At 65.2% G+C, this 57,671-nt stretch carries 50 protein-coding genes and 1 pseudogene (1 of these 51 running past the window's edge); 23 read left to right on the top strand and 28 right to left on the bottom strand.

Going from position 1 to position 57,671, the window contains the following annotated elements; translation table 11 throughout:
* The 3 genes from G3N93_RS01690 to G3N93_RS01680 form a co-directional block, all read left to right on the top strand.
* A protein-coding gene (locus G3N93_RS01690) for a M20 aminoacylase family protein (protein ID WP_241026361.1) crosses the window boundary here: on the top strand, positions 1-855 show its 3' portion. 396 nt of this gene lie to the left of the window's left edge; only the last 855 of its 1,251 coding nucleotides appear in the window; its start codon lies beyond the left edge, outside the window; it ends in the stop codon at positions 853-855.
* 33 nt (positions 856-888) lie between these two features.
* A complete protein-coding gene (locus G3N93_RS01685; RefSeq protein ID WP_206132180.1) occupies positions 889-1,677 on the top strand; it encodes an ABC transporter substrate-binding protein in 789 nt (262 codons plus the stop codon).
* A 64-nt stretch (positions 1,678-1,741) separates the two neighbouring features.
* On the top strand, positions 1,742-2,893 hold the full coding sequence (locus G3N93_RS01680; RefSeq protein WP_174982646.1) for a porin: 1,152 nt from the start codon (positions 1,742-1,744) through the stop codon (positions 2,891-2,893).
* Between the two features lie 255 nt (positions 2,894-3,148).
* Here the strand turns inward: G3N93_RS01680 and G3N93_RS01675 are convergent, their stop codons facing one another.
* From G3N93_RS01675 to G3N93_RS01665, 3 genes are all read right to left on the bottom strand, one after another.
* Positions 3,149-4,315, bottom strand: coding sequence for a porin (locus tag G3N93_RS01675; RefSeq protein WP_206132179.1), 1,167 nt, complete (start codon positions 4,313-4,315; stop codon positions 3,149-3,151).
* 1,356 nt (positions 4,316-5,671) lie between these two features.
* Positions 5,672-6,211, bottom strand: a complete 540-nt coding sequence (locus tag G3N93_RS01670; protein WP_174982642.1) for a cytochrome b — start codon at positions 6,209-6,211, stop codon at positions 5,672-5,674.
* 237 nt (positions 6,212-6,448) lie between these two features.
* Positions 6,449-7,150, bottom strand: a complete 702-nt coding sequence (locus G3N93_RS01665) for a TetR/AcrR family transcriptional regulator (protein ID WP_174982640.1) — start codon at positions 7,148-7,150, stop codon at positions 6,449-6,451.
* A 167-nt stretch (positions 7,151-7,317) separates the two neighbouring features.
* Between G3N93_RS01665 and G3N93_RS01660 the strand changes: the two genes are divergently transcribed.
* On the top strand, positions 7,318-8,145 hold the full coding sequence (locus G3N93_RS01660; protein ID WP_174933504.1) for a cyclase family protein: 828 nt from the start codon (positions 7,318-7,320) through the stop codon (positions 8,143-8,145).
* A 13-nt stretch (positions 8,146-8,158) separates the two neighbouring features.
* Complete coding sequence (fahA, locus tag G3N93_RS01655; RefSeq protein ID WP_206132178.1) at positions 8,159-9,481, top strand: fumarylacetoacetase; 1,323 nt, start codon at positions 8,159-8,161, stop codon at positions 9,479-9,481.
* A 203-nt stretch (positions 9,482-9,684) separates the two neighbouring features.
* Here fahA and G3N93_RS01650 read toward each other — a convergent pair whose 3' ends face one another.
* Both G3N93_RS01650 and G3N93_RS01645 read right to left on the bottom strand, forming a co-directional pair.
* Positions 9,685-10,767, bottom strand: coding sequence for a porin (locus G3N93_RS01650; RefSeq protein ID WP_174939315.1), 1,083 nt, complete (start codon positions 10,765-10,767; stop codon positions 9,685-9,687).
* A 377-nt stretch (positions 10,768-11,144) separates the two neighbouring features.
* Positions 11,145-11,858, bottom strand: coding sequence for a hypothetical protein (locus G3N93_RS01645; RefSeq protein ID WP_307873378.1), 714 nt, complete (start codon positions 11,856-11,858; stop codon positions 11,145-11,147).
* Positions 11,859-12,113: 255 nt separating this feature from the next.
* Between G3N93_RS01645 and G3N93_RS01640 the strand changes: the two genes are divergently transcribed.
* Positions 12,114-12,638 carry a TetR/AcrR family transcriptional regulator gene (locus tag G3N93_RS01640; RefSeq protein WP_254603086.1) on the top strand — a complete coding sequence of 175 codons (525 nt, stop codon included), beginning with the start codon at positions 12,114-12,116 and terminating at the stop codon, positions 12,636-12,638.
* A gap of 169 nt (positions 12,639-12,807) precedes the next feature.
* On the opposite strand, the gene G3N93_RS01635 is transcribed toward G3N93_RS01640, so the two are convergent.
* Complete coding sequence (locus tag G3N93_RS01635) at positions 12,808-14,232, bottom strand: MFS transporter (protein ID WP_206132175.1); 1,425 nt, start codon at positions 14,230-14,232, stop codon at positions 12,808-12,810.
* A 96-nt stretch (positions 14,233-14,328) separates the two neighbouring features.
* On the opposite strand from G3N93_RS01635, the gene G3N93_RS01630 reads away from it, so the two are divergent.
* Positions 14,329-15,201, top strand: a complete 873-nt coding sequence (locus tag G3N93_RS01630) for a LysR family transcriptional regulator (RefSeq protein ID WP_206132174.1) — start codon at positions 14,329-14,331, stop codon at positions 15,199-15,201.
* A 129-nt stretch (positions 15,202-15,330) separates the two neighbouring features.
* Here the strand turns inward: G3N93_RS01630 and G3N93_RS01625 are convergent, their stop codons facing one another.
* Positions 15,331-16,254 carry a LysR family transcriptional regulator gene (locus G3N93_RS01625; protein ID WP_206132173.1) on the bottom strand — a complete coding sequence of 308 codons (924 nt, stop codon included), beginning with the start codon at positions 16,252-16,254 and terminating at the stop codon, positions 15,331-15,333.
* Between the two features lie 67 nt (positions 16,255-16,321).
* Here G3N93_RS01625 and G3N93_RS01620 point away from each other — a divergent pair, with 67 nt between their 5' ends.
* On the top strand, positions 16,322-16,939 hold the full coding sequence (locus G3N93_RS01620) for a LysE family translocator (protein WP_174933514.1): 618 nt from the start codon (positions 16,322-16,324) through the stop codon (positions 16,937-16,939).
* 89 nt (positions 16,940-17,028) lie between these two features.
* Here G3N93_RS01620 and G3N93_RS01615 read toward each other — a convergent pair whose 3' ends face one another.
* Positions 17,029-17,661 carry an FMN-dependent NADH-azoreductase gene (locus tag G3N93_RS01615; protein ID WP_206121499.1) on the bottom strand — a complete coding sequence of 211 codons (633 nt, stop codon included), beginning with the start codon at positions 17,659-17,661 and terminating at the stop codon, positions 17,029-17,031.
* A 132-nt stretch (positions 17,662-17,793) separates the two neighbouring features.
* On the opposite strand from G3N93_RS01615, the gene G3N93_RS01610 reads away from it, so the two are divergent.
* A complete protein-coding gene (locus G3N93_RS01610; protein ID WP_206132172.1) occupies positions 17,794-18,672 on the top strand; it encodes a LysR substrate-binding domain-containing protein in 879 nt (292 codons plus the stop codon).
* A 120-nt stretch (positions 18,673-18,792) separates the two neighbouring features.
* Here G3N93_RS01610 and G3N93_RS01605 read toward each other — a convergent pair whose 3' ends face one another.
* Complete coding sequence (locus G3N93_RS01605; protein WP_174933520.1) at positions 18,793-20,268, bottom strand: coniferyl aldehyde dehydrogenase; 1,476 nt, start codon at positions 20,266-20,268, stop codon at positions 18,793-18,795.
* 99 nt (positions 20,269-20,367) lie between these two features.
* Here G3N93_RS01605 and G3N93_RS01600 point away from each other — a divergent pair, with 99 nt between their 5' ends.
* Complete coding sequence (locus G3N93_RS01600) at positions 20,368-21,021, top strand: TetR/AcrR family transcriptional regulator (protein ID WP_206132171.1); 654 nt, start codon at positions 20,368-20,370, stop codon at positions 21,019-21,021.
* Between the two features lie 132 nt (positions 21,022-21,153).
* Positions 21,154-21,837, top strand: coding sequence for a type 1 glutamine amidotransferase domain-containing protein (locus tag G3N93_RS01595; RefSeq protein WP_206132170.1), 684 nt, complete (start codon positions 21,154-21,156; stop codon positions 21,835-21,837).
* Between the two features lie 21 nt (positions 21,838-21,858).
* On the opposite strand, the gene G3N93_RS01590 is transcribed toward G3N93_RS01595, so the two are convergent.
* From G3N93_RS01590 to G3N93_RS01580, 3 genes are all read right to left on the bottom strand, one after another.
* Positions 21,859-22,350 (bottom strand): MerR family transcriptional regulator, encoded by a 492-nt coding sequence (locus tag G3N93_RS01590; protein WP_206132187.1) that lies wholly within the window; start codon positions 22,348-22,350, stop codon positions 21,859-21,861.
* A 128-nt stretch (positions 22,351-22,478) separates the two neighbouring features.
* Positions 22,479-23,723, bottom strand: coding sequence for a trans-acting enoyl reductase family protein (locus G3N93_RS01585; RefSeq protein WP_206132169.1), 1,245 nt, complete (start codon positions 23,721-23,723; stop codon positions 22,479-22,481).
* A gap of 42 nt (positions 23,724-23,765) precedes the next feature.
* A complete protein-coding gene (locus G3N93_RS01580) occupies positions 23,766-24,683 on the bottom strand; it encodes an acetoacetate decarboxylase family protein (protein WP_174933526.1) in 918 nt (305 codons plus the stop codon).
* A gap of 238 nt (positions 24,684-24,921) precedes the next feature.
* Between G3N93_RS01580 and G3N93_RS01575 the strand changes: the two are divergent.
* Positions 24,922-25,047: pseudogene (locus G3N93_RS01575) on the top strand (alpha/beta hydrolase); the annotation flags it as partial.
* 74 nt (positions 25,048-25,121) lie between these two features.
* Here the strand turns inward: G3N93_RS01575 and G3N93_RS01570 are convergent.
* Positions 25,122-25,784 carry a glutathione S-transferase family protein gene (locus G3N93_RS01570; protein WP_206132168.1) on the bottom strand — a complete coding sequence of 221 codons (663 nt, stop codon included), beginning with the start codon at positions 25,782-25,784 and terminating at the stop codon, positions 25,122-25,124.
* A 123-nt stretch (positions 25,785-25,907) separates the two neighbouring features.
* Between G3N93_RS01570 and G3N93_RS01565 the strand changes: the two genes are divergently transcribed.
* Positions 25,908-26,888: a YafY family protein gene (locus G3N93_RS01565; RefSeq protein ID WP_174939233.1), complete on the top strand. Its 981-nt coding sequence runs from the start codon at positions 25,908-25,910 to the stop codon at positions 26,886-26,888.
* A 154-nt stretch (positions 26,889-27,042) separates the two neighbouring features.
* Here the strand turns inward: G3N93_RS01565 and G3N93_RS01560 are convergent, their stop codons facing one another.
* Positions 27,043-28,986, bottom strand: coding sequence for a putative Ig domain-containing protein (locus G3N93_RS01560; protein ID WP_206132167.1), 1,944 nt, complete (start codon positions 28,984-28,986; stop codon positions 27,043-27,045).
* Positions 28,987-29,890: 904 nt separating this feature from the next.
* On the opposite strand from G3N93_RS01560, the gene G3N93_RS01555 reads away from it, so the two are divergent.
* From G3N93_RS01555 to G3N93_RS01545, 3 genes are read left to right on the top strand one after another with little or no spacing between them, the layout of a single operon-like run.
* Complete coding sequence (locus G3N93_RS01555) at positions 29,891-31,177, top strand: aromatic acid/H+ symport family MFS transporter (RefSeq protein WP_206132166.1); 1,287 nt, start codon at positions 29,891-29,893, stop codon at positions 31,175-31,177.
* An 11-nt stretch (positions 31,178-31,188) separates the two neighbouring features.
* Positions 31,189-32,811 (top strand): GMC family oxidoreductase, encoded by a 1,623-nt coding sequence (locus G3N93_RS01550; RefSeq protein WP_206132165.1) that lies wholly within the window; start codon positions 31,189-31,191, stop codon positions 32,809-32,811.
* Positions 32,812-32,840: 29 nt separating this feature from the next.
* Positions 32,841-34,319, top strand: coding sequence for an aldehyde dehydrogenase (locus G3N93_RS01545; RefSeq protein ID WP_206132164.1), 1,479 nt, complete (start codon positions 32,841-32,843; stop codon positions 34,317-34,319).
* Between the two features lie 144 nt (positions 34,320-34,463).
* Here G3N93_RS01545 and G3N93_RS01540 read toward each other — a convergent pair whose 3' ends face one another.
* The 9 genes from G3N93_RS01540 to G3N93_RS01500 form a co-directional block, all read right to left on the bottom strand.
* The gene (locus G3N93_RS01540) at positions 34,464-35,393 is read right to left on the bottom strand and encodes a LysR family transcriptional regulator (protein ID WP_206132163.1); all 930 of its coding nucleotides are present in this window, start codon (positions 35,391-35,393) and stop codon (positions 34,464-34,466) included.
* A 325-nt stretch (positions 35,394-35,718) separates the two neighbouring features.
* Positions 35,719-36,873: a CaiB/BaiF CoA-transferase family protein gene (locus G3N93_RS01535; protein WP_174939223.1), complete on the bottom strand. Its 1,155-nt coding sequence runs from the start codon at positions 36,871-36,873 to the stop codon at positions 35,719-35,721.
* Positions 36,874-36,895: 22 nt separating this feature from the next.
* Positions 36,896-38,116 (bottom strand): CaiB/BaiF CoA-transferase family protein, encoded by a 1,221-nt coding sequence (locus tag G3N93_RS01530; RefSeq protein WP_174939221.1) that lies wholly within the window; start codon positions 38,114-38,116, stop codon positions 36,896-36,898.
* A 102-nt stretch (positions 38,117-38,218) separates the two neighbouring features.
* Entirely contained in the window at positions 38,219-38,638 is a 420-nt protein-coding gene (locus G3N93_RS01525) for a Zn-ribbon domain-containing OB-fold protein (protein ID WP_174939219.1), read from the bottom strand.
* A 19-nt stretch (positions 38,639-38,657) separates the two neighbouring features.
* Complete coding sequence (locus tag G3N93_RS01520) at positions 38,658-39,875, bottom strand: thiolase family protein (protein WP_206132162.1); 1,218 nt, start codon at positions 39,873-39,875, stop codon at positions 38,658-38,660.
* Between the two features lie 5 nt (positions 39,876-39,880).
* Entirely contained in the window at positions 39,881-40,378 is a 498-nt protein-coding gene (locus G3N93_RS01515; RefSeq protein ID WP_011350178.1) for a MaoC/PaaZ C-terminal domain-containing protein, read from the bottom strand.
* A 78-nt stretch (positions 40,379-40,456) separates the two neighbouring features.
* Entirely contained in the window at positions 40,457-41,599 is a 1,143-nt protein-coding gene (locus G3N93_RS01510; protein ID WP_011350179.1) for an acyl-CoA dehydrogenase family protein, read from the bottom strand.
* Positions 41,600-41,900: 301 nt separating this feature from the next.
* Positions 41,901-43,055 carry a CaiB/BaiF CoA-transferase family protein gene (locus G3N93_RS01505; RefSeq protein WP_206121510.1) on the bottom strand — a complete coding sequence of 385 codons (1,155 nt, stop codon included), beginning with the start codon at positions 43,053-43,055 and terminating at the stop codon, positions 41,901-41,903.
* A 438-nt stretch (positions 43,056-43,493) separates the two neighbouring features.
* Positions 43,494-43,643 (bottom strand): hypothetical protein, encoded by a 150-nt coding sequence (locus tag G3N93_RS01500; RefSeq protein ID WP_206132161.1) that lies wholly within the window; start codon positions 43,641-43,643, stop codon positions 43,494-43,496.
* Positions 43,644-43,883: 240 nt separating this feature from the next.
* On the opposite strand from G3N93_RS01500, the gene G3N93_RS01495 reads away from it, so the two are divergent.
* Positions 43,884-45,437, top strand: coding sequence for an MFS transporter (locus G3N93_RS01495; protein ID WP_174982593.1), 1,554 nt, complete (start codon positions 43,884-43,886; stop codon positions 45,435-45,437).
* An 81-nt stretch (positions 45,438-45,518) separates the two neighbouring features.
* On the opposite strand, the gene G3N93_RS01490 is transcribed toward G3N93_RS01495, so the two are convergent.
* On the bottom strand, positions 45,519-46,163 hold the full coding sequence (locus tag G3N93_RS01490; RefSeq protein WP_206132160.1) for an HD domain-containing protein: 645 nt from the start codon (positions 46,161-46,163) through the stop codon (positions 45,519-45,521).
* A gap of 168 nt (positions 46,164-46,331) precedes the next feature.
* Between G3N93_RS01490 and G3N93_RS01485 the strand changes: the two genes are divergently transcribed.
* A complete protein-coding gene (locus G3N93_RS01485; RefSeq protein WP_206132159.1) occupies positions 46,332-46,739 on the top strand; it encodes a DUF3224 domain-containing protein in 408 nt (135 codons plus the stop codon).
* A gap of 207 nt (positions 46,740-46,946) precedes the next feature.
* Here G3N93_RS01485 and G3N93_RS01480 read toward each other — a convergent pair whose 3' ends face one another.
* Positions 46,947-48,185: an SfnB family sulfur acquisition oxidoreductase gene (locus tag G3N93_RS01480; protein WP_206132158.1), complete on the bottom strand. Its 1,239-nt coding sequence runs from the start codon at positions 48,183-48,185 to the stop codon at positions 46,947-46,949.
* Positions 48,186-48,477: 292 nt separating this feature from the next.
* Here G3N93_RS01480 and G3N93_RS01475 point away from each other — a divergent pair, with 292 nt between their 5' ends.
* On the top strand, positions 48,478-49,749 hold the full coding sequence (locus G3N93_RS01475) for an acyl-CoA dehydrogenase family protein (RefSeq protein ID WP_206132157.1): 1,272 nt from the start codon (positions 48,478-48,480) through the stop codon (positions 49,747-49,749).
* A complete protein-coding gene (locus G3N93_RS01470) occupies positions 49,746-51,146 on the top strand; it encodes an LLM class flavin-dependent oxidoreductase (RefSeq protein WP_206132156.1) in 1,401 nt (466 codons plus the stop codon). Before G3N93_RS01475 ends, G3N93_RS01470 begins: the two co-directional genes overlap by 4 nt.
* Before the next feature lie 265 nt (positions 51,147-51,411).
* On the opposite strand, the gene G3N93_RS01465 is transcribed toward G3N93_RS01470, so the two are convergent.
* A complete protein-coding gene (locus G3N93_RS01465) occupies positions 51,412-52,842 on the bottom strand; it encodes an MFS transporter (protein ID WP_206132155.1) in 1,431 nt (476 codons plus the stop codon).
* Positions 52,843-53,190: 348 nt separating this feature from the next.
* Here G3N93_RS01465 and G3N93_RS01460 point away from each other — a divergent pair, with 348 nt between their 5' ends.
* From G3N93_RS01460 to G3N93_RS01450, 3 genes are read left to right on the top strand one after another with little or no spacing between them, the layout of a single operon-like run.
* Positions 53,191-54,183 (top strand): aliphatic sulfonate ABC transporter substrate-binding protein, encoded by a 993-nt coding sequence (locus G3N93_RS01460; RefSeq protein ID WP_206121516.1) that lies wholly within the window; start codon positions 53,191-53,193, stop codon positions 54,181-54,183.
* 11 nt (positions 54,184-54,194) lie between these two features.
* A complete protein-coding gene (locus tag G3N93_RS01455; protein ID WP_206132154.1) occupies positions 54,195-55,049 on the top strand; it encodes an ABC transporter permease in 855 nt (284 codons plus the stop codon).
* Positions 55,046-55,867, top strand: a complete 822-nt coding sequence (locus tag G3N93_RS01450) for an ABC transporter ATP-binding protein (protein WP_206132153.1) — start codon at positions 55,046-55,048, stop codon at positions 55,865-55,867. Before G3N93_RS01455 ends, G3N93_RS01450 begins: the two co-directional genes overlap by 4 nt.
* A 204-nt stretch (positions 55,868-56,071) precedes the next feature.
* On the opposite strand, the gene G3N93_RS01445 is transcribed toward G3N93_RS01450, so the two are convergent.
* Entirely contained in the window at positions 56,072-56,602 is a 531-nt protein-coding gene (locus G3N93_RS01445; RefSeq protein ID WP_206122533.1) for an OsmC family protein, read from the bottom strand.
* Positions 56,603-57,071: 469 nt separating this feature from the next.
* Positions 57,072-57,671, bottom strand: a 600-nt coding sequence (locus G3N93_RS01440; RefSeq protein WP_241026359.1) for a methyl-accepting chemotaxis protein, incomplete at its 5' end; no start/stop codon positions are given.

Here is a 57,671-nt window from a genome sequence, read left to right as displayed (position 1 = left end):
TGCGGACACGATGGCCATACCGCCATGCTGCTTGGCGCCGCCCGTCACTTCAGTCGCCATCGTGACTTTGCCGGCACGCTCGTGCTGGTTTTCCAGCCCGCCGAGGAAACCGGCGGCGGCGCGAATGCGATGCTCGCGGACGGCCTGGAAACACGCTTTGGGTATGACGAAATCTACGCGCTGCACAATGCGCCTCATTTCGCGCCCGGCACTTTCGGCGTGCTTGACGGCGCGATGCTGGCCTCGTGCGACGAAGTCGTGATTCGCATCGATGGTGTAGGCGGACATGGATCGGTGCCCGAAAAGACTCGCGATCCGGTAATGGCCGCGGGGCAACTGATCTGCGCGCTGCAGACCGTCGTCAGCCGTTCGATCGAACCGAGCGCCACGGCCGTGCTGAGCATCGGCAGCGTGCATGCGGGCAGCGCGCCCAACGTGATCCCGTCGCACGCTGAATTGACGGGCACATTGCGTGCCTTCGACGAAACCGTGCGTGCACTCGCCAAGTCGCGCATCGGCACAATCTGTGCGGGCATCGCGACGCTCAGCGAATGCGACATTGCCGTCGAGTTTCGCAACAGCTCGCCCGCGACCGTGAATCATCGCGAACAGGCCGAAGCGGCAGCGCGCGTCGCCACCGGCATTTTCGGCGCGGAAAACGTGCTGCGCGAATTCCCGCCGCTCAACGGCTCCGAGGACTTCTCCGAATTCCTGCTCCGCCGCCCCGGTGCGTATGCGCTGCTGGGACAAGGCGGCGTCTATTGCCATCACCCCGAATTCGATTTCAACGACGACGTGCTGCCGCTCGGCGTGCGCTTCTTCGTTGAACTCGCCCACGCGCGCTTCGCGGCTTGACCGCCCGACGTCAACACGATCAAGGACAATTCGATGAAACACCTCAATTCGCCTGCGCTGCGCACCGCGATCATCTGTGCTGCCGCGGCCTTCATGTGTGGTAGCGCTTCGGCCGCCACCTTGCGCTTCGGGACCGATCCGAGCTATCCGCCCTACGAATACAAGCAGCCCGACGGAAAACTGGCCGGTCTCGACATCGATATCGGCAATGCAATCTGCGCGGCGGCCAACGTGAAGTGCGTGTGGGTCGAAATCAGTTTCGACGGTCTGATCGCGGGGCTGCAATCACGCAAGTTCGACGCCATCAACGCCTCGCTCGCACCGACCGCGGCCCGTCGCGCGGTGATGGATTTCACGCAGCCTGTCTACCCCGCGGATATTCGCCTTGTCGCGGCTCGCGGCAGTCATCTCATGCCGGACGTAACGTCGCTGGCCGGCAAACGCGTAGGCGTGCTGCAAGGCTCCACGCAGGCCGCATTCGCGAAAGCCAACTGGGCGCCGCATCACGTACTCATCCAGGAGTACCCGGATCAGGAGAGCATTTACGCCGATCTCGTCAACGGCAGACTCGACGCGACGGTCGTGCTCGGATCGGCGGCGAAGCTCGGTTTTCTTGGCAAGCCGCAAGGCGCGCGCTTCGAATTGGCAGGACCGCGTATCGACGATCCCGCGATTCAGGGCGCAAGCAGCGTGATTGGCGTGCGCAAGGGCGATGGCGGCACGCTGCAGGCGCTCGACGCGGCGCTCACGCGCCTCAAGCGGGACGGCACGATCAACCGACTCGAAAAGCAGTATCTCGGCGACGTTCCCGACGCGAAATGACTGCACCGCGGACGACCGACGTCCTCCGCGGAGAAACACCTTAAAACAACATACCGGAGATCCAATGAAAAAATCCCACCTGCTCGTGGGCATGCTTGCAGGCATGACGCTCACGCCTGCGTGGGCGCAGAGCACCGTCACGCTGTTTGGATTGGTCGATCAGGGCATCGACTACACCAGCAACGTGCGCGGTCATGGCGTCACGGAAATGCTGAGCGGTGCGGCGCAAGGTAGCCGCTGGGGCTTGCGGGGATCGGAAGCGCTGGGCGGCAAACTGTCGGCGGTCTTCCAGCTCGAAAACGGCTTCGACGCCAGTTCGGGGCGACTCATGGAAGGCGGCCGCATGTTCGGGCGGCAAGCGTGGGCGGGTATCGCGCACGACGATATCGGCAGGCTCACGTTCGGCCGCCAGTACGACTCGCTTGTCGAATATCTCGCCCCGCTCACGGCGAACGGCAACTGGGGCGGTTTCCTGTTCCAGCATCCGTATGACAACGACAACACGGACAACTCATTCCGTCTCGACAACGCCGTGCAGTTCAACAGCAGCAATATTGGCGGATTGCAGTTTGGCGCGACCTATGCGTTTTCGAACACGCCGGGCCAGGTATCGACCAATAACGCGCAGAGTCTTGGTGTGAGTTATTCGGTCAACGGGCTGTCGCTCGGCGCGGCATGGCTGAACGTGACGAATCCGGGCGCCACCGCGCTGGGTGCGGTGACCACCGACGATGCGGGTTTCGTGGCCTCGCGCCACCGCGTCTACGGCGCGGGCGTCAACTATCAGCTCAAGCGCGTGACACTTGGCTTCGTGTACACGCATACGAGCCTGAACGATCCGACCGCGTACTCGTACATCAGCGGCGCGATCGTGCCTGCCGGGCAGCACGCGTCGTCGCTGAAATTCGACAACTTCGAGGTCAACGCGAACTGGGCGATCACGACCGCGCTCATGCTCGGTGCGATGTACAACTATACCGAGGCGACGCTCGACACGTCAGCGGGCACCTATCGGCCGAAATATCACACCTTCGGCGCGATGCTCGACTATGCGTTCACGAAGCGTACCGACGTTTATGCGATGGCGAGCTATCAGCGCACCATCAGCGCAAACAGCGGCACCGCTCTGGATATGGCGTACGCAGGCGGCGCGGACGACATTGCGTCCACGCAACGCCAATTCGTCGGCCGGGTCGGTCTGCGACACAAGTTCTGAGCGTTGGAGAAAGGGACCTTGGGGCGCTCGTGAATATCTATCGAGCACTCCAGGAGCCCCATGGCGCCGGCGAGCGCCGCGGCATTGTCGTAACGACCGTGGAGTCAAGCCGCACGTCGTCAACGCCGGCAGAAAAGCCGATCAATCGAAGGAATTTTCAACCCACGACACTTGCTTGAGGCGCGGCTCTGCCAGCAGAAGAAGTCTTTTTTGCCGGAGTAATGCACCCACTACTCCGGCCTTCCATCCCGGCGATCAGAACCCGTGGTACATGCCGATGTTGACTTGAACCTGGTTGCCGCCCGATGCGGTGTTGCCGAAGTCAGCCGCCGACGCCTGAGCGCCCTGGGCATGAACGTACGCACCCATCGCGTACAGCGCGGTGCTCTTCGACAGCGAGTACGTCGCACCCAGCGACACCTGGTTGATCGACGCCATCGTGCGGCCCTCGGCAGCCAGCTTGGGCGTGGCTGCGGAACCGTAGACGTACGTGTACCCGGTCGCCAGCGACAGCGCCGGATTGACCTGGTACTGCAGCAGCGCACCCAGCACGTTGAAGTGGATCGACGGCTGGCCCGCGTTGCCCTGGTACTGGGCGTTCGAGTAGCGCAAGCCGGCCGTGTACGGTCCAAGCTGGTATTGCGTCGCGACTTGCGCGATGCCCGCGCTCTTGAACGCATTGCCGCCGTTGTAACCCGAACTCTGATAGCCCAGCGCGCCACCGAAACTCGGCTGCGCCGTGGCGTTCGTCCACCCGTTCGCACCCTGGTTGACAGCACGGAAGTAGCCGCCGGCAACCGTCAGGCCGCCCTGAGCGTAGTTCGCGGCCACCGACCACGACTGCCCCGAACCCGTCGAACCGGCAACGCCGCCGAACGAGTACGCGCCTTCAGCCTGGAAGCCGTGGTAGAGCGGCGAAATGTACTTCACGGCGCTGTTCTGGTTCGTCGTGTTGTCGTTGTTGTCGACGTCGCCCGGGGTCGAGAAGGTCGACGCCGAAATGGCGTCGCCCGTCAGGACCTGAACCATTTCCGTCACGGCGTCGAGCTGGCGCCCCAAACGCACGGTACCGTACTGATCGGAAGAGAGGCCCACGTAGGCCTGGCGGTTGAACAGCGAACGCGTGGTGCCGATCGGCCCCTGGCCGCCGATGCCGCCTGTGCCGATGTTGAAACCGTTTTCGATCTTGAAGATGGCCTTGAGACCGCCGCCGAGATCTTCCGTCCCCCTGAGGCCCCACTTGTTCGAACCTGCGGCACCGCCATCGAGGCCGTACCGACTGTGGCCGTTGATGTTCGACGTGTAGCCGATACCTGCATCGAGCATGCCATACAAGGTGATCGACGACTGTGCCATTGCTGCCGACGATGCTGCGAAGGCGGCAACAGCGATAACGCTGACCTTGATGTTCTTGTTTTTCATCTGTATTTCACTGTCAGGAGTGGTTTCGGGATTGTTTGAAACGCGTCTTGTTGTATTCGAATGCAGATGACGGCGCACGGCCTGCGCGTCGTCTCAAGCTGAAACGGCCGATGTCATATTCGCCAGATCGGCATATTTGACTCGATCATTTCGTCATCCTCAAAATTACATGCAGGGAGGCGCCTCGCATCTCGACCTATCCTGCATTCCCTCGATTAGAACCATCGCGGCGTCCCAACCTGGACGAAAGCCGCTGCCTTGCTTGCGTTACCGCTCCAGCTATACGGCACCGCCGGTCGCGCAAACGAACTCGCCCCCTGCGCAATGACTCCCGAACGCGTGTTGCACACACGCAGGCACACGAGGATCCGGACGAACAGATGTGCCGAATCCGCGAAGCCGAAACACTCGAGCGGATCACCGCGCGGAACCGAACGTTTCTTCGATGGCATTTCGAAGAAGCACTGCATCGTCACGTTCCACGCTCGCGCCAGACCCACGAGCGAGGTCGGCGATGACGAAACCGGACCACGCTCGACCTGCGACAACAAGCGGCCTGCAAATACCGACCGCCATTGCAGGCCGATCGAACGTCCGGTTCAGCCGCTGGCGAAGTACGCCAACTTTTCGCCTTGCGCCAACGCAACCGGGTCGTGCTTTGCAAGTGCGAAAAACCATATCAGGAACATAAATCGTCGTCAAAATTTGTTTGATATAAGTTAATCGCGTTTGATAACCTTGCGACTTACCGGGATTTCCCTAATAGGAACCAGCCGCAAGAGTCAGGGGGATCCGCGCCGCCACGCTGATGCACGATCAGGCAAGGATCGGGGGTCGAATGGAAGCGCCTATGCGGTGACTGCAGGCGATCTCCGCCCCGACGTTGCGTCGCGCCTGAAATCGCTGCGAGAAGCCAGCATTCTGGTTGGCATCGTGGATTACGCTTCTTCCACGCCATTGAATGGCAGCATTTAGAGAGGAGGATCGGGTATTCGGATCCACGACGCGGTTTCGGCTGATTGCGACTGCTTTTTGTTGCCTGGCTTTTGGGGAAAGCGCTACACGACTCAAACGATTCGCGGGCTGCTTTTCTTCGCCGCATTTCATTGAGTGATCGATGAAGTCTGGCAGGCGGAAGCTCAGTATGCGTTATCGGTAACGACGATCCTTGGCGGACGGCATCGCGAATCGATTTCCGGGACATCGCGGATCGCCGGGCAGCCCGCATAGCGCGCTGCCCCTGGAAAAACAACCAGCGAACCCGCAAGGAATGAAGAGACTGACGCACCCAACCAGCGCTTCTGATGTTTGAGGGGGTAAGTCGGTTTCGAGTGAACGTCAACCACCGCGTCGCGCTCAGATCCCCATCCGCTCCGCGACACCGTCCCGATCGACGAACTTGTGTTTCAGTCCGGCCGCGATGTGCATGGCCAGCAATAGTCCTAGCGTCAGCACTAGCGCGCGATGCAACGCATCGGTCAGGAGTCGCAATGGTTCGTCGCGGCCGACGAGCACGGGCAATTGTGCGATTCCGAAGAAACTGACCGGATGGGCGCCGGCGAGGCGGTGCACGTAGCCGGTCAGCGGCACGAGAAACAGCAGCAGGTACAGCACGCCGTGCAGTACGCCCGCGATCCGCGCCTGCCAGGCCGGAACGCTGGTCGGCAGCGGCGGCGGCGTATGCGTCGCACGCCACACGAGGCGTGGCACGGTCAGCATGAAGATCAGGCTGCCGATCGATGCGTGATAGAACAGGATGCCGTTGAACTGCGACGAGTTGTGCGGAAACGTATCCATGTAGATTCCGATCGACAGGTTCAACAGGATCAAGATTGCGATCGACCAGTGCATGGCGATCGCGAAGCGCGCATAGGCGACATGGTTGGGGTGTGACATGGCGGTCTCTCTGTGTCGGTTGGGTGGTGTGCACCTGTACGTTCGATGTGTCGAACGACGTGACGCCCCCGATATACCGGAACCGACCAGCATTTATTCCCGCAGCACGCATCGGTCGCCACTATTTTTCATGGAAGGCAACTGATACATCTTGAAAGGTATGGGTTGTCTTGGGCGGCATGGCACCGAAAGCAACACCATCGGGCGCCCCACCAACCTCCGACGACACGGTGCCGCTCAAGCGGCCGACGTCCGCTCATCAGCGGTCGCGCCAGCGCGAATCCCGGCGGTAATGAAGGTCACCAGATGCTCGGCCTTGCGCTTCAGGGCGCCGGCCTTGACCTTGCCGCCCGAGATCCGCTCGATGCGGCTGTCGAACACGCTCATCACCAACGCGCCCACCGCGAACAAGTAGGCCCAGTGAGCATAGTTGGCGCTATGGCCCGGCAGCGTCTTCCTGATTGCGCTGATGAACTCCGCCGCAAACGGATCGAAATAGGCAGCAACGATGCCGCGCTCGGCCTCGCGCGGATCGGACGCTTCGCGCGCAACGAGTTTGGCATACGCGAGTCCGGACTCGGTATTCTGGATTTGCATCACCGGGAGCACGAAGGCGCGCACGATATGCTCGAGCGGATCTTCCCCTGCAGCCACGGGTTCACGAAGCAAACCCAACCGGGTGTCGAGCACGGTCTTGCGGCGCTCGAACAGCGCGCGGTACAGACCCATCTTGGTCTCGAAGTGATACACGATCAACGGTAAGCCGACCTCGGCCGCCGCCGCAATATCCCGCATCGAAACGCCATCGAAACCGCCTTCGGCAAACAATCGCTCTGCCACGTCGAGCACCCGTTCACGCTTGCTCGTCTCGACCGTCCGTTGCGCGCCCTTCCCGCTCCGTACACCGGTCGCCTTTCCCGTGACTTCCTTCGCTTGCATGGTTTCTCCGCTGTCCTGTGGCCCGATTGCCGCGCATGCCCTTCCGTTCATTACGCGGCGCCAGTTTACACCAACACGATACTGACTGTACGATCGTACAGTCTGCATAACGTGAACGCCGCTCTGCGGCGTCGGTGGTAAGTCCCCCAAACCAGGAGCAACCGCACATGACACGACGCTTCGTCGATCTTTCGATCTATCTGGAAAACGACGTCATTTCCGATCCACCGGGTTACGGCCCGAGGATTCAGTATCTGACGCACCGGAATACGGCCAAAGCCGTGACGGCCTTCTTTCCCGGACTGCAGGAAACCGACCTGCCGGACAGCGAAGGCTGGGCCATCGAACACATCCAGTTGAGCACACACAACGGGACTCATCTGGATGCGCCCTATCACTTCCACAGCACGATGAACGATTCGAAGGGCGAGCGGGAGCGTTCGACAACGATCGACGAAGTCCCGCTCGATTGGTGTTTCCAGCCCGGCGTGAAGCTTGATTTCACCGGCTTCGACGATGGCTACGTCGTGACCGCTGCCGACGTCGAAGCCGAGCTTGCGCGCATCGGCCACGAGCTCAAGCCGCTTGAAATCGTCGTCGTCAACACGCGTGCAGGCCAGCGCTATGGACAACCCGACTATGTTTCCTCGGGTTGCGGCATGGGCTTCGACGCGACCATGTACCTGCTCGAACGAGGTGTGCGCCTGACTGGCACCGACGCGTGGAGCTGGGACGCGCCCTTCACCCATACCGCGAAAAAGTATGCCGAAACGCGTGATGCGTCGCTGATCTGGGAAGGGCACAAGGCCGGCCGCAAGATCGGTTATTGCCACCTGGAAAAACTCCACAATCTCGAGGTGCTGCCGCCTCACGGCTTCTTCATCTCGTGCTTCCCGCACAAAATCCGGGGCGCCTCCGCTGGCTGGACTCGCGCGGTCGCGATTTTCGACGACGCCCTCAATGCAACAGCGCGCGACCTGCATCCAACCGTATAGGCGAGGAACCTCAATGGAACTGAATCACACACATGACGTCACGCAACGCAGTTGGCTGGAAGCGGCCAACGTGGCGGGGACCGACTTTCCGTTGCAGAATTTGCCACTCGGCGTGTTTCGCCGCCGGGGTGGCGACGAAACCTGGCGCGGCGGGATCGCGATCGGCGACCAGATCGTCGACCTCGCTGCGTTACAGCAGGCGGGCTGCATGGACGGCCTGGCACTCGACGCCGTGCGAGCGGCCGCGGCAACCACACTGAATGCGCTGCTCGAGATGGGGCCGACTGCCTGGCAGGCACTGCGCCACGCACTCTTCGACCTGCTGCGGGCCGGCAGTCCACATGAGCCGGCCGTACGGAAGACACTGCTATCGCAAGCGGAAGCCGAGTACACCGTGCCCGTGCGTATCGGCGACTACACCGACTTCTACACCTCGCTCGATCATGCGGTGAACTGCAGCCGCCCGCTCGGCATGGCGATCAGCCCGAATTTCGACTGGTTGCCCATCGCCTATCAGGGCCGCGTGTCGTCGATCGGGGTCAGCGGTCAGGAGGGCTACCGGCAAATGGGGCAATACCGCCCGGATCCGTCCGCCCCGCCCGTTCACGACGCCTGTCGCCGGCTCGACTACGAGCTGGAACTGGGCGCGGTGATGGGGGTCGGCAATCCGCGCGGTCATTCCATCCCGCTGCGTGATGCTCAACGGCATATTTTCGGGCTCTGCCTGCTGAACGACTGGTCCGCGCGCGACATCCAGTCGTGGGAAATGCAGCCGCTCGGGCCATTCCTCGCGAAGAATTTCGCGACGACGATATCGCCCTGGCTGGTCACCCTCGAAGCATTGCTGCCGTACCGCACCACCTGGTCACGCGTCGCCGAACGCCCGCAGCCGCTCGATTACCTGTCCTCCGACAACAACAGCGCGGCCGGTGCGTTCGACATCCAGCTCGAGGCGTCGATCCTCAGCGCGCGCCAGCACGCGCAAGGACGCCAGCCGCGCACGTTGACGCACACCAGTTTCCGGCATCAATACTGGACGTTGGGGCAGATGATCGCGCACCACACGATGGGCGGCTGCAACCTCCAGCCCGGTGACCTGCTGGGAAGCGGCACCATCTCGGGCCCGTCGTCGGGCGAAGCCGGTGCGTTGATCGAACTCACGGCCGGGGGCACGCAACCCGTCGATATCGGCAATGGCGAAAGCCGCTCGTTCCTCGACGACGGCGATACCGTCATTTTCCGGGGCTGGTGCGAACGCGATGGTTTTACACGAATCGGTTTCGGCACCAACCATGGAACCGTATTGCCGGTATCGTCCGCGGAAAGCGCGCAATGACCGCAAGTCATTTCGCAATCGCCCCCTGAGACAACGCGAGGATCATGAGTGTGGTCCTCGCGCGTTGAAGCGCCCCGTCGATCGACTCGCGGCGTCCGCACACCGTGCTTGCACGCCGCACCCCAATGCCAGGACGCATTCGTGAAATCGCCGCCAGCGCTTTTTGCTGGCGGCGATTTCACGGCATGTGTTTTTCGGATGCGCTAGAAGAGGTGACGAACACCAGCGACGACGCCCACACTGCTGCCGGTTGGCTCGTACAGCGCGCCATTCACCGTGAATCCGGTGTGCATCAACCCGTGGTTGTTCACGCATGCGGCGGAGCCATACAAGGTCGTACGCTTCGACAGAAAGTAGTGCAGCCCGGCAGACGCCAGCAACGAATGGTTCGCCGAGTCGTTGCTGTCCCGCATGTACCAAACGCCCAGGTCAGTGGACAGTGACGGCGTGATCAGATATTCGCCACCCGCAGCGTAGACTTTCTCGTTGAAGGAGCCGGCGATCTTGTAGCTTGTGTACGATCCCTTCAGTGTCGCGCCGCCCCACGTATAGCTCGCGCCGATCGTTCGTCCGCTGAATTCGATCGTTGATGGAAAGGGAGTGGAAACGCTGGCTGATCCACCGGGATTTCCACTGAAGAGAGCCGCGTTCACGACCAGGTCTTTCCATTCGTACCTGACGCGAGCCGCATACTGGCGCCCCGCCTGAAATCCGTTCGGATCGCCACCCAGCGCAAGCAATGCACTCGCCTGTATGCCGGCGATCGTCGGGCTCGTATAGGACACGGCATTCGCGACGAAAATGCCGGTCGCGAAAAAATTGCCCATGTAAATGCCGGCCTGACTTCCGAAAAACGCCGCATGCCGTGCGTCCGTGTCGACGATCGCGAGTCCGAACGGCGAGTATTGCAGACCGGCCTTGACGGTACCGTAGCGCCCGGACAGACCAACGAAGGCTTGTCGTCCGAAGAAATTCCCGTTCGAGTTGCCCAGCGCCCCATTGTTCGTCGTAAAGCCGCTTTCCAGTGTAAAGATCGCCTTCGTACCGGCGCCCAACTCCTCGACACCGGTGATACCAAAGAGCGACCCCGACATCGCGCCGTCCGTTGCCGATACCTGATGCGGGCCACTGGCACCCGTTCCAGCGTCGAAGGACCGGCTCGTGTACATCACACCGGAATCCACGACACCGTACAGCGTGACGTGACTTTGCGCATGCGCTTGTGACGGCAGACCCAATGCGGCGACCGAGACAGGGATCAGCAGCATCGGACGGATTGTTTGCATCTTGCTCACGTTTTTATGTCTCCTCCAGTCATGCAGGACTACAAAATAATTAACGAGGATCGGACTGCATGCGGCGCTCGGCTTATGGCGATCAAATGAAGTTGGGCCGATAGCCGCTTCGGCTTCTTTCCTCAGTGCTGCCAGGCATGCACGCCGGACGGACGGCTTTGCTTGAGTTGCGCCGGGCCCGGAATCGATGCCGCTTGCGACGCCGCCAACGAATCGGATCGCAAATTGCGTGCGCGCATCGGCCGCAATCGGTTCACGGCATCGGTGACGTGGCGCAGCGTCAGCGTGCTTCCGTTGCTGCTTGATGCCCCGCACCAGCAGCCCGGCGCCGCACTTGCCCGCTCGAAGTACGCGAACCGATGGGGTCGTTACGTATTCACGGAAAGCGCCAGCGACATCAAGTCGTTGGCTTGCGTCCGCGAGAGGGCGTACAGCTCGAACCAGTTGCACCACTCGACCATCAGGTGGTCCGAGTGTCCGTGAACGAGTTCTTCCGGCGCGGTCGACGGCCAGAAGATCTCCAGCCGCGCATCGAACCCCGGCAGCGTGTCCCTGAATTGGTGCAGCAAGTAACCCACGGTCACACCGTCGGGTGTCTCGACGCGCCCCATCATGCGATGCGGCATATCGGGCGCCAGTTCGATCGGGATACCACTCCAGTCATCCAGATGGCGGAACCTCAGGAGGGCCGGCGACTTGCTATGGCCCGGTACTTCCAGAATGCCGACACGCCCGTCCGGGAGCGGCAGTGCACCGAGATGCTCGGGGTGAGCACGGAGCATTGCCGGGCTGTTCGACCCGCCATACCCCTCCCAGAACCAGCTCACGAATTCGGCACTGGTCCCCACCGCGACGTGCGCTTCGGCAACGGACGAACTGAAGCGACCATTCGCGCGCAGCGACCAATCCTTCTCGTTCGATTCGTGCTCCGCGATCTCCTTCGCGAACAGGCTGACCATGCCGTCCGCCCCCAGTTTCTCCATGAGCAAGGCCATCATGTAACGCGCCCTTTTAACCTCCATTCTGAGGATGTCCTCGCTGGCTACCTCTGCACCCGACTTGAAAAACGACACTGCTTTCACTTGAACCTCCGTTGCGCTGGTGAACGAGTTGCCATGTTTCCCGACTCGCGCCACTAACGCAAGTAAACTTGCGTTAGTGTTTACCGCATGCCCGTCGGCCATCGCTCAGGGTCGTGCTCGTGGTCGGACTGCCGTGGCGACGCGGGCAGTCGAGGCGACGATGTGTAAAATCCGCTCATGCCAAAGTCAGACGAACCAGAATCGCCGTCGCCCCGTCGCCGCCTTGGCGGCCGCAGCGCACGCGTCCGTGAAGCCGTGATCTCCGCCACGATTGCCCAATTGCAGGAAGCGGGCTTCGAGGGGCTCAACATCGGCGCGATCGCTGCGCTCGCGGGCGTGCATGAGAGTTCGATCTATCGCCGCTGGAAGAGCAAGGAAGGGCTGATGATGGAGGCCGCCTTCGAGCTTTTTGCCGAGCACATCGCGATACCGGATCGGGGCTCGCTTCACGCGGATCTCGTCGCGCTGCTGTCGGCAACCGCGCGCTACTTGCGAACGGGCGTGGGCCGGTCTGCCATTCAGTTCGTGCTGGCCACGTACAACGATGCGGCCGTGGCGGACGAACTGCGCAGGTTGTGGACGAACCGCTTTTCGGCGGTTCAGCCGATTTTCGACCGCGCCACAAAAATGGGCGAATGGCCGCAGGGGGCGGATCCGATGCCCCTGCTTCATTGCCTGATCGGCGCCGTTTATCTACGCACGCTGATCCTGCACGAGCGCGTCACGATCGATCAGATTCGAGAACTGACGCGCTGGATGCTGCGCGAGCGCGACGCCTGAGAGTCGGGAATCGCAAAGGTCGGGCGTGCGCTTGACGACACGCCATCCAGATCGAGCGAGCGGGAATCGACTGCCGAAGGTTCACCCAACGCCCACGGCACGCCGAAGCCAGCCGAAGCGGATCTCAACCGCCCCAAACCTGCCCCGGCGCCGAACCCCGTCACGGTCCTCAACGCTCCGCGTCGGAAAAGCGCGTGGCCGTACTCGCCGCTCGCCCCTGAAAAATCGTCTCGGCTGCCTGCCCCAGATTCCGCCACGCCATCACCGCACCCACCACCAGCAACAGAACCGAAACGATCAACGCCCGCTCCATCCCGTAAGCAAACGCCCCGCCTCCTGCGTCGCGAACGAAGAAGCCAAACAACGCGACGCCCATCACGCCGCCCACCTGTCGCGCCGTATTCAACAACCCCGACGCCACACCGGACTGCGCACCGCTCACCGCCGCGAGCGCGGCATTCGTGATGGTCGGTATCGTCAACGCGATGCCGCTGCCGGCGAGCAGCATCGGGATCGCGAGCAACCCGTTGGATTGCGCCGCGATTGCCGGCCACATCGCCAGATAACCGACCGCGGAAATCGACAACCCGGCCGTCGCGAGCGTGCGTGCCCCCAGCCTGCCGGTCAGTCGCCCGGCAACGATGCTCACGACCATCAGGACGCCCATCATCGGCAGAAACGCGACACCCGTGCGCACGGGCGTCATGTGCCAGATCGACTGAAACAGCAGGCTCAACGTAAAGACGATGCCGTAGAAAACCAGATTCGCGATCGCGCCGATCACGATCGAACTGCGGACGATCCGGTCCCGCCACAACGCGGCCGGCAGCATCGCGTCCGGATTGCGTGCTTCCAGCCGGACGAACGCGATGCCCAACGCAACGCACGCCACGAACGCACTGACGATGACCGGACTGCGCCACCCCAGCGCACTGATCTCGGTCGACGCGAACGTGAGCGCCGCCAGCGCAAACGCACCGGTCAGTTGCGCGGGAAGATCGAGGCTCCGGCCGCCCTGCACTTTGGTGTCAGGCGCAAACCGCCACGTCATCCAGATACCGGCGATGCCGACCGGCACGTTGACCAGGAAAATGCTGCGCCAGCCGACTGCAGCGATGAGCAGCCCGCCGGCCAACGGCCCCGCAGCCAGCGCAATGCCGCCGCCGGCGCCCCACCAACCGATCGCACGGCTACGCGCTGCCGCGTCGTCGAATGCGAGGCGCAGCACGGCCAGCGAGTTCGGCACCAGCAGCGCCGCGCCGATCCCCTGAACGAGACGCCAGGCAATCAACGCGCCCATGGCGTGCGCCATGCCGCAGCCGATCGACGACAGCGTGAAGATCGCGTAACCGGCAATGAACACGCGCTTTGCACCCAGCCGGTCGCCGAGGGCACCCGCCGTCAGCAGGGTCGCCGCGAACACGAGCGCATACGCGTTGACGACCCATTGCAGGTCGGTGAGCGCTGCGCCAAAGGCCGTTCGTAACGCATCGAGCGCAACGTTGACGACGCTGACGTCGATCAGGACGACCGCATAACCGAGGCACGCCGCCGTTTGAACCAGCCGCGGGTGATGTGTGGATGATGTCTGCATCGGCAATCCTTCGCATTCGGAGGATTGAAGCGTAGAGGATCGCCTTCTGTGCGAATATTCCGCAAAACGGCACAGCAACCTGGAGAAAATGCACCGATGTTCGACTGGGAAAACCTGCGTTACTTCGTTGCCGTCGCTCAAGCGGGGAGTCTGTCCGCAGCCGCCAGGCGGTTGAATGTCGACCACGCGACCGTCAGCCGTCGCCTGGCCGCACTCGAATCCGAATTGAAGATGCGTGTGATCGACAGGTTGCCGCGCGCGTGCCGGCCGACCGCCGCCGGCCGGCAGATTCTCGAGTTCGCCGGGAAAATGGAGGAGCACGCGTTTGCGATCGAGCGGCTCGCGCTCACGGAACACCTGCCGATGCACGGTACCGTGACGATCAGCGTGCCGCCCGTGCTCGCCAACAATTTCTACGCGAATCATCTGTATGCATTCGCGCAACTGCATCCGGGCATTCGGCTGTCGATGGCCAGTCAGGCGCAAAGCGTATCGCTCGCCCGTCGCGAAGCGGATATCGCCGTGCGCCTGTTCCGCCCCGAGGAGCCGCAAAACGTGACGCGCAAGCTGGGCGAGATGGCTTTCGGGCTCTATGCGAGTCGCGACTATGCGCACGTGTCGACGCCCGACGATTGGGCCTTCATCTGCTACGACGCGCAATTCGCGGAAATGCCGCATCAGAAGTGGCTCGAGTCGATCGCGCGAGGTCGCCGCATCGCGTGCGAAGTCAGCGACATCACGACACAGCTGGTAGCGGCCCGTACCGGAATCGGCGTGGCGGGTCTGCCCGTGTTCATGGGCGACGGCGATCCCGGGTTGCAGCGCTTGCCGTTCGACGCAGAACCGTACTCCCGCGAAATCTGGCTGGTCGTGCACGCCGATCTCAGGCATTCGCCGTCGATTCGCGCGGCCATCGATTTCATCGCGGACGTGACGGGCAAGACCTTCGCGCCGGATTCGAGGCAGTAGCGACGGCCATCACCGTGGCCTGCGATACCGGGCGCAGGGGCCGATCGCGATACCTGCGCCCGTCTTCACCACGCCCCTTCGATGGGGGCGCGCGACGTCAACCACCCCTCTGCCCACTGACGCGAACCCTCAAACCACCGCCCTCAACCACCCCAGCACATCCGCCTGCGCGCTCCCGGCCACCACCTGCTCCGGTGTCAACAAGGCGTAATGCGAGCCGTCCTCGACGAACCCCATCGGCGCGACCAGCACACCGCTTTCAATATCATCGCGAACGAGATGCCACGGGCCGATGGCGACACCGAGCCCCGCAACCGCCGCCTGCAGACTGAAATAGAAATGGTCGAACCTCTGCCCGCGTCCGCCCGCGGCCGGCTGATTCGCCGCCGCCGCCCATTCCTTCCACGCGTCCGGCCGTGTCCGCGTGTGCAATTGCGGCACGCCCGCCTTCAACGAACGATCACCACGGCGCGCGGAAAACCACGCATCGACCTTATCCGGCCGGCAGACCGGCCCCACCTTCTCTGCGAACAGCCGCTCCGCGTGATAGCCCGCTGGCCACGCAAAGTCGTTGCGCCGAATCGCCATGTCGATGCCGCTGTCGAATGAAAACGGGCCGCCCGCCGCAGCCAGGTGAATGTCGACGCCCGCATGCCGCGCCTGAAAATCCGGCCAGCGCGGAATCAGCCAGCGCATCAGCAGCGTCGGTTCGCAAGACAGAACCCAGCGCCGCGCCCGGGCAGCCTCGGTGCGCAATTCCTGCGCGGCGTGACGCATCAGCCCCAACCCGTCATGGACGGCCTGCGCCAGCTTGCGGCCCGCGTCGGTCAGGAACACCCGACGGCTGCGCCGCTCGAACAGCGCCACGCCCAGGTCATCCTCGAGCAATCGCACCGCGCGGCTGACCGCGCCATGGGTCAGGCACAGCTCGTCGGCGGCACGGCTGAAATTCTCGTGACGCGCCGCCGCCTCGAAGCAGCGCAACGCCATCAGCGAGGGCAGGTTGGCGCGAACGGATTGTGAGTCAAACTCACCATCCTGGTCAGAAATCATCGCTTTTCCCGATCGAACATGACCCATAAGATTGCGCCATCAAGCCATCAATCGCAAGGACAACACGATGACCGAACTGATAGTTGTAGTCACCATCACGCTGCTGGCCGTGATCAGCCCGGGGCCGGACTTCGCGATGGTCACGCGCAACAGCCTGATGCTGTCGCGCCGCTCCGGCGTGCTCACCGCGCTCGGTATCGGGCTCGGCGTGACGGTGCACGTGAGCTACACGCTGCTGGGCGTCGGCCTGCTGATCCGCCAGTCGCTGTGGCTGTTCAATGCCGTCAAGCTGGTCGGTGCGATCTACCTGATCTACCTGGGCGTGAAGATGCTCATGACGAAGGCCGGCAACGGGCAGCCCGACACGCGGGTCGCACCGTTGTCCGACCTGGCCGCGCTGCGCACCGGCTTCCTGACCAATGCGCTGAACCCCAAGACCACGGTGTTCATCGTCAGCCTGTTCATGCAGGCCGTGCGGCCCGACACGCCGTTGATCGTGCAGATCGGCTACGGCGCGTTCATCGCGGTCGCCCATGCCGGCTGGTTCAGCCTGGTGGCCCTGTGCTTCTCCGCGACGGCCGTCCGTGACCGCCTGCTGGCGCTGCGGCACTGGATCGACCGCACCTTCGGCTGCCTGCTCGTGGGCTTCGGCGTCGCGCTTGCCATCGCGCGCGGCGGGCGCTGAGTCCGGCCACCGCGCCGCGTGCCGATGCAACGGGCGGGCGCGCTTCGCTGGCACGCCGAATGCACCGCCGGTTGCTCCGTTCGGCAGCGTCAGAACGTTCGCGCGATCGTGCGGGCTTCGTCGATCGCGCGACTGCGATCGACCGTTCCGTCGGGGCCGAACAACGTGCGCTCGACGACGATGCCCGTGACGTCCTTCACGCCCACGAACCTGAGCCAGGTCTCCATGTACGGGCGCTGAAGATCGAACTCGGCCGCCGGCGTAAACGAGCCCGGTGACTGATAACCGAGCCCGCGCGCGTAGACCACCGCCGCCTTTTTCCCGGCCAGCTTGCCGGCGAAACCTGCGCCGTCGAACGTGAACAGCACGTCCTTCTGCGAGATCACATCGATCAGGTGCTTGAGTTTGTACGGAATACTGAAATTCCACAGCGGCACGCCGAACAGCAACTTGTCCGCTTCGTGGAACGGCGCCGCGAGCTGCTCGATCCGTTGCCATGCCGTCGCCTGAGACGGCGTCAACGCCTTGCCGCTCAGTCCCGCATATTTAGCGGCCAGCGCGGCTTCGTCGAATTCGGGTATCGCCAGGTTCCAGATGTCGAGCTTCTGTATCTCGTGATCGGGATGAGCGTGCTTATACGCGTCGAGAAAGGCATTGCACACGTCGATGGATGCCGAATAGTCCTTGTTGGGTGAGCCTTCGATATAGAGCACGCGTGTCATGAAAACGGTCCTTGCCGAAAGTGACGGCGACGCGCGGGATGCGCGGTCGCCCACTGCACTTCCCAGCCTATCGGATCGACCTATAATCCGGAAACGATATGAATTGATTAAATTAACCCGGATTGGTGATCAATGACCCCGCCCCTCGACACGTCGCTGCTTCATACGTTTGTCGCCGTCGCCGACGTGCGGAGCTTTACCGGCGCAGGTCGGAGGCTGAATCTCAGCCAATCCGCGGTCAGCGCCCAGATCGTTCGTCTCGAGGAGCAGGTCGGCCGGGCGCTGCTCGTGCGCAATACACGCAGCGTATCGCTCACCGAGCATGGCCAGATGCTGCTCGGCTACGCGCGCGCGATGCTCAATCTGAGCGAGGAAGCGAGGACGAGGCTGGGCGCCGGCAACGCAGTCGATGTCACGCTGCGCATCGGCGCCTCGGAGGAGGTTGCGGGAGGCTGGCTTCCCGACGTGATGCGCCGCCATGGCGTCGCGCGGCGCGGCTTGCGGCTGAACCTGACGGTCGACGTCGGCGACAGCCTGTTTCGACGGCACGCTGACGGCGAATTCGATCTCGTGATCGGCAGCCGGTGCGCGCACATGGGCCAGGGCGCGACGTTGTGGCGAGAACCGCTCGTCTGGGCGTTCGCGCGCCATGAGCCGCTGCCGGAAGGCGACGTGCCGCTCGCGTGCTTCCCCGATCCGTGCCCGTACCGGGGCGCTGCCATCAAGGCGCTCGCACTCGCTGGCATGCGCTATCGCATCGCCTGCGAAAGCCCGAGCGTCACGGGCATCCGGACGATTGCACGCGCCGGCATCGCGATCGCGCCGGTGCCGCGCAGCGCGATCGACGACACGCTCCGCGAGCTGGGCGTGTCCGAAGGCTTGCCGGCGCTGCCGGAAATGGAATTCGTGATGATGCACGACGCGGAGATGCCGGCCGCCGTCGAATTCGCCGCGACGATTGTCGATGAAACCGCCATTCGCAACGGGGCCGGCACGCGCAGCAGGCCTTAGCGGGCGTCCTTCACGGTCGAGGGTCGATCCAGGCGCTCACCGATGCATTCCCGTTCGACCGACCACAACGGCGCGCTGCTGACGAAACAGCCGCGCGCCCGTCGCGGTGCGTCGTCGGCCTCAGCGTTTCGCGCTCAATCCCGCGCGCACGCCCTCCGGTTCCCGGCTGCGCCCGAGCAATGCCGCCAGCGACAGATCCGCGAGCTTGCCGAACGGCGCGCGCAGCAGGCTCGGCAGGTTCCAGCGCCCCAGCACGAACACGCCCTTGGCATGGCTCATCGCGCGGAATCCCTCGATGCCGTGATACGCGCCCATCCCGCTCGGACCGACGCCGCCGAACGGCAAGTCTTCCTGCGCGACATGCAGGAGCGTGTTGTTGATGCCGACGTTGCCCGACGTGGTGCGCTTCAGCAACGATTCGCAGTCGCTGTCCTGCGCGCCGAAGTAATACAGCGCGAGCGGCCGCGGACGCGCATTCACGTAGTCGACGACTTCGTCGATCGTGCGATACGTGCGCACCGGCAGGATCGGCCCGAAGATCTCTTCCTGCATCACGGTGGTATCGTCGCCGGCCCCGACGATCAGCGTGGGCGCGAGCGTCCGCTTGCGGGTGGCCGCCTGCCGCGGGTTCACGCCCGCCTCGATCACGCGTGCGCCCTTGCTGCGCGCTTCGTCGACAAGACCTTTCAGGCGATCGAAATGCCGGTCGCTGACGATCGACGTGTAATCCGGGCTGGTCGGCCCGTCTGGGTAGAAGCGCGCGACGGCCGCATCGTATTGCGCAACGAACGCGTCGAGGTCGTCTTCATGCACAAGCGCATAGTCGGGCGCGACGCAGGTCTGCCCGGCGTTCGACAGCTTGCCGAACACGATGCTGGACATCGTCCGGCCATCGACATGCCCTCTCGCGACGATCGCCGGGCTCTTGCCGCCGAGTTCGAGCGTCACCGGCACCAGATTGTCGCTGGCCGCCTTCATGACCTTGCGGCCCACCTGCGTGCTGCCGGTGAACAGCAGATGGTCGAACGGCAAGCCGCTGAAGGCGGCGCCGACTTCCGGGCCGCCAAGCACGACCGCGACTTCTTCGCTCGGGAAGGTTTCCGCGAGCATCCGGCGCATCACTTCGCTGGTGCGCGGCGTCAGTTCCGACGGCTTGAGCATCGCGCGGTTGCCCGCGGCCAGCGCGGTGGCCAGCGGAATGAGCGTGAGCGCGAACGGGTAATTCCACGGCGCCATCACGCCGATCACACCCAGCGGCTGGTATTCGATGTGCGCCTGCCCGGCCCGATAAAGGAGCCCGACGTGCCGGCGCTGCGGCTTCGTGAAGCGGCGCAGGTTGCGCGTCAGGTAGTCGATCGCCTGGACCACGCCGACCAGTTCCATGATCGCGGTCTCGTGTCGCGAACGATGCCCGAAATCGGCGCTGATCGCCTCCTCCACTTCGCGGCGATACGCGAGCACCACGGCGCGCAGCCGCGCGAGCCGGGCCTTGCGCTGCTGCACGCTCGGCGGCCCCTCGCTGACGAACGCGTTGCGCTGGCGGGACAGCAACACCGCCGGGTCGAAGCTCGAGCTGGATTCTGCGGAAACGGCCATGGTGCACCTCACGAGGTTGTGTCGATGTAGACACTGTCAACTTGCATGCGGCGGATCATAGGACCACAATGTGTTCCCTGTCAACATAGGAGCAACGCGATGTCGTCGGATGTGGATGCGGACGCCGGGCAAAAGGCTTATCACCACGGGGATCTGCGTCGCGCGATCATCGAAACGGCGCTCGACACGCTGCAGGAGCAACAGGGCTGGCAGTTCACGCTGCGCGAAATCGCGCGGCGCGCGAACGTCAGTCACTCGGCGCCCTACCGGCATTTCCCGGACAAGGCCGCGTTGCTGCACGAGCTCGCGCTGATCGGCTTCGATCGGCTGCACGAAGACCTCACCGCGTCCGTCGATCCCGCGGCGGACGCCCCAGACGTACTGCTCGCGCTCGCTTACGCCCATCTCGCGTTCGGCCAGCGCAACCCGGATCTCTATCGACTGATGTTTGCCGCGGATGCCGGGGAGCCCACGGACATCCATCTCGATCCGCGCGTGCAGGCGCCGTTCCTGCTGGTCGTCGACATCCTGGAACACGGCCAGCACGCCGGCACGATCCGTCCGCGCCCGGCGCTCGGCCAGGCGACCGCCTGCTGGGCGCATCTGCATGGCCTGACGATGCTGGCGATCGACGGGCGGCTGGTGCGCGAGAAGGTCGGCGATCACGCGATCGAAGATGCGCTGACCACCTTGCTGGACGGCCTCGTGCTGCCTGCGGCCCCTGCGCGGGCAGCGAAAACGAAAGGGCCTTGACCTTCAACTTTGCTTAAAGGTTATGGTTTGCCTCGGCAGCGTATCGAGGTCATGGGTATGGGGACTGCCATCCGACAATCCGGCGGTGCGTCACAGACGCCCGCCCGTGGCCGATGAAAGGGAAACCGCATCATGAGCAAGCGCATCCTTCACGTGGTCAGCAACGTCGCGCATTACGCCGATCCGTCGCAACCGACCGGCCTGTGGCTGTCCGAGCTGACCCACGCCCATCACATCTTCGCGGCGAAAGGCTATGAGCAGCGGCTCGTGAGCCCCAAGGGCGGCGAGTCGCCGCTGGAGCCGCGCTCGCTCAAATGGCCGCATGCCGACGCCGCCGCGAAAGCGTGGCGCGCCGACCAGGCCAACGCGGCGCTGCTGGCCAGCACCGCGCGCCCCGACGAGATCGATCCGGCCGATTTCGATGCGATCTACTTCACCGGCGGCCATGCGGTGATGTGGGACTACCCGGACGATGCGGGGCTGCAGCGGCTCACGCGCGAGATCTACGAGCGCGGCGGCATCGTGTCGTCGGTCTGTCACGGCTACTGCGGGCTGCTGAACACGACGCTGTCGGACGGCTCGCTGCTGGTTGCCGGACGCCGGATCACCGGCTACTCGTGGGTGGAGGAAATCCTGGCCGGCGTCGCGAAGAAGGTGCCCTACAACGTCGAGCAGCAGATGCAGGAGCGTGGCGCGCGCTACGAGAAGGCGCTGCTGCCGTTCACGTCGAACGTCGTCGTCGACGGCCGACTCGTGACCGGCCAGAATCCGCAATCGGCGAAGGCGACCGCGGAACAGGTCGTCGCGTTGCTGTGACGTGATACGCCGGCGCGCCGCCTAAGCGCGGGTCGACCGGCGCACAACCGCTTCATCACGATCGACGGCGGCGGCGGTCGTCACCTCACCGCCACCCTCATCCACTGCATTCCCCGGCGGAATCCGCGCCAGCAATCGCTTCGCATGGGTCGCACAATCGACCGACTCCGGCTTCGCGGCGATCTCGGCGATCAGCGACATGACCTGCGCCTTGCTTCGCGCGAGCCGCGCCTCCAGCGCCTCGATGTCCTGCACCTTGCGGCAGAGTGCCTCCAGCAACGCATCGCAGGGCCACTGCGCGAGGTCGGCCGGCATCATCGTGCGAATCTCGTCGAGACTGAAATCCGCCTTCTGCGCGGCCGTGATCAGATCGAGCACCGTCACCGCTTCCTGCGGATACGTGCGATAGCCGTTCGCTGCGCGTTCGACGAGCGTCAACAGACCGATGCGTTCGTAAAAGCGGATGCGCGAAGGAGTCAGGCCGGTGCGTTCCGCCAGTTCCCCGATCTTCATGTTCCGATACTCCCTGGCCGGATCGGTCCGGCCATCAGCCCCGTCGTGATTGTCAGCTGTCTCCCGATGTTGATTCGCAATCCGATCTTTATCGGCTTCCCGTCGAATGGCGAGCGGACGGCGCGCGCTCAAATCACCTCGAAACGCAGCCCCGCATGGCGAACCAGCCGCTCGATGTAGCGCGCGTCGAACATCGTCGCGGGCGTCCAGAAGCCGCCGCCGCGGCCGGTCTTGACGCCGTCGCCCGCGCAATCCAGAGCGAGACTGATCGCGGCCTGGCCGAGCATCTTGCCGGTGGAGCCGTAGCCCGGATCGCGGTCGCCGGTGACTTTCACGCGCAAGGTCTTTCCGTCGTCGGTACGGCCGAAGAAGCGCAGATCGTAGCGGCCGGCCAGCTGCGCCGCGGGGCTCGGCCCCTCGCCGGGCTTCGGCAGCAGGAAGCGCTCCATCAGGCTGCGCACCGGCTTGACGAGGACACCCACCATGAACGCGCCAAGGCCGGCCACCATCGTCACCGCGGTCAGGCGGCCCTTGAGGCCCGTGCCCGTCATCACCGCTTCGTCATACGTGAAGCGGCTGCCGTACGCGTCTCCGGCAAGCGCATTGGAGCGATGCACGACCCGCTCGTTCACCGCCGCCATCACGAAGGGGGCGATCCACGCATCGAAATCGCGATCGAATGCGGCGGATCGCACCGCATGCTGACGTGCCGTGAAGCCATGCCCCTTCGGGCACAGCGAATACGGATCGAGCAGTTCCCGGCGCAACGCGGGATCGGCTGCCGCTTCCCGGACGACGTTGATCACGCTCGCCACCGTGCCGCCCGACGCGCCGCCCTTCAGCGTTTTCACCCGCATCTTCACCTGCGCGGCCGGCAGGCCCCACTGCTGCCGCGCCTGCTGCTGCAGGAAGAACACGCCCATGTCCGACGGCACCGAATCGAAGCCGCAGCAATGGACGATGCGCGCGCCGGATTGCCGGGCCGCGGGCTCGTACTTGTCGATCATCCGCTTGATCCACTGCGTCTCGCCGGTGAGGTCGCAGTAGTCGGTGCCGGTTTCCGCGCAGACCCTGACCAGCGGTTCCCCGTAAAGCGCGTAGGGGCCGACGGTGGACACGACCACCCGCGTTTGCGCGCAGAGCGCGCGAAGCTGCGCTTCGTCGGCTGCGTCGGCAACGATGATCGGCACCGACTGCCCGGCCGCGCCCAGCGAATCCCGTACCTGCCTGAGCTTGGCTTCGGAGCGGCCGGCGATGGCCCAGCGCAGTGTCTCTGCGGAGCCCGACAGGTACTCGGACAGGTAGCGGGCGAGAATCTGCCCGACGAAACTGGTGGCGCCAAATACGACGAGATCGTGGGTCGGCCGGGTCATGGGCGATTCCTTCGCGCGGGCGTGCCGCGGCGTTGCGTGGCGTCAGTGTTGCTTTCCGGGTTCATCGAAGGCCTTCAACGGGGTCGGCAGGTTCAGCACCAGTTGCGCGTCCTTCACCACGTCGAGACGCAGGATGGTGGACGCGCCCAGCCCGTCGAGCAACTGGCTCAACGGACCGCCGTGCCGCACGAGCTCGACGTTGCGCGGCAGCAGGCGCTGGGCGAACGATAGCGCATTCGTCTGCACTAATGTCTGGTGCCATTCGCCGTCGATGCGATTGATCATCGTCGACGTGCCCATGTGCGACTGCGACGCGACGTCGGTCAGCTCGGGCATCGGCACGCTCAGGCTCAGGTCCGGCCGCCCGCCCGGGCCGGCAATGCGGGCGCTGGCGGTGGCGCCGAGGTTCACGTCGATGTCGGCGAGCCACTTGGGCAGCTGATAGCCGTGCACGCCGCGCACCCGCGCGATTTCCGTGGTGACCGGCAGCGCCAGCACGTGCGCGAAGAAGCTCCGGCGCCGCATCGAGTCGATCAGTTCGAGCGCGTGCGACCCCGTCGCGCCGGGCCGCCGGATCACCACCGCGACCGACACTTCGTCATACGGATCGTTGTCGCACACCGAATACGAGAAGAAGGTCAGCGCGACCAGCCCGTACCCGGGGAGCGCGCGTAGCGGCTCGAGCGGCACCGGCAGCGTGGTCCGCAGGCGTTCGAGCGGCGCAAGGAACAGCAGCTGAATGCTGCTGGAACGGTAGTAGAAATTCGGCGCCCAGGTCGGGCCGACCCTCGACGCAACCTGACGCTTCGGAATCCGACGGAAAAAATCGATGTTCCCCGCCGCGGGATCGCGCGCCACCTCGTCGAGGTCAGGGTTCATCCGGAACCGGTCGTAATACCCGCCTTCCGGCACGTCAATCTTGTGTGGACCGAATTCGACCTGTGTAAACCGCCTGTCCATGTTCGTCGCCTCTCGTCGATGATCGACCGTGGCAGGCAACACCCGATGCCCGCTGACTCACCGCCGTCAGCAAGCACTCTAAGATTTAAGTCAACTTTAAGGTCAAGGCCCCGAGTAGAGGGGCACGTCGGATTGCGTCCGGGCAACCGGCAGGCGCTCGTCGCGCCGGCGTCGGATCATTTGGCGGTCGTGCGGCGGCCCTTGCCGGGTGGCGACACCTCGCCCGGATTGCGCAACCGGTCTCCTGTCGGCAAAGCTGGCGAGGAACAGCACGTTGAAGACGTATGCGGGCTTCCCGCATGGCATGCCCACGTCCAATGCCGAGACGATCAACGCCGATCTGCTCGCGTTCATCCGCGGCTGAACGCCGACAATGCCACTGCGGCCTTCCGTTGCCCCTGCGGCTGAAGGCCGTCTCCTGCCCGCTCTCGAACGCAGCTAGTCGATCTCGCGAAGGAAATCGGGAACCGCTTCCCCGATCGATGCAAGATAGCCGGCCATCGCACCGGCGACTTTGCGCACCGCCGGACGTGCGGTCATCCGTTCACGCCACGCGAGCAGGCAGGGGGTTTCGTCCGTCATCGGTGCGCCCTTGCGCGCGCCGAACAACTGCGCCATGTAGAACGCGATGTCGGCGTAGGAATACGTTCCGGCCAGAAACGCGCGATCCGCCAGCACGCGCTCCATGCGCCGATAGTTGTGGGCCGCTTCGGCGCGCGCAGCCTGTGCCGCCGGATCGTCCGGTGTCCCCTCCAGCCCCATCAGCCGGACGACGTGAGGAAAATAGATCTCGTCGCTACAGTGTTCGAGCTGACGCGCGATCGCGCGCGCCGCCGGATGCGCCGGCCATAGCGCGGGATCAGGCTTCAGATCCTCGAGATACTCGAAGATCTGCGTGGAATCGAACAGCTCCAGATCGCCGTCGATCAGCACCGGCACCTGCCGCTTCGGGTTGATGCGCAACACATCCGGATGTCTGGGATCGTAGCCGCGCTGCTGGCTGAACGGCACCATCACCAGCTCGAAGTCGATGCCCTTCTCGTGCGCCGCAATCTCGACCTTCGCCCCGAACATGCTCAGCGGCCCGGAAATGATCTTCATCGTTTGATCCCCTGTGGTGTCATGCTGCGCAACCTGCGTCGATGAAACAGACCAGGAATGCGGCACAGCATAAGGCCGAAAACATGACACCTCATGTCAGGTATTTGCGGTAACGTGTCGCTCATGAAAGCGAGCCGCCTGTTGTCGATCATGATGATGCTGCAAGCGCGCGGCCGGATGACCGCCCCGGCGCTCGCCGAAGCATTGGAAGTATCCGAGCGCACGATCCTGCGCGACATCGACCAGCTTTCCACGGCCGGCGTGCCGATCTGGGGCGATCGCGGCCGCAACGGCGGCTTTCAGTTGAGCGACGGCTGGCGTACCGATCTCACCGGGCTCACCGAGCAAGAAGCGCATGCGCTGATTCTGGCGGGCTTGCCGGGGCCGGCGAGAGAACTCGGCCTCGACGGTATGGCGACTTCCGCGCGGCTGAAGATGATCGCCAGCCTGCCGCCCGGCTCACGCGAGCACGCCGATCGCGTCGCCAGCCGGCTGCACGTCGACACCGTGGATTGGTACCGGGCGCAGGAAACGCCGGCATTCCTGCGTGAAGTCGCCGATGCGGTGTGGGGTTCGTATCGTATCGACGTGAAGTATCAGAGCTGGAGCAGCGTGTCCCGCCGCGAACTCGAACCGCTCGGCCTGGTGCTCAAGGGCGGCGCCTGGTACCTGATTGCCAAGGTGGTCGGCAAGCCGGGCGCACTCACGTTCCGGCTCGCGAATATCCTCGAACTCGACGCAACGCGCCGCCGCTTCAAGCGTCCCGCGCGATTCGACCTCGCGACGCACTGGCGCGACGCGATGAGCCGGTACGAAACCGACCTCAATCGGCTAACTGCCCATATCGCCGTGTCGCCGCGCGGCGAGACCTGGCTGGCCAACGCGCGGGTCAAGGCCGAGCCGGCGTCGCAGGATACCGGCAGCGCGGAGGTACCGCCGGGATGGAAGGTGTTCCTGATGCCGATCGAATCCATCGAGCACGGCGCACGGAAACTGCTGGGGTACGGCGCACACGTGAAAATCCTCGGGCCGCAAGCGCTCAAGGATCAATTCTTCGAAGCGTTGTCGCAGATGCAGGCGCTTTATCGAGCAAGCGACGATTGAAGCGCGGGCTTTCGCTGCAACGCAGCCGTCGCACGGTGCGTTCCCACGAGCGACCGGGCAGTTATCGGCGATGCGTCGGAACCAGCCGAGCACATACGCCGACAACCCGGCAAGAACGGTAGCTGCTTGATTGACTCGCAGCTTGCATCCGGCATCAACGGAATCGTTCAGATGACGCGTAGAGTCTCGAGTGATGGTAACTGCCGGTGACCAGCACCGATCCATCGGTCAACAACGTGGCCGCATGCATCGATCGTGGATCGCTCATATTCGCAATCGCAGCCCAGTTCCCGGTGGCCGGATCAAAAATCTCCGCCGACGTACCATTCCCGCTGTAACTGGCGTCGTAGTTGCCCGTCACGACGACACGCCCATCCGGCAGCCCGGTGGCTTGAGCTTCAACACGCGGCATGACCATCGGCCCCGTCAGTGTCCAGGCCCCGGTCACCGGATCATACTGCTCGGCAGTAAGCGAAGCACTCGTTCCGCCTGCCACCAGTACCTTGCCATTCGGCAGCATCGCCGCGGTCGGGCTGGATCGCTTGACATTCATATCGCGAGCAAGGGTCCACGTGCCACTGCGTACATCGTATAGCTCGGCCGTCGCCGTGATGCCGGCCGGACTGCCCCCGCCCGCCACCAGCACTCTTCCGCCGGGCAGCAACGTTGCGATGTGATGCGCCCGCGCGACATTCAGACTGCCGGTGGTCGTCCACGTCCCGCTGACTGGATCGAACAACTCGGCCTCGGCAACGTAGGTGCCGAAATCGCCTATCTCGATGCCGCCAACCACCAGGACCCTGCCGTCCGGCAACAGTGTCGATGTCGCCTTACTTCGCCCACGCTTCATGTGGCCGACAGGGGTCCACGTACCGGTTGACGGATCGTACAATTCCGCCGTCCGTGTCGTGGTCCCACCGGCCACCAGCACCTTGCCATTCGCCAGCCTGGTTGCCGTGTGTTCGGTGCGTGAGGTCTGCATTTTTCCTGCAAGCGCCCATGCGCCGTTTACCGGGTTGTATCGCTCGGCCATGTCAACCAGCCCGCCCGTACCCACTCCACCCGCCACCAGAACTTCACCGCTGGATAGCAACGTTGCCGTATGCCAGGCCCGCGCCTCGAACATGCTGCCGCCAGGCACCCATTCACCACTCGTCGCCAGGATCACCGAAATATTCAGTTGTGCCTGTATCGTGCCCGCGCCGTTGCTTCCCGAAATCAGGAATGTCATCGGGCCTTGAGCACGGGTCGGTGTCCCGCCGATCGCGCCCGTCTGCGCGTTCAGACTCAACCCTTCAGGCAATGCCGGGGATACCGCGTACTGCGTAATGCTGCCGCCCGCCGACTTCGGCACATTCGGCGCAATCACCTGGCCAACTTTATAAGTCACGGTCTGGTTTGCATACTCGAGATGCAATGGCGGGACCACTGCCTCTCGCACTTCGAGCGTGAACTGTGTCGTTGCGTTGCCTGCGCTGTTGCTGCCGGTCACCCGGTAAGAAGCCGGGCCGGTGGCTGCCGTTGGCGTTCCCACGATTGCGCCGGTCGCCGGATCAAGTGCGAGCCCGCTCGGCAATGGCGGCGATATCGTGAATTGCGCCGCCCCGCCGCCAGATGTGACGGGGACGATGCCCGTGACGGCTTTACCGGCGGTGAGGATGATCGCTTCGTTCCCGTAGGCAATGGCTGCGGGAGCAACGGTAAGCGGCTTCACCTCTATCTGCATCCGCGCCGTGACACTTCCCTGAGCGTTGTTTCCCGTCACCGTGTAAATTTCGCTCGACGCAACCGTGGACGGTACACCGCTGATGACGCCAGTGCGCGGATCTTGTACAAGTCCGGCTGGTAGCGCCGGCGATATGCTGTATATGGTAATCGCGCTACCACTACTGGACGGGGTATTCGGCGTGATGCTTTCACCGACTCGATATACGGCGACCGGCATGAGGTAGGAAAGACCGGCCGGGGAAACGACTGCACTGTCCGTTGTACGCGACACGTTCTGGTCGCCGGACCCGTCGCCACCACCACACCCCGTCAGCGATACGGCAAGCACCAGCCCGCATGCCGGCCAAAGTTTTCGTCCGATTCGAATCATGACCCTGCTCCCCCGCGAATGAACGCACGCTCTCATTTATTTAGTTTTACAGATTAATTGAAACTGTTTTTCGCACCGGAAGCAACCGATGCAGCCTCTCTTCAGGACACGCAATTCTGACGAAATGCCGACGAAGATTACCAGATATTTTCAAGAAGATTTCTTCAATAAATGTCAAACGGCGGGATGCCCGCTCACCAAGAATCGTCCCCTCGTCGACGAACATAAACGCGGCATCCCGCGGCCGGCATCCCGAACGGGATTGACCGCCGCCAGGCCCGGCGATCGTTCACGCAAGCCGCCTGGTTGGTGCAAAGACCTGGATGCAGAATCCACCTGCTGCTCAGTCGATCGGTCAATTCCGTACAACGAAAGCTCACACCGCAGTCAGGCCACTTCCGCCGCAGGGAAATCCCTGCACCCACCCGCCGGATTCGCCGCGCTCGAATCGACACTTCGGAAACGCTCAATTGGCTTGCCGTTGACATGCTCTTACCCTGTCCGTCACGAATCGGATTCACTCGAATCCCGCGGACAGGCAGCAGCAAGCGACATCGGTTTCCCCTGATCAAGCGGCACACGTTTCCTGCTCCCGCAGGTCGTCTTCACGGGCAAGGTGCGATACCGCCAGTCAACCCGGATGCCGATTCCGCGACGTCTTCTTCCTGATCGCCGTTCCGGTTCGTCCGCGCGTGGTCGCAAGCGGGCATGCGGCTCGGCCTCTCCCGATCGCCTGCCCGACGCGCACCCGCACGAAACATGTCAAGCGAGCGTGACCGTCATCGGCACGTGCCTGCAAAAAACGGGCTGCACCCGCGGTGTCGCGAGCAAGACCGTCGCGCCCGTGAGAACCCGGAAGGTCCGCCTGGCAATAAAACCGATACAACAAAGGTAAGGAGACAACGTGAGTCAAGCAACGCCGCAGGCCCGAAGCCGTCTATTCGTCATCTTTCTATGTTTCCTGACGCTCGTAGCCGATGGCTACGATCTCATCGTCTACGGTGCAACCGTTCCGCATCTGCTGAGTGAACCCGGCTGGCACCTGAGCCCGGCCGGCGCGGGCATGATCGGAAGCTGGACCCTGGTCGGCCTGATGGTCGGGCTGGCGGTGGCCGGCCCGCTGACCGACCGCATCGGCCGGCGTCGCCTGCTGATGACGGGCGTCCTGTGGTTTTCCGTCGGCTCGATCGTCTGTGCGCTCGCCACGTCGCCGACCTTCCTGGGCGCCGCCCGCTTCGTCACGGGCATCGGCATGGGCGGCGTCGTGCCGTCCGCCGTCGCGATGTCGGTCGAGTACGCCCCCAAGGGCCGACGCCAGTTGTACAACGCGCTCACGCTGACCGGCTATTCGGTGGGCGGCATCGTGAGCGCCCTGGTCGCCATCGCATTGCTGCACGACCATGGATGGCGCACGTTGTACGCGATCGGCGCGTTCTATGCGGTGATCCTGCCGATGATGGCCTTCTTCCTTCCCGAATCGGTGGACTTCCTGGTCGATCGCGGCCGCGTCGACGAAGCACGCACGCTCGCGGCCCGGTATTCGCTCGACTTCGACCAGATCCTGCAGGACAAGCAGGCACAGCAAGCGTCGCAAGACGGCGCGCAAGCAATACGCGGCTACCGGCTGGTGCTGTCCCGCGAATTCCGAACCACCGCGTTGCTGCTGGTATTCATGACGTTCTGCGTCCAGGTGATCACCTACGGGCTCAACGCGTGGCTGCCGCAGCTGATGCGCTCGGCCGGCTATCCGCTCGGGTCGTCGCTGCAGTTCCTGCTGGTGATGCAGTTCGGCGCGGTCGTCGGCATGCTCGGCGGCGCATGGCTGGCCGACCGGTTCGGCTCGAAACGCGTGATGTTTCCGTTCCTCGTCATCGGCGCACTGTCGCTGGTCGCACTGAGCCAGAAGCTCGATTTCGCGTGGCTGATGCTCGCGGTGTTCGGCGCCGGGCTGGGTTCGATCGGCACCAGCAGCCTGATCTACGGCTATATCGCCGCGCACTTCCCGACGGCGTGCCGCGGCTCGGCACTGGGCGGCGCGCAGGCCATCGGGCGCTTCGGCTCGATCCTGGGCCCGATGATCGGCGGCTGGATCGTCGGCGCGAACCTCGGACTGCACTGGAATTTCTATGCGTTCGCGATTCCCGCCATCATCGCGGCGACCGTCGTGCCGCTGATTCCGTCATCGCAATAAGACACCCCCTCATGGAAATCTACGATTACATCGTGGTGGGCGCCGGCTCGTCGGGCTGCGTGGTCGCCAGCCGGCTGTCCGAGGACCCTGCCGTGCGCGTGCTGCTCGTCGAGGCCGGCCCGGACATGAACAACTTCTGGGTACGCACGCCCGCCGGTGCGGGCAAGCTGTTCATGAACAAGCGCTTCAACTGGGCGTTCGATACCGAGCCGGTGCCGACGCTCGGCGGCCGCACGGTGTACTGGCCGCGCGGCAAGGGGCTCGGCGGCAGCAGCGCGATCAACGGCATGATCTACATGCGCGGCCAGCCGAGCGATTTCGACCATTGGGCCGCACTCGGCAACGACGGCTGGGGCTGGAACGACGTGTTGCCGCATTTCATCCGGTCGGAAACGAACCAGCGCGGCGCGAATGCCTATCACGGCGGTCAGGGCCCGTTGCACGTGAGCGATGCGGCGATCACCCATCCGACCGCCGACGATTTCATCGCCGCCGCGCAACAGGTGGGCATTCGACGCAGCGACGATCTCAACGGGCCGCCGCACGAAGGGGTCGCCTATCGGCAATACACGATCCGCAACGGGCGCCGCCATACGTCGTACAACGCGTTCATCGAGCCCGTTCGCCATCGCCGCAACCTGACCGTCCATACCGGCGTGCGCGTGACGCGCGTGCTGCTGGAATCGGGCCAGGCCACCGGCATCGAGGTGCTCGACAACGACGAGCGGCGCCGGATCGTCGCCACGCGGGAAGTGATTCTGTCGGGCGGCGCGCTCGCGTCGCCGCATCTGCTGATGCTGTCGGGCATCGGCGATGCCGACGCGTTGCACCGGCACGGGATCGCCGCGACGGTCGAATCGCCCGACGTGGGCCGCCACCTGCAGGATCACTGGTTCGGCTCGTTCGCGTGGCGCGTCACGCCGGAAAGCTCGTACAACCACCAGCTGCGCGGGCTGCGGAAGTATCTGGAAGGCGCGCGCTACCTGCTCACCGGCGGCGGCTATCTCGCGATCGGCGCGGCGCCCGTGACCGCCTATGCGCGCAGCGAGGCCGGGCGTCCGGAGGCGGACCTGCAACTGACGGTAAGCCCGATGACGTTCAAGTTCGATGCGTCGGGCGACCCGGTCGTCGACGACTATCCGGCCATCGGCGGGTCGATGGTGCTGCTGACGCCCGATTCACGCGGCCATATGGCGCTGAAGTCGCCCGACCCGCTGCAGGCGCCCGCGTTTCATCCGAACTACCTGAGCGACGCCGGCGACATCCGCCGTTCGCTCGCGGGCTTGCGGATGCTGCGACGCATTGCCGACGCCGCACCGCTCGCATCGCGGATCGTCCACGAGCTCGCGCCCGGCGCCGCCGTCACGACCGACGAACAGTTGCTCGCGCACCTCAAGGCGAACGGCAACAGCGGCTGGCATCAGGTCGGCACCTGCCGGATGGGCGTCGATGCGCAGGCTGTCGTCGACCCGCGGCTGCGCGTACGCGGCGTGGCCCGGCTGCGCGTCATCGACGCGTCCGTCATGCCGCGGATCGTGGCCGGCAACACCAACGCGGCCTGCATCATGATCGGCGAGAAGGGCGCCGACATGATTCGCGCGGATGCCACCGCGCCCCGGGCCGTTTCCGTCTGACTCCACACACCAGGACGACCTCACCTCTCATGCAAGCAAACGACCGAACCATTCCGCTGGACCATCCCGACTGCTTCTACATCGACGGCCAGTGGACGCCCTCGCCTTCCGCCGAAACCGTCGAAGTGCTCGACGGCAGCACGGAGCGCGTGGCGGCGCGGGTGGCACGCGCCGACGCGGCCGTCGCCGCGCGTGCGATCGATGCGGCACGCCGCGCGTTCGACCAGGGGCCGTGGCCGCGCATGACGCCGGCCGAGCGGGCCGCCTGCCTGGAACGGATCGCGCAACGCCTCGAAGCGGCGAACGACGAGTTCGCGCGCGGCTGGAGCATCGAGTCGGGCATCCTCCAGCGGATCGCGAAGCCGCGCATCGGCCAGTTTCTCGGCGCGGCGTTTCGGCAGTACGCGGCCATGGCCGACACCTACCCGTTCGTCGAGCCGCACCGCTCGGTGACCGGACACCAGGCGTATGCCGTCAAGGAAGCGGTGGGCGTCGTCCTCGCGATCGTGCCGTGGAACGGCCCGGCCGCGCTGATCGCGTACAAGGTCGCACCCGCGCTGCTCGCGGGCTGCACGGTCATCATCAAGCCGTCGCCGGAAGCGCCGACTTCCGCGTACCTGTTCGCGCAGATCTGCGACGAGATCGGCTTGCCGCCCGGCGTCGTCAACGTCGTGACCGCCGATCGCGAGGTGTCCGAGGCGATGGTGCGAAATCCGTCCGTCGACAAGATCACCTTCACGGGTTCCACCGCAGCCGGCCGCAGCATCAGCGAGGTCGCGGCCGGGCGGATCGCGCGCGTCACGCTCGAACTGGGCGGCAAATCGGCGGCGCTCGTGCTGGACGACTACGATATCGACGCGGCCGCGCAGGTGCTCGGCAAGTCGTACTTCAGCTACCTGACCGGGCAGGTTTGCCACAGCCTGACGCGCATCATCGTGCCGCGCGCGAAGCACGACACGATGGTCGACGCATTGAGCGAGGCCGCGCGCGCGATGGTGCTCGGCGACCCGTTCAGCGACACCACGACGGTCGGCCCGCTGGCCACCGCGCGACAGCGCGACACGGTCGAGCACCATGTAGCCAAGGGCATCGCCGAAGGCGCGACGCTCGCCGCCGGCGGCGCACGCCCGCGCCATCTGTCGCGTGGCTTCTTTTTCGAGCCGACGGTGTTCGCCAACGTCGACAACCGGTCGACTCTCGCACAGCAGGAAATCTTCGGGCCGGTGCTGTCCGTGATCGCGGCGGACAGCGAAGCGCATGCGATCGAACTCGCCAACGATTCCATCTTCGGCCTGAATGCGGTGGTGTTCACGTCCGACGCCCAGCATGCGTTGCAGGTTGCGCGGCAACTGCGTACCGGCACCGTGGGACACAATGCGTCGCGCACGGACTTCTCGATCGGCTTCGGAGGCTTCAAGCAATCCGGTATCGGGCGCGAAGGCGGTGTCGAAGGGTTGAATGCGTTCGTCGAATCGAAGACGATCGTGCTCGATCAGCCGCTTGCGTAGTCCGCGAAGAAAGCGCAAACCGCCTGGTCGACGCGGTCGAACAGGCGGTTCAGGTTCAGGTCTGGATTGACGCACGCGGGATGCCTGTCCTTCCCGAGGCCCCGTGCTTCGCTAACCCGCGCGGCCGGGGCCTTCCGCATTTCGTCATGCCACGGGCGCGTCTTCAGGCAGGTCGAGCAATTGCTCGATCAACGCACGCGCGATCGGATTCAACTCGCGACCGCGTGCCGTGGCGACCTGGACGCGGCGCACGGCCCACGGCTCCGCCAGTTCGAGCACGGCGACCCGGCTGAACAGCTCATGGCTCACCATGCATTCCGGCTGGACCGTCACACCGAGCCCGGCCTGCACCAGGCTCACGGCCACGCCGGTGCTGCGGACATCGTATCGCGGCTGGAAATCCACGCCGAGCCGGCGCGCCGCCGCCCGGATCGCGCCGACCATCGCCCCGACGACGATCAGGTTCTCCGACAGCAGATCCTCGGTCGTGACGCTCGTGCGCGTGGCGAGCAGATGCCCCTGCGGCACGACCGCGATGAGACGATCCTCGCGATAAGGCGTGACGTCGACGCCGCCGAGATCGAGCGCGTGAGCGGCCGCGAATACACCGACGTCGACTTCGCCGCGTGCGACCGCCTGCACGATGCCGGCATTGTCGAGCTCACGCACCACGATATTGACGAGCGGATACGCGCGCTGGAATTCGCCGATCTCGCGCGCGAGAAACGGCACGATGATCGAGCGCGCCGACGCGATCGTCAGCTCGCCCCGCATGCCGTCGGTAAACGCCGCGATCTCCGAGCGCATGTCGTCGAGGTTCGCGAAGATCCGCCGGAGATAACGGACGAGCACCTCGCCCGCCGGGCTCGGCAGCACCCCTTTCGGGCTGCGTTCGAGCAGCTTGATGCCTGCGATGTCCTCGAGATCCTGGATCCGCTTGGTGGCCGTCGAGGCGGCCACGTTCTCGCGAATCGCCGCCAGGCCGATCTGTTGCTCCTCGACCGCCGACAGGAACAGCTTCAACGTCAACAGATCGACCTGCCGAATCAGGTGCAGGCGATTGAAAGTACTCATGTCTCCCCTCATGCACGTCTTCAGGACGTCGGCGGACGGTGCGGCTGTCGCCACGCGTCGCGCGAGCGCCCTGTCAGGGTCATCCGATGCAATCCAGGACCGCGGCGCCACTCCAGGCCTCCGGGACACTGGCATTCGATACCGATCGCGCACTGCCGGCCACGCAGTGCGTCGCGTCAACGTGCGACTCGCCGGCACCTCGACGGTGCCGGCGATGCACGCCCGGTGGATCGACTCTCAGGTTTTCGTCCGGCCCCGGATCGCGCGAACACGGTCGCACCGGCGACGATTTTTTGGCTGTCGACCGCCGCCGACCGCTACCGCGCTATGCGTGCCGGCTCGCGTTGAGCAGCGCTTCGAGCGACGGATTGTCGGCGCCGATCTCCCTCGCCGCATGCAAGGGCGGGGTACGCTTGCCGTCGAACGACAACGGCAGCCCGACCAATCCGATTTCGTCGTCCGACGGCTTTTCGATGATGCCGAGCGCATGCGTCTGCGCATGGTCGACCACCTCCGCCGTCGTCTGGATCGGCGCAACGGGAATGCCGGCAGCCTGCAATCGCGCCTGCCACACCGCGCGGGTGTCCGTCGACAAGCGCTCGCCGATCAGGCGATCGATCTCCGTCCGGTTCTTCAGCCGCGCCGCATTGGTCGCGAACCGGTCGTCGAGCGCCCATTCGGGGCGATCCAGCGCCGCGCACAGCTTCGCGAACAGCGTGTCGTTCGCCGAGCTGACGATCAGGTGACCGTCCGTGGTCGAATACGCGCGGTGCGGCACGATGAACGCGACGCCGGAACCGTGGCGGCCGCCGGTGTCGCCGTCCGCGTTGTAGTTCGCGATGCTGACGGTCATCCACGCCAGCGCGGTTTCCAGCAGCGAACCGTTGACGGTTGCGCCGCAATGCTTGACCTGACGGCGATACAACGCAGACAGGATGCCGATGACGGCCCACAGCCCCGAGCCGAAATCGACGATCGACACCCCGGCGCGAACCGGCGACTGCCCTTCTTCGCCGGTAATGCTCATGATCCCCGAGAACGCCTGCATCAGCGGATCGTAGCCGGGCAGCGTGTTCATCGGGCCGAGATGGCCGAACGCACCGATCTCGCAGTAGACCAGTTCCGGCTTGGTCACGCGCAGGCTGTCGGAATCGAGACCGTATTCGGCGCTGGAGCCGGGTCGCAGGTTGTGCAGGAAGACGTCCGCCCGCTCCGCGATCAGCTGGTGCAGCGTCTCGAGTTGCTCGCGGTCCTTGATATCGATGCAGATCGCGCGCTTGCCCCGATTGAGCCCGTGATAGGCAGCGCCGCTGCCCTTCCATTCGCTCGGCCCCCAACCGCGGGCCGAGTCGCCCGTCGGGCGCTCGACCTTCCAGACTTCGGCACCCAGCGCCGCCAGGACCCTTCCGGCGAACGGCGCCGACGCGCTATCGCTCAGTTCGACTACCACGACACCCGACAGCGGCAGATCGCGTAACATGTCGCTTCTCCTGATTTCGTATTTATTGCGGTTGCGGCACGCCGTCCGTTTCGGGCGCAACCACGCCGCCCGAACGCAGCATCCCGTCGATTTCGTTGCGCTCGAAGCCGTACTCCTCAAGCAGCGCCACCGAGTGCTCGCCCAGACGCGGCGCCGGATAACGCAGCGCCGGTGCGCTCTCGCTCCATTGCTGCGGAATGCCGAGCGTACGAATCAGCCCCTCCGACGGGTGCTCCTGCTCCGCGAAGAACCCGACCGCCGTCATGTGCGGATCGTCGATCAGCGTTTCGGGCGTATTCATCTCGATCACCGGAATGTCGGCTTCGGTCAGCGTGTTCACCCATTCGGCCGTGGTCCGCGTCTCGAACACGCGCGCGAGAAATGCATACAGGTGCGCGATGTGCTCGGTCCGACCGCCGATGTTGTTGAAGCGCGGGTCCTCGGCCATCTCGGGATGCCCGGACAGCAGGAAAAAGCGCTTCCAGTGATGGTCCGCATAGACGTTCACGCCGATGTAGCCATCGCGCGTGCGATACGGGCGCCGGTCCGGATTCATCATCCGCGCATAGCCCCAGTCGCCGAGCGGCGGGACGAACGTGTGTCCGTACAGGTGATCGCCCATCACGAAATGCGCGAAGGTCTCGAGCATCGGCACGAACACCTGCTGGCCGACGCCCGTCTTCTCGCGCCGGTACAGCGCCATCGCCACCGCGTTGCTGGTCGCCATCCCGACCACCCGATCGGCGATCGCGCTCGCGACATAGGTCGGCGGGCCATTCTTGCGGCTTTGCAGCACCGGCATGCCGACCGCGGCCTGGATCAGGTCGTCGTAGGCCGGGCGCGACGCATACGGGCCGTTCTGCCCGAAGCCGAAGGCGCCGCAGTAGATGATGCGCGGGTTGAGCTTGCGCACGTCCTCGTACGCGATGCCGAGCTTCGCCATCGTGTGCGGCCGCATGCTGTACAGCAGCACGTCGGCGGTTTCCGCCATCCGCTTCAGCGACGCGATGCCGTCCGGGTGCTTCAGGTTCAGCACGAGGCTGCGCTTGTTTCGATTCAGATGCAGGAAGATCGGGCCCATGCCGGGATGCCGGCTCGGCCCGATGTTGCGCGTCGTGTCGCCGTCGCGCGATTCGATCTTGCACACGTCGGCGCCCATGTCCGCCAGCAGCAGCGAAGCGTAGGGGCCCATGAAGTTCGACGTCAGGTCGAGCACGCGTACACCGTCGAGTGGTCCGGCCATGTCAGCCTCCGTCGACGGATTGGGAATGCAGGTTCACGATGTCTCCTCCGTGAATGAACGGCCGCGCGGGCGCCGGTTGTTCCGGCGCTCCGCGCGCGGCCGTCAGGATGCCGACAGGACGAACACCGGCAGTTTCTGTTCACCTCGCTGGATGATCCGCGCTTCGACGCGCTGGCCGATCCGGATCGCGTCGGGCGCTTCGTCGATCTGCGCGAACAGGTAGTAGCCTTCGTCCATCCGGATGAAGCCGACCGTGTACGGGACGATGTCGGCCCAGACCGGCGTCGGCCCGCGCATGATCGTGCTGTGCGAGTAGATCTCGCCACGGCCCGACGCTTCGGTCCAGTTCAGCGACTTCCCGCCGCAGTGCGTACAGAACGAATGGGCCGGCCACACGGCCTCGCTGCAGTCGGTACAGCGCTGGTAGGTCAGCCTGTCTTCGGCCAGTGCGTCCCAGTAGGGTTGGGCGTCGAGCAGCCGGTACGGCTGCGGCCAGGCATTCGGCAAATGGGTTTCGGTCATGGATGCTCCCGATCAGGGTTCACGTTGCGGACGACAGCAGCAGCACGGCGCCGGCGGCCAGCATCCCGCCCGCGCCCTGCACCAGCACGGTTTCAGGACGACGTGACGGCGCCAGCCCCAACGGTTGCCCGCGCAACTGCCTGACCGCTTCGACGATGCTGTCCATGTTGCAGGAAATGCCGGGCTGCCCGAACGACAGCCAGCCGCCGTTCGTGTCGGTCGGCAGGTCGCCGTCGACGCCCGTACGGCCTTCGCGATAGACATCGATACCGCGCCCCTTCTTCGCGAAGCCGAGATCCTCCATCACGATCGGCCCCATGTGCGCGAAGTTCACCGAGAGCTGCGCCATGTCGACGTCGGCAGGCGTCAGCCCCGACATCGCATAAGCCTGGCGCGCCGCCTCGGCGGTGGCCGTGGTCGTCAGGTTCGGCAACGCACCGATGCTGTCGAACCGGCACGTGCGCAGGTTCATCCGGTCGGTCAGGTATTCGTGCGTCGTCGCCGATCCGTAGCCCATCAGGTACACCGGATTGCGCGCGTGGCGTGCATTCTCCGGCGACGTCACGACCAGCGCGCCGCCCGTGCCGCCGCCCCAGGTCGAACACATCCAGCGGCGCAGCGGCGTCGCGACGTACGGCGACGACAGCACCGCCGCACGATCGATCTCGCCGAACTTCGCCTTCGCCGCATGCGGGTGATGGCGGCCCCAGCGCTGGTTCGCGATCGCGACGTCGGCGAGGTCGCTTTCGGTGATGCCGAACTCGTGGAAGTAGCGCTGCGCGGCCTGCGCATAGAGCGCCGGAATCGTCGGGCCGTACGGGACCTCGAACTGCGGATCCGCATCGGCCTCGGCGCCCATCGCGACCGCGTCGACGAACAGCTCGGTCGCATCGCTCTGCAGGCACAGCACGTATTCCGCGCGCCCTGCCGCGATCATCTGCGACGCGATCGCGAGCGTCGACGTCAGGCCCGCGCCATGCATCGTCAGCTCGCTGGTGATCGTCACCGGCATCTGCATGTGCGAGATGAAGATGTTGCTCCACTGGGAGCGCTTGTCGGCCCACGGCGAACGGCCCGTGAACACCGCGTCGACCTGGTCCTTGCCGATGCCCGCGTCGGCGAGCGCATTGAGCGTCGCCTCGGCGGCCAACTGCAGCGGGTCCTTGCGATTCGCGCGCGACGCATAGGCATCGCCCATGCCGACGATCGCCGCAACCGGACGGGGAGTCATGGCCATGCTCCTCAGACCTTGAAGTCGGGTTGCGCTTCGGCGATCAGTGCGTCGAGATCGGCACGCTTGCGCAGCATCAGCAGGCTCCATTCGCTGCGCTGCAGGACTTCGCCGCGCTGGTTGTACGCCTGGATCAGCATCGTGCCGACGCCGAACTTGTCGTCCTTCTCCTTCTTCGCGATCACCTCGGCGCTGGCGTAGACCGTGTCGCCGATCTTCACCGGGTTCAGGAAGCGCATCTTGTCGACGCCGTAGTTCGCCTGGATCGCCGGGCCGAACTGCAGCAGCCCCGAGATCAGCGAGAACGTCAGCTGGCCCTGCACGATGCGCTCGCCCCAGCGGGTCTTCGACGCGTATTCCTTGTTCGAGTGGATTTCGATCCAGTTGCCCGTGAACATGCAGAACATCACGACATCGCTCTCGGTCACGGTGCGACCATTCGAACGGAACTTCGTGCCGATTTCCAGCTCGTCGAGCGGAATGTTGACGCTGTTGTTGATGACGCTCATTACTGTGTCTCCGGTTGAATTGGGATGGTGGCGGGCACCGCGTGCCCGCGCGCTTCGTTCGAGGGAAAAGCGTGACCGTTACTGACGCATCGACTTCGCGATGATCGTGCGCTGGATCTGCGACGTGCCGCCGCCGATGGTCGACTGGATGCTCTCGCGCAGGTAGCGTTCCATGTCGGCTTCCGGCAGGTTCGCGTAGCCGCCGAGGATCTGCATGCCGGCCAGCGCGCATTCCTTCAGCGTTTCCGAGCCGTACAGCTTCGCCATCGACACTTCGCGGCTGCACGGCACGTGGTCGGCCGCGAGTTGAGCCGCGCGATAGCAGAGCAGGCGCGCCGCATCGACCTTCGTCTGGCAGTCGGCAAGCAGGTGGCGAATCACCTGGAAGTCGTAGAGCTGATGGTCGAACTGGATACGGTCGTGCGCGTAGCGCGTGGCGGTCGTCACGGCCTGCTGCGCGTTACCCGTGTATGCCGCCGCCACCGCGCAGCGTTCGAGTTCGAGGTGTTCCGTGATGATCTTCCAGCCCTGGCCTTCCTCGCCCAGCAGCGCATCGCCCGGCACGCGCACTTCGTCGAGGAAGATCTCGGTCGTGCCCGTCGCGTGACGCGACAGCGTCGGCAGCTTGTTGATCACCATCCCCGGCGTGTTGTTCGGGATCAGCAGCACCGACAGGCCCTTGTGCTTGTCGTCGGTGCTCGTGCGCACCAGCATCGCGATCACGGTGTCCTTCGCTGCCGCGCCGCTGCACCACAGCTTCTGGCCGCTGACGATCCAGTCGCCGTTGGTGTCGCGGCGGGCGCGCGTCTTCGTGTTCGCGGCATCCGAGCCTGCGTCCGGTTCCGAGATCGACACCGAGAAGCGGATCTTGCCGTCGATGAACGGCTGCACGTATTGCTTCTTCTGTTCGGGCGTGCCGAACTTGATGATGTTCATCGCGGTGAACGTCGGCACCAGCACCGAACACGCGAAGTCGAAACCGAACTTGCCGAGGCCTTCGGCCATCAACGAGTAATCGAAGATGTCGCCGCCCGAGCCCCCTTCGGATTCCGGAATGAGGATGCCGAGCCAACCTTGCTTCGCAATCTTGTCGTACGCCTCGTACGGGTAGTCACGATTCATGTCGCACTTGCGCACGTATTCGACCGTGATCTCGTTGTCCATGAACTTGTTCACGGTGTCGAGCCACATCGTTTGCGATTCGTCGAGAAAGTTAGCCATGTGTCTTCGCTCCAGTTGTTGGCGTCTGCTCAAGCAGCCGCGTTGTTCGTCGTGGAATGAGCTTAGGGCTTCGAGCCTGGCAAACCAACTGACCATTTCTGAAGTGCCGATTCGGAAATCCCGAAACCCGCAATGGCCTGCAAAAGCAATGGCGGCCGCTATCTCGGCCACGAACCGGCGCGCAAAAGAAAGCGCCGCGCAGGGCGAAACATCGCCCTGCGCGGCGGTCATTGAAATCGGTATAAAAAGTCAGCGAGACGCTCGCGTGCCACGCAAGCGTCGATGACGGGCAGCGCTCACGTCATGCGATCGCGCCGGCCTCCCGTAGCGCGGCCAGTTCCGCAGCGGTGAATCCCCAGTCGCCGAGGACTTCGTCGGTGTGCTCGCCGGGCAGCGCCGGCGACGATTGAATTTCACCAGGTGTCCTGCTGAAGCGCGGCGCAGGGGCCGGCTGGACCACGCCATCGCGCTCGATGAATGTCTGCCGCGCGCGCAAGTGGGGATGATCGGGCGCTTCCGCCATCGACAGCACCGGTGCGATGCAGACGTCGCGCCCTTCGGCGAGCGCGCACCATTCGTCGCGCGTGCGCGTGCGGAACAATTCCGCAAACTTCGCATGGACTTCGGGCCATCGCGAACGATCGTGTTGATCCGGCATCTCTTCTTCGCGCAGGCCCAGCATCTCCAGCGTATTGCGCCAGAAACGCGACTCGTTCGACCCGATGCTGATCCAGCGCCCGTCGCGGGTTTCGTACACGTTGTACCAGGGTGCACCGGAGTCCAGACGATTGCTGCCGCGCTCGTCCTTCCAGTAGCCGCTCGCCAGCATGCCGTAGAAGAGCGTCATCAGCGACGCCGAACCATCGACCATCGCCGCGTCGACAACCTGCCCCTTGCCCGACCGCTTGCTTTCGAGGATCGCCGACACGACGCCAAGCGCGAGATACAGCGAGCCGCCGCCGAAATCCCCGGCCAGATTGAGCGGGATCACCGGCGGGCCGCCGGCCGTGCCGACCGAATGCAGTACGCCGCTCAGCGAGATGTAGTTGATGTCGTGGCCCGGCGCCTGCGCGAGCGGCCCCTGCTGCCCCCAGCCGGTCATCCGGCCGTAGACGAGCGACGGGTTCGCCGCGAGGCAGGCCTCCGGCCCGAGACCGAGTTTTTCCGCGACACCGGGGCGAAATCCTTCGACGAGCGCATCGGCCTGGCCGACCAGCTTCAGGATCGCCGCAGTCGACTCCGCTTTCTTCAGGTCGAGTGCGGCACTGCGCCGGCCGCGGTTCAGCAGGTTGAAACGCGGGTCGCCGGGCTGGCCGCCGTCATAGCCGGGCGGGCGGTCGATACGAATGATTTCGGCGCCGAGATCCGACAGCAACATGCAGCAGAACGGCACGGGGCCGACGCCCCCCAGTTCCACGATCCTGATACCGGCAAGCGGCCCTTTTGCGCTGTGCATCCTGATTGTCTCCATGAGCGTGTTGTTCTGCTTCGGCGTGCCGGGCATCGTGCGTGCCGCACGCGGACGCCATCGTGTGATCACCGATCCCGCTATGTGATGGATCGCGCCGCGCGGTGCCCTTCGCGAAGTGCCGACCCGTGCGCCGCGCTTTTCCGCCGAGCGCGCGACCGACGGGAGAGGGCAACCTCACGCGCGAACGCCTCTTGCGAGCCCTTCGCCGATGGTTCGAGTTCGAGAGGCGCCGATGCTCAGCACGCGCTGTCCCGCGCGGCCCGTCTCCCTCGCTCGCTTCTCGTGTCGGATCGGCGTCGCGGTTCACATGCCGGCCAGTCGGACGACATCGCCACACGCGCCGCATCGCAAACGACTGCGGAATCTGCTGACCATTTCATTGTGGGATCTAGGCTACCGTTGTCGATTCCTCGATCCAATTGATCATTTTCGAAGTGCCGCCTTCCCTGCGTCGAAACGGCCGGCAACGCGCGGCACAATGGCGGTCAGGCAGCGAATGATCAAACGGACGGGGTCGAACGATCGATCGGAGGGCACGGCGGCCGCGATCCGCAGTGCCGGCATGGCTTCCATGGAAATGACGCGTCGACGATGCCGGCGGCGACCCCGCACATGGATTTCGAAGTACGGAATCGATGCGTGTTAACCCTTGATCTCGCGAGAGGGCAGGCCGAATATCCGTCGGATTTCGCCCGGAGTCCAAGTGTTCCATCAGCCTCACATCGGGGCCACGCCCCATGCGCGCGTCCTGCCCCCCACCCGATTCGCCCGCCGGCACAGGCCGCCGGCGCGCATGCCCGAGGGTGCCGCGTCATGAAACTCACGCCCGCCCGCGCCCGCCTGTTCACGCTCAGGCATCTGCGCAGCGATCTGCTGCCGTGGGCGATCGCGTTGTCCGTCGGCATCGACTACTTCGACAACTCGATCTTTTCGTTCTTCACGAGCTACATCGCGGGCGGCATCAATGCGTCGCCGGACGAACTGGTGTGGTCGTCGACGGCCTACGCCACCGCTTCCGTGCTCGGCATCGTGCAGCAGCAATGGCTGATCGAGCGCCTCGGCTTCCGGCGCTACCTGAGCGGCTGCCTGCTGATGTTCGCGGCCGGGTCGCTCGCCGCGTCGCTCAGCGAATCGTCGATGGCGCTCGCGATGGCGCGCGGCTTCCAGGGCTATTTCATCGGACCGATGCTCGGCACCTGCCGCATCATGCTGCAAACCGGCTTCACACCCGAGGAACGCGCCCCCGCCACGCGCATCTTTCTCGTGATGATCCTGCTCGCCAGCGCACTCGCACCGATGGCGGGCGGCTATCTCGTCGCGCACTTCGACTGGCGCGCGCTGTTCCTGTGCTCGACGGTCGGCGGCGCCGCGCTGTCGGCGTTCACCTTCCTCGTGGTGCCGCACATCGGCAGGCGCCCGATCGAGCGGCGCAGCGACACCCATCTATGGCCGTATCTGGTGTTCGCCATCGCGCTCGGCGCACTGCAGATCGTCGCGCAGCAGTTGCGCTTCGAAGTGTTCAGCACCACGCCGCTGATGCCGCTGGCCACCGTCGCCGGGCTGACCGCGCTCGGCTGGTTCGCGTGGCACCAGTGGCACGATCCGCGCCCGCTCCTTCGCGTGAACGCGCTGCGCGAAGGCCCTTTCCGGCAAGGCATCGTGCTTTACGCGTTCTACTACTTCATCAGTAATGCGATCGGTTTCCTGATCTCGCGGCTGCTGCAAAGCGGGCTCGGCTATCCGGTGGAAAATGCGGGCCGCCTCGTCGGGCTCACTTCGCTCACGGCGATTCCGATGGCCATCGCGTATTTCAAATACGCGCGCCTCATCAAGCGCAAATGGCTGATCGTGCCGGGCTTCGCGATGGCGGCCGCGATCGGCATCTGGGTGCTCAACCTGCCTCCCGACGTCAGCATGGGCTGGCTGCTGCCGCCACTGGTGTTGCGCGGCTTTCTGCTGATGTTCATCGCGCTGCCGACCGCGAGCGCCGCGTTTCAGATTTTCTCGAACGACGAATTCACGCACGGGTACCGTTTCAAGAACGTGGTCAAGCAGCTGGCCTACTCGCTGTCGACGGCGACCTTCATCATCGTCGACCAGCATCGCACGGCCGTGCATCAGACGCGCCTCGTCGAGTTCGCGAACCCGTACAACCCGGTGTTCGTGAACACGCTCGACACGATGACGCACGCGTTCGAGGCGCAGGGGATGGGTGCAGCCGAGGCGCGCGGCCTGTCGTTGGGCCAGATCGCGCATATGGTCGCGCACCAGGCCAGTTTCCTCAGCGCGCTGGACGGCTTCGAGATGATCGTGGGGCTGGCGCTGGTGGGCGGAACGATCGCGTTCGTGCAGCGGCAGATTCGGTAGCCGCACAAGGAGGCAGGTACAATCCGCAGCGAACCGACTCGCGGGAATGCGACGGCTTGTCCGAAGGCCGCGCCGGAAAAATCAGATCTCGTCGGAAAACTCGTCGAGAAAGCGCTGCAATCGATCGCGGCGAACGATCGCCATGCGCGTACCGGTGACGGTCTGAAACCCGGTTGAAAGCCGCAGCAGCTTCGTGCGGAAGTGATCGATCGCGAATCGCGTGTCGTCGAGTGCCCGATCCGATGCGTGCGGATCGGCCGGGTCATACAACGCGCTGCCCATCCGGCCCGCGACATAAAAGCACCGCGCCACGCCCACCATGCCGATCGCATCGAGCCGGTCGGCATCCTGCAGCATCCTGGCTTCCAGCGCCTTCGGCGCGATACAAGCCGAAAAACTGTGCGCCTCGACCGCGTGTGCAACCGCGTCGATCTTCGCGTCCGGCCAATCCAGCGATTGCAGCACCTGCCGGGCCTTTTCCGCCGACAGCCGCGATGCCTGCGCGCGAAGCGGGGAATTTTTCTCCACCGCCACGCAGTCGTGCAGCAATGTCGCCGCGAACAGCACTTCGGCATCTCCGCCCTCCTTCGCGTGGATCGCGGCCGCGTTCTTCCACACGCGCTGCAGATGCGACGTGTCGTGGGAGCCATCGCCATTGGCATCGCTCCAGTGAGCCAGCAAGGCCTTGGCCAGATCCTGAAAGGGGGCGAATGCAGGGAGAGTCATCGGGGAAATCGGTCGAGGTCGGGATGCCGATTATCGCCGCAAGCGCCGCGCGGCACACGATCTTCAATCCGATCCGTCCTTGATTCCGGCAGATCAAGCAAACCGTTACCTCCAACGGAACCCGGTTGGCTTATAGTGCGGGTTGCCGATTCGACGAGGAGCGCTGCAATGACACTGCTGGCCAATGGTCCGTTTGAAGTGAAGCTGAATCCGGAATCCCTGAGTCCCGTCGCGGAACAGACCGGGCTCGGCCGCATGTCGCTGGACAAGCAGTATCACGGCGACCTGGAAGCCGTCAGCCAGGGAGAGATGCTCGCGTTTCGAAGCAGCGTCCAGGGCTCCGCCGGCTATGTGGCGATGGAAACCGTGCAAGGCACGCTGGGCGGCCGCCACGGCAGTTTTGTCCTGCAGCACAGCTCCACCATGACGCGCGGGCAGCCGCAGCAGTCGATCACCGTCGTGCCCGATTCCGGCACCGGAGAACTGGTGGGGCTCGCCGGCTCGATGATCATCACCATCGACAACGGCCGGCATTCGTACCGTTTCGACTACACGCTGCCTGACTCGCCTCGGTAAGCCGACTCACGGGGATGCGGCGACTTCATCGTGCGGGCGCGCTGGTGCAGTAACGCGCCCCGTGCAGCATCCACCTGCCCGATACCCCGGCGATTTCGCATCGACGAAGGCATTGCCGGGTTCGCTCATGACCGCGTCGATGCGTTCGACTGCGGCGACGCGATCAACTCGCCATCGCCGAGCCATCGCACCGCGATCGACACGCATTCAATTCCACGCATGGCGCGCCGGCCGCACGCCATTCAGGTAGTAGTTGCCGACAAGGTGATATTTCCAGCGCACCGGATCGTGCAGCGTATGCGTGCGCGCATTGCGCCAGTGCCGGTCGAGGTTGTGCTCAGCCAGCGTCGACTGCGTGCCGGCCAGCTCGAACAGCTTCTCGCCCGCGAGCAGCGCGATTTCCGTCGTCAACACCTTCGCCTCGCCCACCGCCACCGACGCGCGCGCGACATCGTCCTCGGTCACGTTGCCGCGCGCCGCGATCTCGTCGAGCGTACGCGCCGCACGCTCGAGCAACGCCTCCGCCGCATGCAGCTGAATGTGCAGATGGCCGATCTCGCGAATCGTCAGCGGATCGTCGGCTGCCCGCTCGACGCCGCTGTCGACCCACGGCCGCGTGCGCGAGCGCACGAACGCCAGCGTATCGTCGAGCGCGGCCTTCGCGATGCCCGCGTCGATCGCGGCCTGGATGATCTGCGACAGCGGGCCGTTCAGCGTCGGCAGATCCGACACGCGCTGGGCCGGCAGCACGTGCGATGCTGGCACGCGCACGTTGTCGAGCACGACGGTGCCGCTCGCGGTGGTCCGCTGCCCGAACCCCGACCAGTCGTCGATCACGGTCAGCCCGGGCGCAGGCTGGCGAATGTACGCGAGCCACGCGTGGCGTTCGTCGTCGAGGCCGAGCACCGGCACGTAATGCGCGAACAGCGCCCCGGTCGAATAGAACTTGGTGCCGTCGACGACGTAATCGTCGCCGTCCCGCCGCACGCGCGTCTTCAGGTCGAGCACGTGCTTCGTGCCCTTCTCCGAAAAGCCGTTGCCGAACCGCTTGCCGCTCAACACTTCCGAGAACAAGTGGCGCTTCTGCGCGTCGGTGCCGGTCAGTGCGATCACGTCGACCAGCCCGAAATGATTCTGCGGCAACTGCCCGAGCGACGGATCGGCCGCCGCGACGATCTTCACCACCTCCGTCAGCGTCACATGCGACACGCCCGCGCCGCCATAGGCCTTCGGCACCGTGATGGCCCACAGCCCCGACTGCGAGAACCATTCGATCTCGTCGCGCGGCAGCCGGCGCTCCCGGTCGCGCTCGGCCGCACCCTCCGCGAGCCGCTGCGCAAGGGCATGCGCGGCCGCGATGGCCTGCGCATCGTCGGCGATCACGCGGGCCGCCTGCGGTTGCGTATCGGCCGGCCGTTCCTGGATCGTGGCGCTCGTCTCTGACATCGGGCTCTCCTGCTGATTGACGGAAACGTTCAATCTAGCAGCGCGTCACACGCCGGCAAACCGAGCGATTCGCACAACGATATTCCTTCGCATGACAAACGATACGGCGCGCTGCCCGCAAGCAACCGCGCGTCAGCATCGACATCGACGCTCCAGCATCGACGCCGCGCCGCCTCCCCCGCGTAATGCCCGATGGCGATAACGATGTACGAATCCGTTATTGGATCGTCCGCAGCGTGCTTTCTATACTGGCCTGCCGGCATCGACGGCCCCGCCTTTCAAGGACCCCCGCATGACTTCGTCTTCCGCACCAACCGAACTTTCCACCGGCGCCGACTATGACGCGCTTGCCAGCCGCTTCAGGCCGATCTTCGAACGCATCGCGGCCGGCACCGCGGAACGCGAACGCCGCCGCGAGTTGCCGCACGAGGCAATCGGCTGGCTGAAGGCCGCCGGCTTCGGCGCCGTGCGGCTGCCGGTGCGCAATGGCGGCGCCGGCGCGTCGCTGCCGCAACTGTTCCGGCTGCTGACCGAACTCGCCGCCGCCGATTCCAATCTGCCGCAGGCATTGCGCGGGCACTTCGCGTTCGTCGAAGACTGGCTGAACGCGCCGCCCGGCGCCGATCGCCAGACGTGGTTCGACCGCTTCGCGAGCGGCCAGCTCGTCGGCAATGCGTGGACGGAAACCGGCGACGTGGCGCTCGGCCAGACCATCACGAAGGTGTCGGAAAAGAACGGCCGGCTCGTGCTGAACGGCCGGAAGTTCTACAGCACCGGCAGCCTGTTCGCCGACTGGATCGACGTGTTTGCGCAACGCGCGGACGACGGCAGCGACGTGATCGTCGCCGTGGCGACCGCGCAGCCCGGCGTGATCCGCGAGGACGACTGGGACGGCTTCGGCCAGACGACGACCGGCAGCGGCACCACGCGCTTCGAAGACGCGGCGGTCGACGCCCGGGACGTGATCGACTTCGCACGACGCTTCAAGTACCAGACCGCGTTCTACCAGCTCTTTCACGTCGCGACGCTGGCCGGCATCGGCCATGCGATCGTGCGCGACGCGGGCGACCTGGTGCGCCGCCGCACCCGCGTGTACAGCCACGGCAACGCCCCGCGCGCGGCCGACGACGCGCAGTTGCAGCAGGTGATCGGCGAGATCGCGTCGTGGGCCTATGCGGCCGACGCGCTCGCGCTGCGCGCCGCGCAGCCGCTGCAACAGGCCTACGAAGCGCACTTCGGCGGCGACGCCGCGGCCGAGCACGATGCGAACGTCGCAGCCGAGATCGAATCCGCGCAAAGCCAGCTCGTCGTGTCCGAACTCGTATTGCGCGCGGCGACGCGCCTGTTCGACGCGCTGGGCGCCTCCGCGACCCGCAGCACGACGTCGCTCGATCGTCACTGGCGCAATGCGCGCACCGTGTCGTCGCACAATCCGCTCGTCTACAAGGCGCGGATCGTCGGCGACTGGGTCATCAACGGGCGCACGCCGCCGTTCGTCTGGCAGATCGGCAACGGTCCGGGTGCGGGTGCGAGCACGCATGCAGAGACAGGAGCCGCCCGATGAGCAAGACCATCCGCTTCAACGCGTTCGAGATGAACTGCGTCGGCCACCAGTCGCCCGGGCTGTGGGCCCATCCGCGCGACCGCTCATGGCAGTACAAGGATCTCGACTACTGGACCGACCTCGCGCGCGTGCTCGAACGCGGAATTTTCGACGCGATCTTCATCGCGGACGTGATCGGCTACTACGACGTCTACAAGGGCAGCAATTACCACGCGCTGCACCAGGCCGCGCAGATCCCGGTCAACGACCCGCTGCAGCTCGCCGCGCCGATGGCGATGGCGACCGAGCATCTCGGCATCGGCATCACCGCGTCGACGACGTTCGAGCACCCGTACACGTTCGCGCGCCGGCTGTCGACCGCCGACCATCACACGAAGGGCCGGCTCGCATGGAACATCGTCACGTCCTACCTTGAAAGCGGCGCGAAAAACGTCGGCGATAACGGCCTGCGCACCCACGACGACCGCTATGCGGTCGCGGCCGAATACGTCGAGGTGCTGTACAAGCTGTTCGAGGGCAGCTGGGAAGACGGTGCGGTCGTGCGCGATCGCGACGGCCGCGTGTTCACGCATCCGGAGAAGGTGCACGAGATCGGCCACAAGGGCCGTTTCTTCGACGTGCCCGGCTACCACCTGTGCGAACCGTCGCCGCAGCGCACGCCGGTGCTGTTCCAGGCCGGCGCGTCAGGCCCCGGCAAGGCGTTCGCCGCGCAGCACGCGGAATGCGTGTTCGTCGCCGCGCCGACCCGCCCGCAGCTGGCGCGCTACGTGGCCGACGTGCGCGCGCAGGCCACGGCCGCCGGGCGCGACGCGAGCAAGGTCCTGATCTACAACCTCGTCACCGTGATCGTCGACGAAACCGACGAGAAGGCGCAGGCCAAGTTCGACGAATACCGCAAGTACGTGTCGTACGACGGCTCGCTGGTGTTCATGTCCGGCTGGACCGGCATCGACTTCGGCCAGTACGCGCCGAACGATCCCGTCCGGCGCGTCGAAACGAATGCGATCGTGTCGGCGGTCGAGCACCTGGCGGGCGGCGACACCGCATGGACGATCGAGGAGCTGGCGGCCTGGGGCGGCATCGGCGGCCTGGGCCCGGTGTTCGTCGGCTCGGCCGCGACCGTCGCGGACATCCTGCAGGAATGGGTCGCCGCCACCGACGTGGACGGCTTCAACCTCGCGTATGCGGTTGCGCACGAAACCTTCGAGGACGTCGTGCGCTATCTCGTCCCCGAGCTGCAGCGGCGCGGCGTGTATCCGACCGGCTATGCGCCGGGTACGCTGCGCGAGAAACTGTTCGGCGGGTCGGCGCGGCTGCCGGACGAACACCCGGCAGCGCAGTTCCGCGACATCGAGCAGGTCAAGCGCGACGCCGAACAGGTGGCGGCCTACGCGTGACGGCCATGCGTCGGCTGGTTGGCCCGCATGCGGGCCGGCCGGCCGGCTTCACGATGAGCAGCAACCGGTGCGTCGGGGTCATCACTCGCCCGACACACCGTCGCCTGATCTCCCCGCTCCCCTCATTCGACACCCGGTGCGGCCCCGATGCGGGTTCTGCTTCCGCCCCCACGCATCAAGACGGCGAACATTGCGGTAGCGGCAACGAAAACGCGCGCACCGAGCGTGCGCGCGCTTTCACAACGATAAGCGACCTCGATCGCGTTCAAACGACGCCGTCGTCGTCGTCGATATCACGCGCCGTCGGCTCGTAACGCACGATCAACAGGAACACGATCGGCGTAGCGGCGCTGATCGCGACGACCCAGAACATGTCCGTACCGAGCCGCGCCTGCAGGATCGGCAGCACAAACAGCGCGAGCGCCTGACCGATGCCGCACAGCGAGCGCCCGAAGCCGACACCCGTACCGCGGATCGCCGCCGGATACGACAGCGTCGGGTAGATCATCATCTGCGCGCCCGGCCCGAACCCTTCTGCGAACAGCCAGGTGCCGAGCATCAACACCACGAAGCCGATCGCGAGTGCGCCATGCGGATGCCCCGCCAGCGCGAGCGCCACGAGCGCGACGAACTGGAGCGCGAAGCCTGCAATCGCGACATGACGCGACGCATGGCGATGGGCGAGGCGCATGCCCAGCAAGCCGCCGGTGAACGCAAACAGCACGTTCAGCGCCAGCGACGCGGCGATCGTTTCGAACACACCCGCCCCGAGAAACTGCGACAGGATCGACGGCAGGAAGAAGGCGATCGCCGTGTATTCGAACGGGATGCACAGGTTCATCACGCTGGCGACGATCGTGCGCCCCAGGTACGGGTGCTGGAACAGCACGCGAATTCGCACGGGCGGCTGGCTCGGCGCGGGTCGAGCATCCTTCGCTTCGTGTGCATGAATCCCGTACGACTCGCGCAGAATCCGTGCGGCGTTGGCCAGGTCACCCTGGTTCGCGGCCCACAGCGGCGATTCGTTCATGAACCGGTTCCTGAACAGGATGATGACGAGTGCCGGCACCGCGCCGAAGATCAGCGACGCGCGCCACAGCCATCCCGCATGCTCGGCGGGCAGCAGGAAATACAGCCCGAAGATCAGCAGGAAGCAGACCGAGGACGCCACGTACCACATCGGGCACCACGCCGCGAGCCGCGACGCCTTGTTGCCGCGACCGTTGAACTTCGAGAATTCCGCGAGAAACGCCATCGCGACCGGCAGGTCGATGCCGACCCCGAGCCCCATCACAAAGCGCGCCCCGATCAGCACCCACACGTTCGGCGCCAGCCCGGCCGCGATCGCCGCGACCACGAAAAACAGCATGTCGGCCATGAACACCTGATAGCGGCCGATCTTGTCGGTCAGCCATCCGCCGATCAGGCTGCCGAAGATCGTGCCGATCATGATCGCCGACCCGACCAGCCCGGTCAGCGCCGGCGTCAGGCCGAACTCGCGCGCCACGTCGTCGATCCCGTAGGACAGCGTCGTCAGATCGTACGCGTCGAGAAAGACGCCGCCGAGCGCCAGCAGCACGATCATCCGGGCATGGCTGACCGAGCTGTCCACCGTGTTGATCAGGCGCGCGACGTCGCTGGCCGAGCGAATGGGCGAGGAAACCGGGGTGGCGGCGTTCAGATCGATCGAACTCATCGCATTCCTTAGTGTTTCGCCGAATGGTCGGCGATGTCTGCATGGCGCCGGAAGTCGGGCGTCTGGCATTCGCGTCCGGCAGAGACCCGATGCAACCGCGATCCTCTCGACACGCGATGTCCTCACGTTCCGGCAGCACGCATTCTGTTCTCCCGATCCGGTTATCCCAAGCGATATAAATCGATAAATTAACCAGTCCGCGTCATTAAGTTGCTCGCCGTCCGCGCTTAGCAGCAGCGTGCATGTTCAATCGCGGATTTCTTCGTTCGCCGCGCGCCGATGCTTCGTTACATTAGCCGGTCACCCTGCCTGTTCGCGGCATCTTGCCGCCCTTCCGGAGAATCCCCGATGAAGCTGTCCTGGTCCCGCGCGTGGCATTCCGCGGCCCTCGTCGTTGCCGCGCTCGCCGGCCTCGTCTCGGTGCACGCACGCGCCGCGACGCCCGCGGAGATCCGCGTCGACTACGCGTACTACTCACCGGAGAGCCTGGTGATCCGCCACTTCGGCTGGCTCGAGGACGAATTCAAGGCCGACCGCACGTCGATTCGCTGGGTGCTAAGCCTGGGCAGCAATCGTGCGCTCGAATACCTGAACAGCGGTGCGGTCGATTTCGGTTCAGCCGCGGGTCTCGCGTCGGTGCTCGCGCGTGCGAACGGCAACCCGATCCATACGGTCTACGTGTTCTCCCGTCCCGAGTGGACCGCGCTGGTGGTCCGCAAGGATTCGCCGATCCGCTCGCTCGCGGACCTGAAGGGCAAGAAGATCGCGGCGACGCGCGGCACCGATCCGTTCCTGTTCACGCTTCGCGCGCTGCACACGGTCGGCCTGACCCGCGACGATGTCGAGATCGTCAACCTGCAGCATCCCGACGGGCGCACCGCACTCGCGAACGGCCAGGTCGATGCGTGGGCCGGCCTCGATCCGCACATGGCCGCGGCGCAGCTCGACGACGGCGCCCGCCTGCTCTATCGCAATGTGGCGTTCAACACCTATGGCTTCCTGAACGTCCGCGACGCGTTCGCCGGCCAGTACCCGCAGGCGGTCACGCGCGTACTGAAGGTCTACGATCGCGCGCGTCAGTGGATCGTTGCGCATCCGGCCGATACCGCGCAGATCGTCGCCGACGAATCGAAGGTATCGCTGCCGGTGGCGAAACTGCAACTGCAGCGCAACGACTTCAGCGATCCCGTTCCGGGTGACACCCAGCGCGCGGCGCTGAAGGCGGCCGCGCCGGTGCTGACGGCCGAACAGCTGACCAAACCCGGCGTCGACCCCGCGAAGATCGTCGATACGCTGATCGATCCATCGTTCGCGCGCCCGCTCGTCGACGCATCGCGCTGAAACAGCCGCCCATGACCGACACCGCTGCCCGCGACGACACGCTCGCCCCCCGCCGCCCCGCCGCGTCACGCGCCATCCGGCGCGATCCGCTTCGCAGATGGCGGATCGCCGGCCTCGCGCTGCCGTTCGCGGCGCTCGCGTTGCTGGAGGTCGTCGTACGGCAGGGCTGGCTGCCGAATCATCTCGTCCCGGCGCCGAGCGAGATTCTCGACACGCTCGCCCGCCTGGGCGTCACGCGCGTGGCGCGCCATGTCGGCGCGAGTACGCTGCGGGTCGCGGCGGGTTTCGCGGCGGGCGCCGGACTCGCGCTCGTCGTCGGCGCGGCGATGGGCCTGAGCCGCCGGATCGATGCGCTGTTCGAACCGACGTTCCAGGCGCTGCGCGCGATTCCGTCGCTCGCGTGGGTGCCGGTGTTGCTGCTGTGGCTCGGCATCGATGAAGCACCGAAGGTCACGCTGATCGCCATCGGCGCCTTCTTCCCGGTCCACCTCGCGGTGGTCGCCGGCATTCGCGACGTCGACCGCAAGCTCGTCGAGCTCGGCGCGGTATACCGGCTCGGCCCGCTCGCGCTGTTCCGTCGCATCCTGCTGCCGGCCGCGCTGCCGCAGATCGTCACCGGCTTGCGCACCGGCCTCAGTCTCGCGTGGATGTTCATGGTCGCCGCGGAGCTGATCGCGGCCACGCGTGGCCTCGGCTTCCTGTTGAGCGACGGCCGGGAAACCGGGCGGCCGGATCTCGTGTTCGGGGCGATCCTGCTGCTGGCGTTGCTCGGCAAGCTGACCGACGGCGCGATGGCGCGCATCGAATCGCACTGGCTCGGTTGGCGCGACGCGTTCGACCATACGCCACGCAAGGTGTCGACATGAGCCCCCATCCTTCCGCACACACGGCGGCCGGCGCTGCGGCACCGCTGCTCGACCTGCGCATCACCCGCAAGCTTTACGGCGATCGCACGATCCTCGCCGACGTTCCGCTGCAGGTCGCACGCGGCGAGATCGTCTGCGTGGTCGGCCCGAGCGGTTGCGGCAAGAGCACGCTGCTGCGGATCGTCGCCGGCCTCGATACCGATTTCCGCGGCAGCGTGACGCTCGGCGGCATCGCGCTCGACGGTCCCTCTCCGCGCGCTGGCGTGATCTTCCAGGAGCCGCGGCTGCTGCCATGGCTAGCGATCGCGGACAACGTCGGCTTTGCGGCCGGCCCGCGAGGCGGACGCGACCCGTCCGTCGCACGGCTGCTCGACGAAGTCGGCCTGGCCGGCGTCGCCCGGCAACTGCCGGCCACGTTGTCGGGCGGGATGGCCCAGCGCGCGGCGATCGCGCGCGGGCTGTTCGGCGAGCCGGACCTGCTGCTGCTCGACGAACCGTTCAGCGCGGTCGATGCGATCACCCGGATGCGGTTGCAGACACTGCTGCTCGATGTCGTGGAGCGACACCGGACGGCCGCGATCGTCGTCACGCACGATCTCGACGAAGCGCTGTATCTCGGCGATCGCGTGCTGATGCTCGCGCCGAACCCGGGCCGCATCGACGACGAGATCCACGTTGCAGTCGCCCGGCCGCGTGATCGCCGCGACCCGACGCTGGCCGTCCTGCGCGCGCGGCTGCTGGACGCATTCCAGCAGCTTCAGGATCGTGCCGACGAGACGAAGCGTCGAACGCGCGACCGTCAAGCCTCGGAAGCCTGACTGCGCGCCGGCTGGTTCACGACCGGCGTCGCCCGGCGCCGATTCGGCACGCGTTCGGCGCCGGGACGACGTATCCGTCATCGCACACCGGTGCGACGGGAATCGGCGTCATATCGCGGCCCCGACAGGGTGCGCGGCGTATCGACCGCGCGCTCACCGCGCGGCGACGTGACACGCTGCAACGCGCCGGTGCACCGGCGCACGTCAACCGTGCGTGTGCCGCAACTCGCTGTCGATCGTCTGCGGCAGTCGCAGCAGGTTGAAGATCGGGCACAACGCCTCGACCGCCTGATGCAGCGCACGAATCGTTTCCGGCGGTTCGGGCGAGACGATATCGAGCGTGTAGCGGAGGTTGTGCGGGAATACCGGCACATGCTCGAAACCCGGTTGCTGCGCGAGCGGATGCTGGTCGCCGGTCACTTCGACCTTGATCGAATCGATTTTCAGGCCGCGCTCCGCGGCCTGAATCAGCGTGATGTGCGTCAGGCAACTCCCCAGCACGCCGAGCTGCAGCTCCGGTGACGCCGGCCCGAGGTTGTAGCCGGCGAAATCGGGCGGGCTGTCGCTGATCACCTGGAAATCGCGAATGCGGATCTCCCGCACGCCGCTGCGGCCCAGTGCGCGCACGGTCGCTTTCAGCGGGGTGGCCTTGAGTTCCGGATTGCTGCGGGCGGCTTCTTTTTTCGCGAGCCAGGCGTCGCGTTTTTGTTTGAGATAGTCGTTCAGTGTCGTCATGTCGGGCTGGTACGGTCGCAATGACTGGCCATGCATACGGCAGCCAATCGAGGGGGGTCTTCATGCTATGCCCTTCCGTGACAGCCACGAAACGATCATTCCAGCAAAGCAATTCGCGGGATGTGATGTCGCATGGCGACACGCGCGCTCAGGAACCGTCGGCGGTCGTTCATCCTCCTCGAGTTATCCACAATTTCCGTGCATAACCCTGTGGAGAACCTCGCCGCAATTGCGCCGCAGTCCCTGCCGACAAGCGTCTCGGCGCTATCGCCGTCGCGTCGTGGGCATTGCACGCCGACTCCATCGCATCGGGTTCGGCGATCGTGCTTCACCTCGCTGGTGCACGGGTCGTGCGGACATCGCCAGTCGGGATGTCCGCACCAGAAATGTGCGGCTTCGACATCGGCCGCACCGCGTCGCCCCCCCCGTCCGGCCCGACGCGCCAACGCCGGTCGCGAGCATCCGTGTGTCAGGCAAGCGCCTCGTCACGCAGACGGAACTGCGCAACCGCCGCGCTCAGCCGCGAGCCTTGTTCGTCGAGCGACAGCGCCGCGGCTGCGGCCTCCTCGACCAGCGCGGCATTGCGCTGCATCGTCTGCTCCATCTGGATGACCGCGGCGTTCACCTGCTCGATGCCCGACGATTGCTCCTCGAACGCGTTGCTGGTTTCGTTCATGATCGTATTGACGCGCTCGACCGCCGCGACGAGCTCGGCCATCGCCGAGCCGGCCAGGGCGACGAGGCCGCTGCCGTCTTCGACGCGCTGCGCGGAATGGCCGATCAGTTCGCGGATCTCCGTCGCCGCCGACGCGCAGCGCTGCGCGAGCCCGCGCACCTCGGTCGCCACGACCGCGAAGCCGCGCCCCTGCTCGCCCGCGCGCGCGGCTTCGACGGCGGCGCTCACCGCCAGGATGTTGGTCTGGAACGCGCTGCTCTCGATCACGCCGACGCTCCCGGCGATCCGCGTCGCACTCTCCGAAATCTCCGACATCGTCTCGACGCCGCGCTGCATCGCCGCGCCGCCTCGCTCCGCGATGCCGGCCGCGCCCTCCACCTCGGTGAGCGCCTC

The sequence above is a fragment of the Burkholderia sp. Se-20378 genome (assembly GCF_017104665.1).
GTDB classification, from domain to species: domain Bacteria; phylum Pseudomonadota; class Gammaproteobacteria; order Burkholderiales; family Burkholderiaceae; genus Burkholderia; species Burkholderia lata.
The sequence above is the reverse complement of the archived record's forward strand: the minus strand, read 5'-3'. Positions and strand labels throughout refer to the sequence as shown.

Bases quoted from the DNA above. Each gene is read 5' to 3' on its own strand.
- G3N93_RS01615 (WP_206121499.1), bottom strand. From the start codon at position 17,661: ATGACACGCGTGCTCTATATCGAAGGCTCACCCAACAAGGACTATTCG.
- G3N93_RS01510 (WP_011350179.1), bottom strand. From the start codon at position 41,599: ATGGCTAACTTTCTCGACGAATCGCAAACGATGTGGCTCGACACCGTG.
- G3N93_RS01680 (WP_174982646.1), top strand. From the start codon at position 1,742: ATGAAAAAATCCCACCTGCTCGTGGGCATGCTTGCAGGCATGACGCTC.
- G3N93_RS01620 (WP_174933514.1), top strand. From the start codon at position 16,322: ATGACCGAACTGATAGTTGTAGTCACCATCACGCTGCTGGCCGTGATC.
- G3N93_RS01590 (WP_206132187.1), bottom strand. From the start codon at position 22,350: ATGAAGATCGGGGAACTGGCGGAACGCACCGGCCTGACTCCTTCGCGC.
- G3N93_RS01495 (WP_174982593.1), top strand. From the start codon at position 43,884: ATGAAACTCACGCCCGCCCGCGCCCGCCTGTTCACGCTCAGGCATCTG.
- G3N93_RS01650 (WP_174939315.1), bottom strand. From the start codon at position 10,767: ATGCAAACAATCCGTCCGATGCTGCTGATCCCTGTCTCGGTCGCCGCA.
- G3N93_RS01595 (WP_206132170.1), top strand. From the start codon at position 21,154: ATGAGCAAGCGCATCCTTCACGTGGTCAGCAACGTCGCGCATTACGCC.
- G3N93_RS01535 (WP_174939223.1), bottom strand. From the start codon at position 36,873: ATGTTACGCGATCTGCCGCTGTCGGGTGTCGTGGTAGTCGAACTGAGC.
- G3N93_RS01520 (WP_206132162.1), bottom strand. From the start codon at position 39,875: ATGGCCATGACTCCCCGTCCGGTTGCGGCGATCGTCGGCATGGGCGAT.
- G3N93_RS01550 (WP_206132165.1), top strand. From the start codon at position 31,189: ATGGAAATCTACGATTACATCGTGGTGGGCGCCGGCTCGTCGGGCTGC.
- G3N93_RS01490 (WP_206132160.1), bottom strand. From the start codon at position 46,163: ATGACTCTCCCTGCATTCGCCCCCTTTCAGGATCTGGCCAAGGCCTTG.
- G3N93_RS01525 (WP_174939219.1), bottom strand. From the start codon at position 38,638: ATGACCGAAACCCATTTGCCGAATGCCTGGCCGCAGCCGTACCGGCTG.
- G3N93_RS01455 (WP_206132154.1), top strand. From the start codon at position 54,195: ATGACCGACACCGCTGCCCGCGACGACACGCTCGCCCCCCGCCGCCCC.
- G3N93_RS01635 (WP_206132175.1), bottom strand. From the start codon at position 14,232: ATGCAGACATCATCCACACATCACCCGCGGCTGGTTCAAACGGCGGCG.
- G3N93_RS01485 (WP_206132159.1), top strand. From the start codon at position 46,332: ATGACACTGCTGGCCAATGGTCCGTTTGAAGTGAAGCTGAATCCGGAA.
- G3N93_RS01500 (WP_206132161.1), bottom strand. From the start codon at position 43,643: ATGGAAGCCATGCCGGCACTGCGGATCGCGGCCGCCGTGCCCTCCGAT.
- G3N93_RS01580 (WP_174933526.1), bottom strand. From the start codon at position 24,683: ATGGACAGGCGGTTTACACAGGTCGAATTCGGTCCACACAAGATTGAC.
- fahA (WP_206132178.1), top strand. From the start codon at position 8,159: ATGGAACTGAATCACACACATGACGTCACGCAACGCAGTTGGCTGGAA.
- G3N93_RS01585 (WP_206132169.1), bottom strand. From the start codon at position 23,723: ATGACCCGGCCGACCCACGATCTCGTCGTATTTGGCGCCACCAGTTTC.
- G3N93_RS01530 (WP_174939221.1), bottom strand. From the start codon at position 38,116: ATGGCCGGACCACTCGACGGTGTACGCGTGCTCGACCTGACGTCGAAC.
- G3N93_RS01560 (WP_206132167.1), bottom strand. From the start codon at position 28,986: ATGATTCGAATCGGACGAAAACTTTGGCCGGCATGCGGGCTGGTGCTT.
- G3N93_RS01600 (WP_206132171.1), top strand. From the start codon at position 20,368: ATGTCGTCGGATGTGGATGCGGACGCCGGGCAAAAGGCTTATCACCAC.
- G3N93_RS01460 (WP_206121516.1), top strand. From the start codon at position 53,191: ATGAAGCTGTCCTGGTCCCGCGCGTGGCATTCCGCGGCCCTCGTCGTT.
- G3N93_RS01660 (WP_174933504.1), top strand. From the start codon at position 7,318: ATGACACGACGCTTCGTCGATCTTTCGATCTATCTGGAAAACGACGTC.
- G3N93_RS01465 (WP_206132155.1), bottom strand. From the start codon at position 52,842: ATGAGTTCGATCGATCTGAACGCCGCCACCCCGGTTTCCTCGCCCATT.
- G3N93_RS01505 (WP_206121510.1), bottom strand. From the start codon at position 43,055: ATGCACAGCGCAAAAGGGCCGCTTGCCGGTATCAGGATCGTGGAACTG.
- G3N93_RS01675 (WP_206132179.1), bottom strand. From the start codon at position 4,315: ATGAAAAACAAGAACATCAAGGTCAGCGTTATCGCTGTTGCCGCCTTC.
- G3N93_RS01475 (WP_206132157.1), top strand. From the start codon at position 48,478: ATGACTTCGTCTTCCGCACCAACCGAACTTTCCACCGGCGCCGACTAT.
- G3N93_RS01540 (WP_206132163.1), bottom strand. From the start codon at position 35,393: ATGAGTACTTTCAATCGCCTGCACCTGATTCGGCAGGTCGATCTGTTG.
- G3N93_RS01625 (WP_206132173.1), bottom strand. From the start codon at position 16,254: ATGATTTCTGACCAGGATGGTGAGTTTGACTCACAATCCGTTCGCGCC.
- G3N93_RS01545 (WP_206132164.1), top strand. From the start codon at position 32,841: ATGCAAGCAAACGACCGAACCATTCCGCTGGACCATCCCGACTGCTTC.
- G3N93_RS01450 (WP_206132153.1), top strand. From the start codon at position 55,046: ATGAGCCCCCATCCTTCCGCACACACGGCGGCCGGCGCTGCGGCACCG.
- G3N93_RS01445 (WP_206122533.1), bottom strand. From the start codon at position 56,602: ATGACGACACTGAACGACTATCTCAAACAAAAACGCGACGCCTGGCTC.
- G3N93_RS01685 (WP_206132180.1), top strand. From the start codon at position 889: ATGAAACACCTCAATTCGCCTGCGCTGCGCACCGCGATCATCTGTGCT.
- G3N93_RS01630 (WP_206132174.1), top strand. From the start codon at position 14,329: ATGTTCGACTGGGAAAACCTGCGTTACTTCGTTGCCGTCGCTCAAGCG.
- G3N93_RS01480 (WP_206132158.1), bottom strand. From the start codon at position 48,185: ATGTCAGAGACGAGCGCCACGATCCAGGAACGGCCGGCCGATACGCAA.
- G3N93_RS01570 (WP_206132168.1), bottom strand. From the start codon at position 25,784: ATGAAGATCATTTCCGGGCCGCTGAGCATGTTCGGGGCGAAGGTCGAG.
- G3N93_RS01515 (WP_011350178.1), bottom strand. From the start codon at position 40,378: ATGAGCGTCATCAACAACAGCGTCAACATTCCGCTCGACGAGCTGGAA.
- G3N93_RS01610 (WP_206132172.1), top strand. From the start codon at position 17,794: ATGACCCCGCCCCTCGACACGTCGCTGCTTCATACGTTTGTCGCCGTC.
- G3N93_RS01665 (WP_174982640.1), bottom strand. From the start codon at position 7,150: ATGCAAGCGAAGGAAGTCACGGGAAAGGCGACCGGTGTACGGAGCGGG.
- G3N93_RS01470 (WP_206132156.1), top strand. From the start codon at position 49,746: ATGAGCAAGACCATCCGCTTCAACGCGTTCGAGATGAACTGCGTCGGC.
- G3N93_RS01565 (WP_174939233.1), top strand. From the start codon at position 25,908: ATGAAAGCGAGCCGCCTGTTGTCGATCATGATGATGCTGCAAGCGCGC.
- G3N93_RS01605 (WP_174933520.1), bottom strand. From the start codon at position 20,268: ATGGCCGTTTCCGCAGAATCCAGCTCGAGCTTCGACCCGGCGGTGTTG.
- G3N93_RS01670 (WP_174982642.1), bottom strand. From the start codon at position 6,211: ATGTCACACCCCAACCATGTCGCCTATGCGCGCTTCGCGATCGCCATG.